Genomic DNA, 57671 nt, shown 5'->3' on the forward strand with positions numbered 1-57671 from the left:
CGGAACAATATAATGCGTATATCGGTGAGACGGTCAAGATTCGCACCCGTACACCGGTAGAAAGCCGCCGCAACTTTCGCGGCACACTAGAAAGTGTAAGCGACACCCATGTAACCATCAGTGTCGACAATGAACAGTTTGAAATACCATTTGACGTTGTAGACCGGGCCCGCCTGGTAATGGCATAACAAATCAATAAAATGCCCGCCGTATTTTTAAGGAAGGACTCATGAGCAAAGAAATACTATATGTTGTTGACGCTGTCTCGAACGAGAAAAATGTTGACCCTGACATTATTTTCGATGCGGTAGAAACTGCGCTAGCAACAGCCACGCGTAAGCGTTTTGGCATGGGAATGGACGTGCGTGTCAGTATCAACCGGATTACCGGTGACTACGACACCTTCCGACGCTGGCAGGTGGTTGACGATGAAGATCCTGAATTTGAATCTCCAGAAAGCCAAATTCTTCTAAGCTATGCAAAAGACAAAGGTCTTGATGCTGAAATCGGCGACTACATAGAAGAGCAGATTGATTCTGTTGAGTTTGGACGCATTGCAGCACAAACCGCTAAGCAAGTGATTGTACAGCGCGTTCGTCAGGCAGAGCGTGAGCGCATCGTTGAAGCATTCCTTGATCGTGTAGGCCAATTAGTACTCGGTACTGTGAAGCGTACCGATCGTCGCGGCATTGTTCTGGATATGGGCGATAACGCTGAAGCAATTATTCCTCGTGAAGAAATGATTCCACGCGAGAATGCTCGTGTTGGTGACCGTATGCGTGGTCTATTGAAAGAGATTCGCGAAGATGTCCGCGGCCCTCAGATGATTGTTAGCCGTACTGACAACAATTTCCTGATTGAGCTATTGAAGCTTGAAGTTCCGGAAATTGGTCAGGAGCTGATTGATATTATGGGCGCTGCCCGCGATCCTGGTTCACGCGCTAAAATTGCCGTTCGCGCCAATGTGCCGAACCTAGACCCTATCGGTGCGTGTGTTGGTATGCGTGGTTCACGTATCCAGACAGTCACCAATGAATTAAGTAATGAGCGCGTTGATATTATCCCTTGGGATGATGACGTTGCTCGCTTCACTATTAATGCCATGCAACCTGCTACCGTCACCTCAATTGTCGTTGATGAAGATGCTCGCAGCATGGATATTGGTGTTGAGCCTGACAAACTATCGCAAGCCATTGGTAAAGGTGGACAGAATGTTCGCTTAGCTAGCGAGCTGACAGGTTGGACACTCAATGTAATGAGTGAAGATGACGCAGAGAAAAAAGTCCAGCAGGAAACGATTGCAATTATCGAAATGTTTGCTGAGCAATTGGATGTCGATGAGGAAGTTGCTACCATTCTTCACGAAGAAGGGTTCACCACTCTAGACGAAGTTGCTTACGTACCGAAAGAAGAAATGATTGAAATTGCTGAGTTCGACGAAGAAATTGTCGAAGAGCTAAGGTCTCGTGCACGTAATGCATTATTGGCACTGGCAATTTCTGGTGGTAATGGCAAACCTGCAAAAGACCTGCTTGAAATGGATGGCATGAATGATGAAATGGCTCATAAACTGGCTAAAGCCGGAATATGCACCATGGAAGATCTTGCCGAGCAATCTATCGATGAACTCACTGTCATTGATGGCATTGATGAGACATTGGCAGGTGAATTAATTATGACAGCACGCGCACCGTGGTTCGCCGATGAGACCCCCTCGGACGATAACGCGATAACAGAAGACACAGCCGCCAAGACTGAGTCCAATGTTTAAGGCGACAGGAGAAATACATTATGTCAGAAATATCAGTACAAAAATTAGCCGAAACAATCGGTGCTCCGGTCGAGACCTTGTTGCGGCAGATGAAAGAAGCAGGGATAAACGTCAAGGGTGCTGATGACAGCATCACTGATCGTCAAAAACTTGATTTGCTTGAGCACATTCGCCAAGCAACAGGTTCATCCTCTGATGGCAAGATCACTTTAAAGAAGCGCTCAAACAATGAGCTAAAGCTTGGTGGCTCTGCCGGTAAAAGCGGTCGCACTGTGAATGTGGAAGTGCGTCGTAAGAAGACTATTGTCCGCAATGATCTGAATAAGCCAGCACCTGCTCCGGAAGCTCCGACTCCAGAAGTAGTAGAAGCAGCACCTGTTGCACCAACACCTCCTCCAGTAGCGCCGACTCCTCCGGTAGCTGAAGCCCCTTCAGGCTCTAGCCGTACAGAAGAGCTAGGCAAGCAACTGGAAGCGGAGCGTCAGGCTCGTGAAAGCGCGATTCTTGAGCAACGCCGCCAGCAAGCAGACAAGCAAGCTAGAAAAGTACAGAAAGCCGCTGATGCAGCCGAAGCCAAAGCAGCCCCAGCGGTTGAAGCTCCAGCTACCCCTGCACCAGTAGAGCAAAGCGCTCCGGCAGCTAAGGCGCCAGAGGCTCCTAAACAAGCACCTGCAGCTAAGCCAGCAGAAGCCACAGCACCAAAAGCGCCAGCTCAGGAAGCTAAAAAGCCTGAACCGGTAGCGACTAAGCCTGCTGAACCAGCACAGAAAGAAGAAAAGAAATCAGAAGAGGCACCAAAACCAACATTGATGGTTAATAAGACAAAACCAGAAGACAAAGTAGACGCAGCCGGTTTACCGATTGAGCCAAAAGCTCGTCGTGCAGCCGTTGCGGCAAAAGCCCGAGCAGAAGCGGCAGCAATCTTTAAGAAGCGCCCTTCCCGCGCTAAAGTTGTTCCACCTCCAGCCCCGGCAGCACCTGCGAAGGCGGCAGAGCCAGCGGCTAAAGCAGCTCCGGCAGCAAAGCCAGCTGAAGCAGCAAAGGCAGCTCCAGCAGCAGACAAGGGCAAGAAAAAGCCATTCCAGGGACGCGGTGGACCATCGACTCCTTTGCATATCAAAAACAATGGCGGCCAGAACAACGGACGTCGTGGTGATGATCGTCGTAAAGGTGGCAAAGGTAAGCGAGGCAATCAGCGTCGCACTGCAACCGTTGACCAGTCGAATGAGCATGGTTTTGAAATGCCAACTGCACCCGTTGTGCGCGAAGTAGAAATTCCAGAGACTATTATCGTTTCTGAATTAGCGCAGAAAATGGCTGTAAAAGGCGGCGACATTATTCGTACCATGATGGGCATGGGCGTAATGGCTACCATCAATCAGGCACTGGATCAGGACACAGCGATTCTTATCGTTGAGGAAATGGGCCATAAAGGTGTTCCTGGTAAGGCTGTCGATGAGGAAAGCCAAGTTGCTGACCTGATTGAGAATATTGGTGACTATGAGCTTCACTCACGTCCACCAGTCGTTACCATCATGGGTCACGTTGACCACGGTAAAACATCGTTGCTGGATTACATTCGTACAACTCGCGTTGCCTCTGGCGAAGCGGGTGGTATTACGCAGCACATTGGTGCATATCACGTTGAGACGCCTAACGGTATCGTGTCGTTCCTGGATACACCAGGCCACGCCGCCTTTACCTCAATGCGTGCACGTGGTGCCAAAGCAACTGACGTTGTTATCCTAGTTGTTGCAGCTGATGATGGTGTAATGCCTCAGACTCGTGAAGCCATTGAGCACACTCGTTCAGCGGGTGTTCCAATGATCGTTGCGATCAACAAAATTGATAAGCCAGACGCTGATGCTGAGCGCGTTAAAACAGAACTCTCCAACTTTGGCGTTATCGCTGAAGAGTGGGGCGGCGAAGATATCTTCGTGAGTGTTTCTGCCAAAACTGGTCAAGGTATCACCGAGCTTTTAGACTCCATTCTACTGGTTTCTGAAGTACTTGAGCTTAAGGCTCGTACTGAAGGCCCTGCACAAGGTTTGGTTATTGAGTCACGCCTTGAGAAAGGTCGTGGTGCAGTATCAACGGTTCTTGTTCAGCAAGGTACTTTGAAGCGCGGCGACATTGTGCTGGCAGGTTCTGAGTACGGTCGTATCCGTGCAATGCTGGATGAAGACGGAAAGAGCATCAACGAAGCGGGTCCATCGATCCCAGTTGAGATTCTTGGTTTGTCTGGTACCGCATCTTCCGGTGAGCCAGTAATGGTGATGGAAAATGAGCGCAAGGCGAAAGAGATTTCTACCATGCGTCATAACAAAGAACGTGAAACCCGTTTTGCTGCTCAACAAGCTGCGAAATTGGATGAGATGTTCTCTAAGATGCGCGATGGTGAGAAATCCACTCTGAATGTACTGTTGAAAGCAGACGTTCACGGAAGTCTGGAAGCGATTAAGCAGTCTCTGGCGGGCATTTCAACTGATGAAGTTGCTGTGAAAATGATCGGCTCTGGCGTTGGTGGTATCAGTGAAACGGATGTTGCACTGGCTCAAGCCTCTGAAGCGATTATGATCGGCTTTAACGTTCGTGCTGATGCAAGTGCGCGTCGTTTAGCGTCTGAAGCAGGTATTGAGATTCGCTACTACAGCATCATCTATGAGCTAATCGATGACGTTCGTGATGCGCTGAGTGGCTTGTTGAAACCTGAGCTACGCGAAGAGATGACCGGCCTTGCTGAAGTACGTGGCGTATTTAAAGGCTCTGGCTTTGGTAATATCGCTGGTTGCTTGGTTACAGAAGGTGTTGTTAAGCGCGGCAATCCGATTCGTGTACTCCGTGATAACGTCGTTATTTATGAGGGTGAGCTGGAATCTCTACGCCGCCATCAGGATGACGTATCTGAAGTACGTATGGGTACTGAGTGTGGTATCGGTGTGAAGAACTACGATGATGTTCGCGCTGGCGACCAGATCGAAATCTACACACGTACCGTTATTCAACGTACTCTGGACAAGTAAATGCCACACGATTATTCACGTACTGACCGGATTGCCGAGCAGATTAAGCGCGAATTAGCACAGTTGATTCGCACTCATGTCAAAGACCCTCGGGTTGGCATGGTTGCGATCCTTGATGTAAAGGTCACTAAAGACCTTTCTCAAGCAAAAGTGTTCTTCGATATGCTGGATGCCGATTCTCACAGTGATTGTGAGAAAGGCCTAAATAATGCGGCAGGTTTTTTACGCCGTGAGTTAGGTCGCACCATACAGCTACGCGCTACCCCTGCTCTGAAATTCATTTATGATGATACCGAGCTTAAGGCAAACCAGTTATCACACCTTATCGATCAGGCTGTTGCCTCCGATCGTAAAGAAGATGGCGACCAAGACTAAATTGCTGAATGCCTAGACCAAAAAAAGGAAACCCGCTTGATGGGATACTGCTGTTAGACAAGCCATTAGGCATGAGCTCTAACGCAGCCCTACAGCGGGCTAAAGGCCTGTATAAGGCCCGTAAAGCCGGACATACCGGAAGCTTGGACCCCCTCGCTTCTGGTGTACTTCCGATCTGCTTTGGCGAGGCCACTAAAGTCTCCGCCTTTCTACTAAGTTCCGATAAGCGCTACCGCACTGTTGCTCAGCTGGGTCAAATCAGCAGCACCGGTGATATGGAAGGCGAAATCCTCGAAACCAACCCCGTTCCGGCACTGGATAGTGCTGCGATTGAAGCGGTATTGGCGCAATTTCGCGGACCCATCGAACAAATTCCTCCAATGCACTCTGCACTCAAACATGAGGGCACGCCTTTATATAAGCTAGCCCGTCAGGGTATTAGCATTGAGCGCAAAGTACGTCATGTCACTATCTACGAACTCACCGTTATTGAGTCTAGTGATACGACACTGACATTAGATGTACTGTGCAGCAAAGGGACTTATATTCGTACCTTAGTTGAAGATATCGGTAATGCACTCGGTTGTGGCGCGTTTGTCGCTGAACTTCGTCGTACTGAAGTCTCTCCTTTTGGAGAATATCCAATCTACACCTTAGAACAGCTAACGGCTTTAGCTGAAACGGGTGGTTTGATGGATATTCTACTGCCGGTTGATACCGCTATTGCGCACTGGCCAAGCCTAAATCTAAATGCCGAAGAAACCCAACGCCTATGCAATGGCTTACGGGTTGAGCGCGATGATGTACCAGAAGCAGAAGGGATTCGTTTGTATGATCCTGAGAACCGCTTTATTGGTACCGGACAACGCCACGAAAGCGGCATGCTAGCGGCAAAACGGCTACTCAGAACCGATTAAAAACGCGCGTCATGTATTTAATCATGCTCACAAAGCATGGTATGATGCGCCGCTGACCCCGCTGCTTGGTATTAATTCTAGTCAATTACCTCTAGGCTTCGGGATTTTAAAACCGATTCACTGATTGGTGAATCATATGTATGGAATAAAAGACTATGTCTTTAAGTGCAGAAATTAAAGCAGCAATCGTTGCTGAATACGCGGTAAAAGAAGGTGATACTGGTTCTTGTGAAGTACAGGTTGCATTGCTAACCGCTAACATCAAGCACCTGACTGAACACTTCAAAGAGCACAAGCATGACCACCACTCACGTCGTGGTTTGCTGAGAATGGTTAACCAGCGTCGTAAGCTGCTGGACTACCTGAACGGTAAAGACTCTGGCCGTTACCAAGAACTGATCAAGCGTCTAGGTCTGCGTCGCTAAGTCAAGTCTGAAAAACACCGCTCTCAGGCGGTGTTTTTCATTGCACCACCGTTTTATATAAGTCGTCACGCAGGAAGGTTGTTCAAAAGTACTTGCGAATACTATCCACGAGTGTTTTTGAACAGCCTGCCGGTGACTCAAAATGATAAAGGAAAAAATATGTTTTCTGTTGTAACGACAACATTCCAGTATGGTGAGCATACTGTTGAGTTAGAAATGGGCGAGATCGCTCGTCAGGCAAGTGCTGCAGTTAAAGTTGATATGGGCGGCACCGTTGCTCTGGTTAGCGTTGTAGGAAAAAAGAACGCTGACTCTGGTCGTGACTTCTTCCCTCTGACGGTTAACTATCAGGAAAAAGTATACGCCGCTGGTAAGATCCCTGGTGGATTCTTCAAGCGCGAAGGTCGTCCAAGCGAAGCAGAGACTCTGACTGCACGTTTGATTGACCGCCCTATTCGTCCGTTATTCCCTGCTGGCTTCATGAATGAAGTTCAGGTAATCGTGACAATCGTTTCGATCAACCCTGAAGTTGATCCTGCTATCGCCGCAATGCTGGGTACTTCAGCAGCACTTGCCGCGTCTGGTATTCCGTTTGCTGGCCCAATTGGTGCGGCTCAAATCGGTTTCATCGATGGCGCATACGTATTAAACCCTAGCAAAACTCAACTGACAGAATCTTCATTGGATTTGATGGTAGCTGGTACTGCTGGTGCGGTTCTGATGGTTGAGTCAGAAGCAAAAGAATTGTCTGAAGAAGTTATGCTTGGCGCAGTGGTATTTGGTCATGACCAAATGCAAAGCGCGATTGCTGCAATCAAAGAATTCGCTTCAGAAGTTGGCACCCCAGCTTGGGATTGGACAGCACCTGAAAAAGATACTGCACTTGAAGCTAAAGTTGCTGAAATCGGTGAAGCTGATTTATTAGCCGCTTTCCAAACTGCTGACAAGATGGAGCGTCAGAACTTAGTTTCTGCTGCTCTGGACAAAATTATTGCTCAACTGATTCCTGAAAATGCGGGCGAAGATGCACCCTCTTTAGATGCAATCAAAGGTGCTTTCAAAGGTCTTGAGAAGAAAGTTGTTCGTGGCCGCGTAATCGCAGGCGAGCCTCGTATTGATGGTCGTGACACAACAACTGTTCGTGATATCGACGTTCGCGTTGGTGTACTGCCAAGGACTCATGGTTCTGCACTGTTCACCCGTGGAGAGACTCAGGCGCTAGTGGTAACGACTCTGGGTACTGCACGTGACGCTCAGATCATTGATGCACTGAGCGGCGAGTACAAAGATCACTTCTTGTTCCACTACAACTTTCCTCCGTACTGCGTCGGTGAAACTGGTTTTGTTGGCTCTCCAAAGCGTCGCGAAATCGGCCACGGTCGCTTGGCGAAGCGCGGTGTGTTAGCGGTTATGCCAGATCAGGAAGAATTCCCATACACGATTCGTGTTGTATCTGAGATCACAGAATCTAATGGTTCAAGCTCAATGGCTTCTGTTTGTGGTTCTTCTCTGGCACTGATGGACGCTGGTGTTCCAATCAAGTCACCGGTTGCTGGTATCGCAATGGGCTTGGTTAAAGAAGGCGACGACTACGCAGTTCTGACTGATATCTTAGGTGATGAAGATCACTTGGGCGACATGGACTTTAAAGTGGCTGGTACTCGTTCTGGTATCAACGCACTACAGATGGATATCAAGATTGACGGTATCACTCGTGAAATCATGCAGAAGGCATTGGATCAAGCGCACGGTGCACGTCTGCACATTCTGGATGAGATGGAGAAAGCAATCTCCAGACCTCGCGAAGAGTTGTCTGAATACGCACCACGTTATGTCACGATGAAAATCAACTCTGACAAAATCCGTGAAGTTATCGGTAAAGGCGGCGAGACTATTCGCAGCATTACTGAGCAGACTGGCACTCAGATTGATATCTCTGACGACGGCACCATCAAGATTGCAGCAGTAGATGGCGTTGCAGCTAACAAAGCGAAGGCGATGATCGAAGCGATCACTGCTGAAGCAGAAGTTGGCAAGATTTACGAAGGTACGGTTGCTAAGATCATGGACTTCGGTGCATTCGTAACAATTCTGCCGGGCAAAGATGGCTTGGTTCACATCTCACAGATCAGCGATGAGCGTGTTGAAGATGTAAACGCACACCTGAAGGAAGGTCAAAAAGTACGTGTTAAGCTGCTAGAGATCGATCGTCAAGGTCGTATGCGCTTGAGCATGAAAGAAGCAAAAGATGCTGATGCAGCGCCAGCTGAGACCGCTGCTGAGTAAGTTTTCACTACTTAGCACCTGTTCTCACTGAGCATCAGGAAAGAAGGTCTCTTTAATCGGAGGCCTTTTTTTTTGCATCCATAACGGATTAAACTACGTTAATACTAATAGATAGAACGTTCAGCGAAGGATTGGTTAATAATAGTAACCTCTCTGAAACTGATTAACCATGGACCTTCTGATGGAAGATAACTTTGCGGCATTACTAAGCCAATGTGCACGACAAGACCAAGCTGCTTTTAAAAAGCTGTATCAAGAAGCATCGCCTAAGCTTTATAGCCTAGCTCTACGCTTGATGCAGAAGCCTGAACTAGCAGAAGACGTGCTACAGGAAGCCTTTATAAAGATCTGGCAAAAAGCCGATAGTTATAATGCCCAAAAAGGTTTGGCCCTAACATGGATGGCAACCATTACCCGTAACAAAGCGCTGGATAAAATGCGCAGCCTGAAATTAAAATCGGCTGAAACAGAAATCCAGTACGAAGGCCTCGACTTTGCTTCGGAAGACCTTGAGCCTGAGCATCAGGAAGGCTTAAGCCAAGAGATGCAACGGTTACGGGAATGCCTGAAGCAGTTACAGCCATCGCAACGGGAATGTATTTTGCTGTCTTATTATTATGGCCATACCCATCAGGAGTTATCCGAAAAACTGAATACCCCGCTCGGAACAGTTAAAGCCTGGATTCGAAGAGGGCTGGAGACACTAAAACCATGTCTGAGTTAAACCGTTATCAGAATCCGGATGTATTCGAAAAACTTGCCATGTCCTATGCTGCCGGAACACTGCATGGACGGGCGCGAACACGCTTCGAAGCGTTGATGGAGCAGCATTTTTATTTGCAAGCGACTGTCTCTGCTTACGAAAGCAAATTTGGTAATTTGGTCGAGCTATTACCCAGCGAAAAACCATCTGACCGCGTTTGGAAAGAAATTGAAGCCAGCATTTTAAGCAGCTTACCCGCACAGGAAGCCTCTAAGGCCGAGCGTAGCAGTTGGTTTGGCTGGTTAAAGCAAGGCTATGCCTATGCCGCTTTAGCCGTCGTAGTCGCTATTTTGGTGGTGGTCAACCCACTTTCAACGGGCAGAGACGCGATTGCTTATGCTGCAGTTTTGGAAAGTGCTGATAACACGCCAATGGCGATTACCCGTATCACACAGGACGACTTGACGTTATCAGTTGATCTGATGAAGGATATCCCGTTAGAAGACGGCGATGTACTGAAGCTGTGGTGCCGCTCTAAAACAGGTGGCAAACCGGTATTTATGGGTGAGCTATCAAAAGGCTCTCGCACCTTGATTAAGATGGATAAAGCAGAGTTTGATCACCTGAAAATGGTTGGCTCGCTGGAAATCACATCTGAGTCTACCGTAAAAGCCAATGGCCCGCACACTGCGATCCTCAAAGGCAGCCTAACCACTGTCACGGAAAATAAATAACAGATTCCTTTTTATGAGTCATTACTTTTTAACATGCCTGAGACCTGTGCGCTCAGGCATGATTTTATTTAGCACCCTATTCTTACTGGCTTGCGGCACGGTCGCACACTCCACCTCCTATCGTGTTTCGATGGAGCCGGATGACCTGAAAAGCTCGCAGTATATGCAACTGAAGCTGGAAGGCAGCTTAGGTATTAGTGGCGCTAAGGTAAATGATTTAGACGTGACTGAGTTATCCGACTTAGCTTGGGATGCCGATGAGAAGCTCCTATACGCAATTTCAGACCGTGGATACCTGTACACCATACGCTTGAGCATCAACAATAACAAACTGACTAAAGCCGATATCATTTCTGCGACGACGCTTAAGGGTAAGAACAAGCAACCCGTTCGGGGACGTGATCAAGACTCCGAAGGCATGACCATCAAAAATGCCAATAACGGACGTGCTGGCGATGCCGAGTTAATTATTTCGTTTGAAGGTAATAGCCGCTTAGTTCGCTACAACACCCGTGGTGATTACTTAGGCGAACTCCCCTTACCCAAAAAACTCAGCAATCACCGTAACTTCCGCCACGGCAATAAAATGCTGGAGAGCCTGACAACGCATCCCAAATATGGCCTGGTTACCGCAGCTGAGTTACCGCTCAAAGCAAACCCAGAAAACCAACAAACACTGTATTCGCAACGTGGGCAAGAGTGGCACTTCCCTCGCCATAAGGCTGCAGAGAGCTCAGTGACTGCACTGGAAGTATTACCCAATGGTGACATATTAGTATTGGAGCGCGCCTTCTCCGGCATCTTTAGCCCGCTGGTGGTTAGCCTGCGGCAGGTGATGCTAAACCAATGCGATAAGTTCTCCCACTGCAAAACGCGCGACTTAGCGGTGTTTAATAGTGGTGAAGGTTGGAATATTGATAACTTTGAAGGCCTAACTCATTTAGGCGGCAATCGCTATTTGATGGTGTCGGATGACAACAAAAATCCATTACAGCAAACCTTGCTAGTGATGTTCGAAATCACGCCTTAAATCGCGCTTACTCCTGAGGTGTAGCGCGAGCAATAGCCCAAACGCTCACTCGTGTAACGCCCGCAGCTTTTAATATTCGCGCCAGCTCATTCGTGGTTGCGGCCGTAGTAACCACATCATCCAGAATTGCGATGTGCGCCGGTAGCGAAGCTCCCTCCTTAACGGCAAACACATCCCGAATATTTTCTATACGCCGCTCAGCACTCAGCAAGCTTTGCGCTTGCGTACTTCGTGCACGTGTCACGGCTTTGACTAATGGAATATCCAGAGAACGTCGAAGCTCACGATAAATCTCAAGTGTTTGATTAAAGCCACGCTCACGCAACCGCGCATTATGCAAAGGCACGGGTAAGATGGCATCGGGTAGTGGAACGTTAGATTGTTTTAATTGTTGAGCCAGTAGGTAACCCAACACTTTGGCATAGCTAAGCTGATGCCCGAATTTCATGCGCTTGATTAGAAAATCAACCGGTGTGGCATAGTGTAAAACGCATGTCACCGAATCACTGATTGGTGGGCCTCGCTGACATTTGGAGCAAACCGCTAACGCGGTATTATCCAAGGGTAAGCTGCAACGCTGACACGCGTGCAGCAACCATGGTAAATCTTGCTGGCAAGCAGTGCATAAAGAAACAGCCGCATCACTTACCGCATCGCACAGTACACAAGAGGGAGCAAACCAATGGGAAAGTCCCCGAATTAGCGCCCCCTGCTTCATAGTGCTACCTTATAAATGAACAAACTAAAATTAGAAGCTCAGATTATAGATCATCATATGCACCGCAATACTGGCAACATAGCCAAGAGCAATGGCCCAAGCCCATTTTAGGTGAGACACAAAAGTATAAATACCACGCGCCTGCCCCATCAAAGCCACACCTGCAGCAGATCCAACTGATAATAAGGAACCACCAACACCCGCCGTTAGCGTGACCAGCAACCACTGCCCCGTGCTCAGGTCAGGGTTCATACTCAGTACCGCAAACATCACCGGGATATTATCGACCACGGCAGACATTACGCCCACCAGAATATTAGCCGTTGTAGCACCTAAAACACCGTATAGCAGGCCAGATACCTGTGCCAGATAGCCAAGCGCACCCAGACCACCAACACACAAAATAACGCCATAGAAGAACATTAATGTGTCCCACTCCGAGCGCTGCAGTTGGTTGTAAATATCGAAGCGACCAATGCGGTTATCTTCAACGGTAGATTTGTGCGTATTCTTCAAGTGATGTCCATACAGTTGTAGCAGACCCAGACCCGTCATCATGCCCAGCATTGGCGGCAAGTGGAATGTGTTGTGGAAAGTAACGGCAAGGAAGATAGTGAATACAAACAAGCCAAGGACCACAAACGCACCATACTTCAAACGAGTCGGCGTATCTTTAGGCGCTGGCTGAGCATTCGGCAGGAAGAACGACATAATCACTGCCGGAATCAACCAGTTCACTAATGCAGAAGGTAACAAGCCAAGGAATCCACCGAAGCTCACTTTACCTGCCTGCCAAACCATCAATGTGGTGATATCACCAAACGGGCTAAATGCACCACCGGCATTGGCTGCCACCACAATATTGATACAAGCTAATACCACAAATTGTTTCACTTGAGGGTCTTCGTGAATTACAGCACGTCCGCCAGCGACCGAAATGACCACCGCCGCCATCAACAACGCCGTTGTTAGGTTATCCGCTAATGGCGAAATCAGGAATGACATCAAACCCGTCACCCAGAAAATCATTTTCAGTGAATAGCCTTTAGCAACCAACCAGCCGCGCAATGCGTCAAAAATACCACGCTCTTCCATGGTGTTAATGTAGGTCATTGCCACCAGCAGGAATAACAACAAGTAGGCGTATTCCAGCATATTGTGAGCGAGGAACCCTTCAACATCCGCTGTGTGTCCGACATTGGCATAAGAGATCGACACGATCACCCAGATGATACCAGCCGCCACGATAACCGGTTTCGATTTTTTCAGGTGAATAACATCTTCCAGTATCACGAAAATATAGGCAATCACAAATATTGCAACAGCGAGCCAGCCAAGTGTCGTAGCGGTCAGGTCTTGTGGCTGAACAGTCACTACGCTAGAGGCATAAGCTGGCGAAAAAACTGCCAGCATAATCGCTAGGAGTATCGGGATTTTTGGAAGACTAAACACGATAATATTCTCTGTTTGGGTTATGCTTAACCATATGATTAAACGCAAAAGACGCGGATTGTAGCACGCACCCACACTGTTTGAGACTTTTTCAATATGGATAAACTAAGCCACTTTAATACTCAGGGCGAAGCCCACATGGTCGACGTCGGCGCAAAGTCAGTGACGCACCGCACTGCCGTGAGTATCGGGCGCATAGAAATGCTGGATAGCACACTGGAGCACATTCGCTCTGGCAATAATAAAAAAGGTGATGTGTTAGGCGTGGCGCGTATCGCTGGCATTATGGGCGCCAAGCGCACTGCTGACTTAGTCCCTTTATGCCACCCACTCGCCTTAACTAAAGTTGAGATTGATTTGGTGACGCAGGATGAACCACCCGCCGTCATTTGCACCGCAACGGTTGAAACTCGCGGCCAGACTGGCGTGGAAATGGAAGCATTAAACGCAGTACAGATTACACTGTTAACGATTTACGATATGTGTAAAGCCGTGGACAAAGGAATGCGAATAGAAGGTGTGCAGCTATTGGAAAAGCGCGGTGGAAAATCCGGCACATGGCGTGCCGGATAAATAGAATCTTATTGCTTAACATCCGGTAGGGTGATGTTTAATTCCAATACATCGAAATCATCACCCTGTTCTACCTGGAAATTAACGTCCCGATCACTGACCGACACATATTTACGAATGACCTCAATAATCTCTTCGCGTAATTTAGGCAGATAATCCGGCCCCTTATGATTGCCCGCACCTTGTGCATGCTCGTGTGCAATCAGAATTTGCAGACGCTCTTTAGCCTGCTTCGCCGTATTTTTCTTGCGATCCTGACGAAATAAATCAAATAAACCCATGCGACCCTCCTTAGCCGAACAGTTTCTTAAAGAAACCTTTCTTCTTAATATCCATGAATCGGTGCGGAACATCCGCTCCTAAGAAGCGTTCGATCGCATCAGAGTACGCCATACCAGCCGTACTAGCTTGATCCAGAATAACCGGTGAGCCGCTATTTGAAGCCTGCAGCACGCTGCCAGACTCTGGAATAACGCCCAATAACGGGATCGATAAAATCTCAACAATATCGTCTACGCTCAACATATCGCCGCCTTCCACACGCTCCGGTGAATAGCGGGTGACCAGTAGATGTTCTTTAACTGTCTCACCTTGCTCTGCTTTACGCGAACGGCTTTGTAAAATACCTAAGATACGATCAGAGTCACGCACTGAAGAGACTTCAGGGTTTGTCACAACAATCGCTTCATCAGCAAAATACAGCGCCATAAATGCGCCTTTCTCGATACCAGCCGGTGAATCACATACGATGTACTCGAAGCCATCAGCTTTCAACTCTTCGATGACGGTCTCAACGCCTTCCTGACTCAGCGCATCTTTATCGCGTGTTTGAGAAGCAGGCAAGATATACAGATTCTCAACCCGCTTATCTCTGATCATCGCCTGCTTAAGGGTCGCTTCACCATTGATCACATTGACAAAGTCGTAAACAACGCGGCGCTCAACACCCATGATCAGGTCAAGATTACGCAAGCCTACGTCAAAGTCGATAACCGCTGTTTTATGCCCTTTGGCGGCCAAGCCCGTTGCGATCGCTGCGCTGCTAGTTGTTTTTCCTACACCCCCTTTACCGGAAGTGACAACAATTACCTTGCTCAATATGCTCTCCTAATTATTTTGTAGCGCTGCGCATTTCTATCGCGCAAACACTCTTATTGCCAAAATATAATAACAAATAACGATTTTCGATTTAGCACTATTCCAGTGCTTCAATTATTAACTTTTCTCCATCTAGGCGGATCATTGCCGGTTTTCCACGGAGATCTGTATCTCCCTCATCCAACAATTGATAGCGCCCTGCGATGGCGATTAGCTCAGCATCCAGCGAGCGGCAGAAGATACGTGCGGTGACATCACCGTGCACACCCGCCAATACCCGACCACGCAATGCGCCATACACGTGGATTGAGCCACTGGCCATGACTTCAGACCCGGCACTGGTATGTGTCAGCAAAATAGCATCGCCATTTTCAGCAAATACCTGCTGCCCCGAACGCACCGGCTTTTCAATGATCTGACTAATGCGAGGCTCTTCGATCGCCTTTTCTTTAGCAGCCGCTTTTGCTGCAGTCGCCTCAGCGTCTTCAGTTGGTTCAACCGCTGGCGCTTTTTTAACGCCAGTACGCATGACCGACCATCCGGCTTTGGTCACTTGCGCCTGCTGCTCTTCATCCATGCCACGAATACCCACTGGCACAAATGACAAGTCGCTAAGAAGTTTTTTTAACGCTTTCAGATCCAACTTATCCAGATCTTCTGCGATATCGGCACAATCCACGACAACCGGGCTGTTCATGAAAAACGCGGGTACTTCGTCGCGTTTTTTCTCAACTTGTTTACCGATTTCAGCCAAATCTGTACTGTGTAGATGCAATACGTTAAGCATTGACATCTCACCTTTTAATTCCATCACTGCATCGCTCACACTGCGGTCCCTGTGCTCAGTTTCTTGATCCGCCATAATAGCGCATTTAGCGTCGCAACTGACACTAAATCCGAGTACAATCCTCACTTTTCAGTCCCTGCTATGTCGATTACGCAACTCAATCCGGTATACCCTTCAAAGTCCGCCAACAGCCTCCAATGGGGCCAGCTGCACGGTTCTGCTCAGGAATTACTGATCGCCAATGCGAGTCGTGAATTTCAGGGATTAATCGTACTGGTTACGCCAGATACGCACAGCGCTTATCTCGCTCAGGCGCACATCCGTTTTTTCTCCGGCATTAAAGACATTCAGATATTTCCGGACTGGGAAACGCTACCTTACGATGTGTTTTCGCCGCATGAAGACCTTATTTCACAGCGCCTGAAAACCCTGCATCAATTACCCCGTACCGAACGCGGCGTGCTGATTGTTCCGATTTCAACGCTGATGCAACGCCTGGCTCCGGTTGATTACGTCAATCAGCAATCCCTGATTCTAAAAACCGGCGATACGCTCAATATCGATAGCTTCCGTAAACAATTAGAATCGTCAGGTTATCGGCATGTGACGCAAGTCTATGAGCATGGTGAATACAGCAGCCGTGGCTCACTGATTGACCTCTACCCAATGGGTAGCGAAAAACCGATTCGAATTGATTTGCTCGATGATGAAATTGATACGCTGCGAACCTTCAATACCGAAGACCAGCGCACCATCGACCATCTAACCTCGGTTGAGCTGCTGCCGGCACACGAATTTCCACTCAATGCCGAGGGTATTCGTACCTTCCGCACTAACTACAGCGAGCAGCTGGGTGGCAATCTTGCCCGCAGCCTGATCTACGACAATGTGACGCAGGGCAATCCACCGGCAGGTATTGAGTATTACCTCCCACTATTTTTCGATCACACCGCTACGCTGTTTGATTATCTGCCGCAAAAAACACTGATGATACTCAGTGAAGAAGTCAAAGCCGCCGCCGAGCAAATCGAAAAAGTGATTGCCGAGCGCTACGAACAGCGCCGCCATGATATTGAACGCCCTATTCTACCGCCAGAGCGACTGTTTTTAAGTGCAGCTACCGTCTTTGACCAGTTGGAAAATCTACGCTGCATTGAAACCTCACGCATTGAATTGCCAGCACCGGCTCATAACTACCCGATCCGCACCCTGCCTTCATTAATGATTCAGGGGCGCAGTGAAACACCGCTGATATTGCTGCATCAATTTCTGAAAACGCATACCGGCCGCATTCTGTTTACTGCTGAATCCGCTGGTCGCCGTGAGAATCTGATTAGCCTGCTGCGTGAAAACCATTTCACGCCAGTCACTAGCAGCAGCTGGCAAGATTTTATTGATAGCGATGCGCCACTGGCTGTTACTACTGCCCCATTAGAAGAAGGCTTGTGGATTCGCGATGATAAGAATCCGGCACTTTCTCTGGCGGTGATTCCAGAGTCCATGCTATTTGGGCAACAGGTTCAGCAAAAACGCCGTCGCCGCAAACCAACCCGCGATGCAGATGCCATTGTCCGCAACCTGACTGACCTCACCGAAGGCTCACCCGTGGTTCATGAAGAGCACGGTGTCGGCCGCTATGTGGGGATGCAAACGCTGGATGCCGGCGGCATTGTTCAAGAATTTATTACACTGGAGTATGCCGACAAGGCCAAACTCTATGTGCCGGTTGCCTCGCTGCATTTAATCAGCCGCTATACCGGTACCTCCGCCGATAAAGCGCCGTTGCACAAATTAGGCAATGATCTATGGGATAAGGCGCGTAAAAAAGCGGCCCAGAAAGCTCATGATATTGCAGCTGAATTATTAGAAATCCATGCCCATCGTGCTGCCCAAAAAGGCCATGCTTACACGCTCAATGAAATGGATTATCGCGCGTTCTCCGAAGCCTTTGGCTTTGAGGAAACACCCGACCAAGCCACGACCATTGAAGCGGTCATTGCTGATCTTTGCGCGCCACGACCAATGGATCGCGTAGTGTGTGGTGATGTTGGCTTTGGTAAAACCGAAGTTGCTATGCGTGCCGCTTTTGTTGCAGCCAATGCCGGCAAACAGGTCGCGATGATTGCACCGACTACCCTGCTAGTTCAGCAACACACCCGTAACTTCCAGGATCGCTTTGCAGATTGGCCATTTGAGATTGCCTCATTGTCACGCTTTGGCACCACCAAAAGCACTCAGCAAACGCTGGAAGGCATTAGCAATGGCAAGATCGATATCATTATCGGCACCCATAAGCTTATCCAAGGCACAGTTGATTTTAAAAACCTCGGTTTGGTGATTGTCGATGAAGAGCATCGCTTCGGGGTGCGCCATAAAGAACAGCTGAAGAAAATGCGCGCCAATGTCGATATGCTGACTATGACGGCCACGCCAATTCCACGTACCTTGAATATGTCGCTATCCGGCCTGCGCGATCTGTCAATTATTGCCACGCCACCAGCAGCCCGTCATGCCATTAAGACCTTTATTAATGAGTGGGATAAAAACACCATCCAGGAAGCTTGTGCCCGTGAGTTATCGCGTGGTGGACAGGTGTACTTCCTGCACAATGAAGTCAAAAGTATCGGCAAAATTACTGATGATCTAAAAGCCATTCTGCCAGATGCTGATATTCGTTTCGCTCACGGACAAATGCCGGAACGCGAACTCGAAGACATCATGAAAGACTTCTACCACCAGCGATTCCAGATTCTGGTGGCAACCACGATTATCGAAAGTGGTATCGACGTACCCACGGCGAATACCATTCTGATTAATCGGGCAGATAAGTTAGGACTGGCGCAGCTGCATCAGTTACGTGGCCGTGTGGGTCGTTCGCACCATAAAGCCTATGCTTACCTGATTGTGCCGAACCGCAAAAACTTGACGACGGACGCTAAAAAGCGCCTTGAAGCGTTGGAGTCTCTGGAAGACTTGGGCGTTGGTTTCACATTGGCCTCGCACGATTTAGAGATTCGTGGTGCGGGAGAATTACTGGGTGATGATCAAAGTGGTCAAATTCAGGAAATCGGCTTTACTATGTATAACGATTTGCTGGAGCGTGCAGTCAAAGCACTGAAAGCCGGTCGCTTGCCAGAACTTGAGTTTAATAACAGCACACGCACCACGGTTGACCTTGGCGTGCCGGCTCTGATTCCAGCGGACTACTTGCCCGATGTGCATAATCGCCTGATTCTATATAAACGCATTGCCAGCGCAGATGATGCGGAAGCCTTGCGTGAACTGCGCGTAGAAATGATCGACCGCTTTGGCTTACTACCAGAAGCCTGTAATAACTTATTTGAAAATACGCGCCTAAAACAAATCGCGCAGGAAATGGGTATTCGCAAGCTGGAGCTGGCTGCTGAAGGTGGCCGCATCGTGTTTAATGAAACACCCAATATCGACCCAATGAAACTGATTCAACTGGTTCAGAAACGCCCTTGGGAGTTTAAACTCAACGGTCAGGATAAGATTAATTTCGAATATCCGGAGTCTAATGTTGAGCAGCGGATACAGTGGATTAAGCGCTTCTTTAATGACATCCGACCCGATGCCAGCGCCTGAACCAGTCGTGGCATTTAAAATTAATCGAAAATAATTAAATCCGGCAAACGCTCCAGCTGCGTAGACCTCAGTGTAAGAGAAATACTGAAGTTACTTAACGTTAGGAGCATTTCCATGATTAAGATGATCACATCAATTAGTTTAGCCGCTACTTTATTCACATCAGCTGCGTTCGCTGGAAGCCATGCGATGGCACCAATGGCTGTTATGGGGCAAGATCAGGATGTCTCCGCAGGAACCGTCACTGCCACTAAAATCATGGCTGAGAAAAATGGCTGGATGGTCGTGCACCGTACGGATGACACCATGAAGCCAGGTCCGGTAGTCGGTTACGCACCATTGAAGATGGGTGAGAACCAAGACGTGACCGCGATTTTGACACAGCCAATCCCTAAAGGTGAAAAGCTGATGTTGATGCTGCATGGCGAAGCCGGTGGCATGAAGACTGGCGTCTTTGAATACACACTCGGCGCTAAAGAAGATGGCCCGGTGAAGGTTGATGGCCAACTGGTCATGATCGTAGTCAACACGCTATAAATTAATGGGCACGCAGAGCATCAGGCTTTGCGTGCCTTTTTAATCCCCGCTCCACTCCCATTGTCACAGCCTCCCCGCTTATCCTCATACCTTCCTCGTTAGTCTCCATAGCTAAGCCCAACACATAATTGCAAACAGGAATGACTTGCATTCACATTTTTGATTCATTATCATCTTGCGAATGAGAACACTTCCTATTAACAACCTTTGCACGACATAACAATGACTGAATCTACCTTGCGCAGTGTCGACCTGGCCGAAATTATGGCCGATAGCAAAAAGATCATCCTGAAACACGGGGAGAAGCCTTATTTGCTAAGCATTACCCGTCGCGGCAAGCTCATTCTCACTGCAGCAGAGACAAACGATGAGAATGAAAACGCCAAAACCGACGCCCAATAATCACTAACTCCCCCGGTCAGCTTTAGCCAGCTTGTATTTTCTAATCCAGCCAGCCCAAGCACCTGTTGCCCTCCTCTGAAAATGGACTGAAATATACCTATGAAACTGACCCGAACGCTACTGACCCAACTCACACTTTCAAGCGCCCTGATTTTTGGCGCAGGCAATGTCATGGCAGAAACGGCTACCCCGAAAGCAGCCATGAATACTTATGTCGAGATCGCTTATGCGGCTTACTCCGACTCACTAAGCACGGCAAAAGCGCTGCAAACTGCGGTTAATGAATTTCTAAAAGTGCCATCTGAAGCAACACATAAAGCCGCAAAGCAAGCATGGCTGGCCGCTCGTGTTCCTTATGGACAAACTGAAGCATTCCGCTTTGCAAATCCAAATGTGGATGATTGGGAAGGCAAGGTTAACGCATGGCCATTGGATGAAGGACTGATTGATTACGTCGGCACCACTTACGAACATGAAGACGGCAATACCTTTGGTGAAGCCAATATCATTGCAGGTGATCAGGAAATAACGACTGAATTGCTGGAGTCATTCCACGAAAAAGGTGGCTCTGAAGCCAATGTTGCAACAGGCTATCACGCCATTGAATTTTTATTGTGGGGTCAGGATTTAAATGCCAAGCCCGATGATGCAGGTACTCGCCCTTACACGGATTATGTCACCGGCAAAGATTGCACCAACGGTAACTGCGAGCGCCGCGGCCAATACCTGAAAGTTGCTACTGACTTATTGGTTAGCGATTTAGAAACCATGGTTGCTGATTGGAAACCAGGAAGCGATAACTACCGTAAAAGCTTTTTGGCACTGGAAGAAAATGAAGCCTTACGCCGCATGCTATTTGCATTGGGTAGCTTGAGCTTGGGTGAATTAGCGGGTGAACGCATCAATGTTGCACTACTAGCACACTCTCAAGAAGATGAGCACTCTTGCTTTAGTGATAACACGCACACCGATATCGCTGAAAATGCACGTGGTATTCAGAACATCTTTACCGGCACCTACATTCGCAGCAATGGCGATAAAGTGACTGGCGTGAGCTTGGCCGATCTGGTTGCCGAAAAAGATATCGATCTAAGCAACTCTTTGACAACTAAGCTAGCGAACTCTCAAAGCAAAGCAGAAGCGGTTGTTAAGGCTGCCGAAGCGGGTGAGCATTTTGACCAGCAAATCACACCGGATAATGAAGCTGGTAATACACGCGTTAAAGCAATCATCGATGCGCTACGCCTGCAAACAGGTGATATCGAAGCGTCTGCTAAGGCTTTGGGCATCGACAGCCTTAACCCTGAAACCAGTGATTCCTTCGGCGAATAACGCATGAAATATACACTTCTAGCCACGACGCTGGGCGCATTATTGCTCCCGGCACTAGCCAACAGTGAAACAGCCGTCAAGTCAGGCGGCGACACCACCGTTTTTGATAAAAGCCGCAATGCTTTTTCACTACCTGCTCGTAATCTAAGCATTTTACGACGTGATAATTTCTTTATCGGCAATGCCTTCTTTAAGCAGCCCTGGGTTGCTGCGCCGGCATCGACCAAGGCGCGGGATGGGCTGGGCCCATTATTTAATACCAATACCTGCCAAAGTTGCCATGTTAAAGATGGCCGAGGTCGCCCTCCATTAAATGACGCTGAAGACTTTTTATCGGCTCTGGTGCGATTAAGTATTCCAGCAACGACGGATGCTCATCAAGCGCAGCTTATTCAAAGTGGCGTAATTCCTGAGCCCACTTATGGTGATCAGTTACAACCTAGCGCCATTCCCGGCATTAAAGGTGAAGGTCGCCCTGCGATCAGCTATGAGGAAATTACGGGTGAATTTACCGATGGCAGTCCTTACTCGCTGATCAAACCAACCCCTCGTATTGATGATCTGAATTATGGCGAGCTACACCCTGACACGCTAATGTCAGTCCGTGTCGCGCCACCAATGATTGGTCTTGGCTTGCTTGATGCCATCTCCGAAGCCGATATTCTGGCAAATGCTGATCCGGAAGATGCGGATAAAGACGGCATTTCTGGTCGCCCAAATCGGGTGTGGGATGTGCAGCTTAAACAAACGGTGCTAGGTCGCTTTGGTTGGAAAGCTAATCAACCCAATGTTGCCCAACAAAGTGCGGGGGCTTTTCATGGCGATTTAGGGGTTAACTCTGAACTACACCCCGGACAAAACTGCACTGCCGCGCAAGTGGATTGCCATAAAGCCATTGATGGCGGCACGCCGGAAATACCCGCTGAGATTCTGGATAAAGTTGTGTTTTACTCATCCACCCTAGCCGTACCCGCAAGACGCGGCACGAAAAATCCAGAAGTCACTCATGGGGAAGCACTATTTGCGCAAGCCAATTGCTCATCCTGCCATCAGCCTGAGTTTAAAACTGGAACGCACTCCAGCATTGCTGAATTATCCAATCAAACCATTACCCCTTACAGCGATTTACTGCTGCACGATATGGGTGAAGGCTTAGCGGATAATCGTCCGGACTTTCTGGCGAGCAGTCAAGAGTGGCGTACTCCTCCACTTTGGGGTATTGGTTTGACTAAAACTGTGAATGCACATACCCGTTTTTTACATGATGGGCGCGCTCGCAATTTAAGTGAAGCAATTCTCTGGCACGGTGGCGAAGCAGAAGCATCCAAGCAGCAATACCTTGAGATGCCTAAAGCTGACCGCGATGCACTGATTGCCTTTTTGAATTCTTTATAGCGGCCTTATGGTCGCTTTTTTCCTTCTGATTGAATCCAATCCATTTAATCCAATTTAGCTTGCGGATAACTCATGACACTTTTTTCGACGATGAACCGTGGTTTGCTACTGAGTGCATTACTGGTATCAGCCACGTATGCCAATACCGAATCAGCCACTAAGACTGATCCAGCGGCACAAGCAAACGCCACATTAACTGAAGCTGCTGTAACACAGGCAGCTACACCTAGTGCGACTGAAGCTCAACCAGCCAGCCTTTCCAAAGCACAAATACAGCAATTACTTGCACAGTTGACTCAGCGAGTGATCTTGCCACTGTATGAGCAGGCCGACACTCAAGCGTTGGTAATGCAAAAACAACTAGAGGCTTTTTGCACTACGCCAAATACCGACACATTAAAAGCTGCCCGTAATAGCTGGATTGCCGCACTCGATGCTTGGCAACAAGTTGAGGTTGTTATGTTTGGCCCGGCGCTGGAAAAGCAGCGTGATTTACATATCTATTTTCGTCCGGTTAAGAAGCGTGTGATCAAGCTCCTGCTAAATCAGGAAACACCAATCACATTAGAAAACCTGGAGTTTGCAGGCGTTGGCGCACAGGGCTTTGCCACACTGGAGTACTTATTATTTGATCGTGATGTTAACGAAGCAGAGCTATTAAAACGCTTTACAGATGACACTCGTTATTGCGAACACCTTAAAGGCACGACCAGCCTGTTAGTCCGAGATATTCAGGCAATTAACCAAGATTGGAAACAAGGCTACGCTGACTCAATGATTAAAGCCGGTAGTGCTGACGATGCTGTTTTTCCGAATGCCATGCAGCCACTTGAAACGGTACTGGGCAAGCTGGACCAAATTGCAGAAACGGTTCCGAACAAACTGAGCAATGCACTGGCTTCTGGCAATTACCTTGCAGGCAAAGATCCAAAACGTGAAAAAGTGAATGCTCATAAACTGGAAGCATGGCGCAGTGGCCATACCCTGAACAACCTACAAGACAATATCACCGGCATCAAAACCTTATTGGATGATGGTGGCTTTTTGGCGGCGCTTGAGTCTCAAGGACAAAAGCCCTTAGCCTCTCAAATCCGTAGTCAAATTGAGCTGGTGCAAGCCATTGAGTTTGCGAGTGATGACTTATTTCAGCAGCTGCAAGATAAGCAAACTCAAGCAGCTGATACGTTTTATGCTGAAAGCCTGAAGTTATCCCAGCTGATCAAACAGCTATCCAGCGCACTGGGCATTCAGCTCGGCTTTAATGATAGCGACGGTGATTAATATGAAGCGGCGTGATTTTTTACAAGCAGGCTTGGCCACTTCGGTCAGCCTGCTTAGCGCTAAACTTTGGGCGGCATCGGAGTCTGCTCAGCAGCAAAACACTGCGCTCCACAAAGTGCTCTACTCTGCCAGCACCAATAAGCAAGGTATTAACCAATTAAGCCAATGGTCACTGGATAGCAAACAAGCGCAACACTTTGCTATTCCTTTCCGCGCGCATGATGTGCTGCCAATGCCAGATCATCAGCATGTGATTGCCTTTGGGCGCCGACCAGAAATGCAGTGCGTGGTTGTGGATATTCAAAGCCAACAAAACACTCCAATACTCGCTATTGAAGGCCGTCATTTTTACGGCCATGGCTGTTTATCGGCAGATAATAGCACCCTGTTTACCACCGAAAATGAGTACGACGAAGCCCGTGGCGTCATTGGTATTCGCGACGCTAAAACACTGCAAATGATTGGTGAATATGACACTTATGGCGTGGGCCCGCATGATATCCACCTGATGCCAGATGGCAAAACCTTAGTGGTTGCCAATGGCGGTATTGAAACCCATCCGGACTATGGTCGACGCAAACTCAATATTGATACCATGCAGCCTTCACTGGTTTATATCGATATTGAAAGCGGCCAGAAACTTGCAGAATACCGCTTGGATGATCACCAACTGAGTATTCGTCATTTGAGCGTGTCAGACAATGGTGATGTGGGTGTAGCGACACAGTTTCAGGGAGACCTGTACCGCAGGCGACCCACTGTGTTAGCGGCATGGCAGCCCTATGGTGGCGAACTTGAAGCACTACCCATTCCAGAGCAAACCACCAAGGCAATTCGCGGCTATATGGCGGATTTAGCCTTTGACCCGAAGCAGAACCTGCTGGCAGTGACTGCACCACAAGGCAATCAACTGACGCTATGGGACCTTAAAAGCAAACAACTGCTCAATACTTTAGCTATTCCAGAACCTAGCGGCATTAGCTATCTCGCTGAATCGGAGTGTTTTTTAGTGTCTAGCGCTAAGGGTGGGGTGTATGAAGTGCGTGCAAATCGGCAAAAGAATGAGATTAGCCAACACCTGATGCTTAGCGGTATTGCTTGGGATAACCACCTGCTAGTGGTCTGATCACACATTTACCTGCTTTATACGTAAAGGCTCCGAACAGGAAATTACCCAGTCGGAGCCTTCAAAACTGATCATACAGAACAGCGAATTACGCAGGCATAACGATCTGCGCACCGCCAGGTGTTCCTAAAATCAATACATCAGCCGAACGCGCCGCAAACAAACCAACTGTTACCACACCAACGATTTGGTTAATCTGTCTTTCCAGCTCTACCGGATCGACAATCGACAAACCGCTAACATCCAAAATAAAATTGCCATTATCGGTGGTGTAGCCTTGGCGTAAGCTTGGGTTTCCGCCCAACTTAACCATTTCACGCGCCACATAGCTTTGCGCCATTGGGATCACTTCAACTGGCAATGGGAATTCACCCAATACATCCACCAACTTGCTTTCATCAGCAATGCAAACAAACTTATCGCTAGCCGCCGCAACGATTTTCTCGCGGGTTAATGCCCCGCCGCCGCCTTTAATCAAGTTCAAACGTGGGTCAGACTCATCCGCGCCATCGACATATAAAGACAAAGGCCCCGTCTGATTCAGCTCCATTACCTTAAACCCGTGACCTTTCAAACGCTCAGCTGTAGCAATGGAACTAGCCACCGTACCTGCCAGTGGAATTCTGCTTTCAGCCAGTAAATCGATAAAGTGATTGGCCGTTGAACCGGTTCCTACGCCGATTACTGTATTGTCTTCAACATATTTCAGTGCAGCAGCTGCGGCAGCGCGCTTCATTTCGTCTTGTGTCATGGCAATTAGCTTCTCAAATTCAAATATCAACATCATACCGAATGATGCTACTCTATGGCACTCTTTACACACCAAAACAGAGCATCCAGCAGCCTTCCGCATGAAAAACCAACTCATCGAAAAAATTCTCAAAGCGCGCGTCTATGATGTCGCCATCGAGAGCCCACTTGATCCAGCCCGCTCACTCTCTGCCCGTTTTGATAATACGATTTATCTGAAACGTGAAGACCTGCAGCCGGTTTTCTCTTTTAAGCTGCGTGGCGGCTTTAACTGCATGCAAAAATTATCGCCGGAAGCCAAAGCGCGTGGCGTGATTGCAGCCTCTGCAGGTAACCATGCACAGGGCGTGGCATATGCCGGTCGACACTTAGGTATTCCGACGACGATTGTAATGCCAGTCATTACACCGGATATTAAAGTGAATGCGGTTCGCTCATTTGGTGGTAATGCAGTTCTGCACGGCAACAATTTCGATGAAGCCTTTCAACACGCCATGAAACTGCGTGAAGAGCAAGGCCTGACCTTTGTCCACCCCTTTGATGATATGGAAGTGATTGCCGGACAAGGCACCATTGGTATGGAAATTTCCCGCCAACACCCTGAACACCTCGATGCGATCTTTATTTGCGTCGGTGGCGGTGGCTTGCTCGCCGGTATTGGTTCCTGGATAAAATTCCTTAGCCCTGAAACACTGATCATCGGCGTAGAGCACGAAGAAGCACCCAGCATGACGACCGCCTTAGAGCGTAATGAGCGGGTTATGCTAGGACAAATCGGTACTTTCGCCGATGGTGCAGCGGTTAGACAAGCCGGTGAAAATACCTTTGCCATTGCCAAAGAAGTGGTCGATGAAATGATCACCGTCAGCACTGATGAAACCTGTGCGGCCATTAAAGATGTGTTTGAAGACACGCGTACCTTATTAGAACCCGCTGGCGCCTTAGGTGTAGCAGGTATGAAAAAGTACATGAAGCGCACCGGCTGCAAAGGTAAGAAATTTGTCGCCATTTGCAGTGGGGCGAATATTAACTTTGATCGTCTACGCCATGTTGCCGAGCGCGCGGAGCTTGGTGAGCGCCGAGAAGCCCTATTCTCAGTGACCGTTCCTGAAGAACCCGGCAGCTTCCGCAGCTTCTGCAATGTCATTGGCAACCGAGCGATTACCGAATTCAATTACCGGTATGCGGATAGTGAACAAGCAGAAGTCTTTGTTGGCGCAAAAATAGCTAACGATGCTGAAAAAGACCAGTTGCTAAAGGCGTTACAAGGGTTAAACTACCCGGTATTGGATCTGACCGACAACGAGCTGGCGAAAGTGCATTTGCGCTTTATGGTTGGCGGTCATGCGCCAGACATTCATGATGAGCTGGTGTTCCGCTTCAATTTTCCGGAACGTCCAGGTGCCCTGCTACACTTTTTAAATAGTATGGGTCACTGGAACATTAGCTTGTTCCACTACCGCAACCACGGCTCTGATTTTGGTCGGGTATTGGTGGGAATGCAGGTGCCGGATGCCGAGCGCGAAGAGTTCAACCAATTTTTGGATAAGCTGGGTTATGAATACTGTGAAGAAACTCAGAATCCTGTGTACCAGCACTTCCTAAGATAACACGAGATAAGCTTAAAATATGCTTGCTGTCTAGGCCCTGATTGGCTATGATAGCCGGCTTTTCGATGGTCTGAAATTCTTTGGAATTCGGGGCATCAGTACTATAAGATTTCCTGATTCGGAGAATAGTCATGGCTAAAGTATGCCAGGTAACAGGTAAGCGCCCAGCTGTGGGTAACAACGTATCACACGCGAAGAACACAACACGTCGTCGTTTTCTTCCTAATTTGCATAGCCACCGTTTTTGGGTTGAATCTGAAAACCGTTGGGTTAGACTGCGCCTTACCGCTAGCGGTATTCGTCTGATCGACAAGTTGGGTATTGATGCTGTACTAGCTGACATGCGCAAGCGTGGCGAAAAAGTTTAAACGGCACAGCCGAAGGAATTACTCATGCGCGATAAAATCAAATTAGTTTCAAGTGCTGGTACCGGTTTTTACTACACCACTACTAAGAACAAACGTACAATGACTGAAAAATTGGAAATGAAGAAATTCGATCCAGTTGTTCGCAAACACGTTATGTTTAAAGAAGCGAAGATTAAGTAAGTTTTACTCTTTTTGAGTAAACTTCGAAAGACCCGGCCATTGTGTCGGGTTTTTTTATGTCTGAAATTCGCTTACACTGACCATAATTTTTAAACCGTACAAAACTTCCACACACGGGCTTAGCAAATAACTCAAACAATAAAGGGAACGGCGCATGCAAACCGCTACGTCACTCATCAATGCCACCGGCTTAAAACGCTATTACGGAAAACAAGCTGCTGTTAGTAGCGTCGATATCCAACTGCAACGCGGCGAGATATTAGGACTGCTTGGCCCCAATGGCGCAGGCAAGTCGACGATTTTGCAAATGCTGACGGGTACGCTGGCGACTCACGCTGGCGATATTCAAATTAATGGCATTGATCTAAAAGAGCAGCCACTGCAGGCCCGCAAGCAAATCGGCTACTTACCTGAGAACCCTCCACTGTATCGGGATATGACGATTCAGGAGTACTTGAAGTACTGTGCGAAGTTGCATGGCTTAAGTGGCACGGAACTCAAAACTGCCGTGGACTGGGCGATTGAGCACTGCGATCTGGAAACCATGAAACGCCGTCTGATCTCCAACTTATCAAAAGGCTACCAGCAGCGTGTTGGAATTGCCCAAGCCATTTTGCATAAACCGCCGCTCATTATTTTAGATGAACCTACGGTTGGATTGGACCCTGTACAGCTGGCACAAATTCGCCAATTGATTCGAGAGCTTGGCGAGCAGCATGGCATTATCCTATCCACCCATATTTTGCAGGAAGTGGATGCAGTGTGTGATCGCGCTCAGATTATTAATCATGGCCAAACCGTGCTGGATGAAACACTGGCCTCGCTGAAGTCACGTGATCAATCATTAGAGCAGTTCTTTAATCACCAACTGACCGGAGCCATCGATGCAAGTCATGTTTAATATCGGACTGAGCGAGTTTCAGCGCTTATTCCGCACGCCACTGGCTTGGGTGTTACTGGCAGTACTGCAATTGATATTGGGCTACTTGTTTTTAGTGCAGGTTGAGAATTACCTTAGCGTTATTCAACCCAAGATCATTGCTAGCCAAGCGCCTTATGGCGTTACGGATTTAGTGCTTAATCAGCTATTTACCTATGCTGGTATTCTGATGTTGGTGATTATGCCGCTGCTGACAATGCGCAGTTTTGCAGAAGAGCGCCAAAACAATACGCTGACCTTGTTACGCGCCGCCCCGATTTCATCCACCCAAATAGTAATGGGTAAGTTTCTAGCACTGGAATTACTGATTCTGTGCCTGATTGGCATGATTAGTTTAATGCCATTGTCATTATTACTGGGGACTGCACTGGATATTGGGCAACTCTCAAGTGCAATCCTCGGGCTATTTTTACTACTGAGCTCGTTTGCGGCTGCGGGGATCTTTTTATCGTCATTGACCAAGCATCCGATGTTAGCTGCCCTACTCGGCTTTGCATTATTGCTAATTCTCGCATTGCTCTATCTGGCGGGTACCCGCACCGGACAAAGCAGCGCGCTATTGGTCTACCTGTCTCACTTTGGGCATTACCTAAATTTTTTAAATGGCGTAATTGATAGCCGCGATGTGCTGTATTACGTGCTGTTTATTGCCGGATTTCTTGCACTAACCATCCGCAAGCTAGATAACGAGAGGTTGGGCTAAGCGATGACTACCAAACAAACCGCCGCCAGACATCTCAGTCAACTGGTCTTTTACATACTGCTGATTTGCGTGATTGGTTTAGCTGCATGGCTAAGCACCCGTTACTCACAAACTATTGATTTGTCATTCGGGCAACGCAATACGCTGACCGAGCCAACGCAGCAACTCCTTAAGTCACTGGATGAGCCAGTTAATTTCATCGCTTATTTGTCCGATGATAAAACTGAGCTACAGGCAGGAATGCGCAAGCTGGTTGCTAAATATCAGCAGTTTAAACCTGATACCACGCTGGAAATTATTGACCCTAACCTAAACCCTGTCAGAGCTAAGGCAGATAATGTGTTATCCGAAGGTCGCGTACTGATACAGCTAGGCGACCGCAGTGAGAAGCTAAGTTCGGTCGATGAAAGCACGGTCGCCAATACATTACAGCGCTTACTCAGAAATGTAGTGCCTCGCATTATCGTGCTGGAAGGCCACCAAGAACGCTCTCCTTTTGATGACACCAGTAGCGGCTTGAGCAAACTACGTGAGCGCTTAGCGGATCGCGGCTTTCGCTTACAGCCACATGCCATCTTAAAAACGCAATCCATTCCGGATGACAGTAGTTTTGTATTGATTGCATCGCCACGAACACCCTACCTGCCAACAGAAGCAGAAGTGATTAAGCAGTATCTGAAAGATGGTGGCAATCTATTATGGCTTACCGAACCAGATACGCTAGCGGGTTTAGAACCTGTTTTAGAGCAGCTGGGCTTGAGAACACTTAAAGGTACGCTATTGGATGGCAACCAAGCTCTGCAGGATATGCTGGGCATTAAGCACCCTGCGGTAATTCCGGTGATTCAATATGAACATCCCTTACTTAAGGATATGCAATCCCCAACCCTATTCCCATTTACCGGGGTGATAGAGGTAAACCCTGAGACAATCACCAACTGGCAATATAGCCCGATGCTAATAACGGGTGAATCCAGCTGGTTGGAAAGTGGCGAGCTTACCGGAGAAGTCACCCCAGACTATGCCGCTGGTGATAAACCTGGGCCATTGAGTATTGGTATGAGCTTGAGCCGCGAGGCTAATGATAAGCAACAGCGCGTGATTGTGCTGGGCGACAGCGACTTTATGCTGAATCAGTTTATTGGCGCAGGCAATGGCGGCAACCTTGAACTCAGTAATAAGCTGTTTGACTGGCTAAGCCAAAGTGATGATTTACTTAAAATTAAAACAGCTCGCGCTCCTGATACCGAGCTGAAGATGCCGGGTAACAGCCTGAATATTCTAGCAATAGTGTTTTTATTCGGACTGCCATTATTGCTAGTGATTATTGGCACAATTCGTTGGTGGATTCGCCGCAGACGCTAGACAACTCTGATTTACTCCCACAAAAAAGCCAGCTAATGATGCTGGCTTTTTTGTGTCGTTTATATCGATAGGTTGTAATGAGTCAGCGCCCGATTAAGCAGTGCTAACCCCATGCTTGATACCAATTAACGTGTCACTAATACCGTTTTAGCGGCTGCCACCTGAAGTAACACCTGCTCTGGCGCGGTGCCACCGACATGATTACGCGCGGCAACGGAGCCTTCCAGCGTTAGCACATCAAACACGTCATCGGTAATCGCACCAGAGAACTGCTGCAACTCTTCCAGCGCCATTTCACTAAGGTCTTTACCAGTTTGCACGCCATGCGCCACAGCTTTACCAACCACCTCATGCGCATCACGGAACGGCATACCTTTACAGACTAAGTAGTCTGCCAGATCCGTTGCCGTTGCGAAGCCTTGCATGGCTGCACGACGCATACTCTCAGGCTTAGTCTCTACATGCGGCATCATATCCCCATAGGCACGCAGACAGCCTAACAGCGTATCAACTGTATCAAACAGCGGCTCTTTATCTTCTTGATTATCTTTATTGTAAGCCAATGGTTGGCTCTTCATCAAAGTCATCAAACTAAACAAGTGGCCATAGACGCGACCTGACTTTCCTCGAACCAGCTCTGGCACATCCGGGTTTTTCTTTTGCGGCATAATGGAAGAGCCCGTGCAAAAACGATCCGGAAGGTTGATAAAATCAAACTGCGCAGAGGTCCAAAGTACGAGCTCTTCAGAGAAACGAGACAAGTGCATCATGATCAAACTGGCGGCTGAGGTAAACTCAATCGCAAAATCACGATCACTTACACCATCTAGCGAGTTGCGTGATGGGCGATCAAAATGTAATAACTCGGCTGTAAAATCACGATCTATCGGATAACTGGTACCTGCCAGTGCCGCTGATCCAAGCGGCATAATGTTGATCCGTTTACGGCAATCCAACAGGCGCTCATAGTCGCGCTCCAGCATCTCATACCACGCCATCATGTGGTGGCCGAAAGTAATTGGCTGCGCCACTTGCAAATGTGTAAAACCAGGTAAAATTGTGTGCGCTTCCCGCTCAGCTAATTCCACCAATCCTTGCTGTAAACGAGTAATCTCTGAAACAATCAAATCAACCTGCTCGCGCAACCATAATCGAATGTCGGTTGCGATCTGATCATTTCTTGAGCGACCAGTGTGAAGCTTCTTACCGGCAATGCCTATGCGGTCGGTGAGGCGTGCTTCGATGTTCATGTGCACATCTTCCAGTGCTACAGACCACTCTAATTCACCGGCAGCTGCTTGTACTTTAATCGCCGCCAAACCCTCTTGGATATCCGCTAATTCCTGATCATTCAGGATACCTACTTTATGCAACATTCGGGCATGTGCAACTGACCCTTCGATGTCTTGATCAGCCAACCGTTGGTCGAATAATATTGAGGCAGTAAAGGCTTCAACAAAGGCATCTGTATCCTCTGCGAAACGACCGCCCCACAGTTTGTTTTCGGATGCTTTAGTGCTTGTTTCTAGGGTAGTTTTCGCCATGGGTGTTAAGGTTCCAGCAAGTAAAATGTAATTGCCCAGTTTAACATATTGTGGAACAATAGATAAGCGTTGAGTAAACAGCGACAGACGATCTAAAAATAACGATAAAACTATAGAGCGACTGACCAACGCAACAAATTAGGCGACGACCTAACAACCGTTTTAGTACGGTTTTAGTAAAATAAAAATAATAGACCACTGAGGAAGTTTTCTAGACTCTGGCCCTCCCAGATATCACTTGTAATAACAAGCGATACTGCAAGTTGCCTGATAAAGAAACAATAACATTAATGTCAGCGACTGAAACCGACAACAAACAAAAAGGCTTTTTACCAAGCCTCTGCTCTGTGCGAGCGATCCTGCGCGTTGCCATAACGGCACAGGTGTTGGCAATGGTATTGGCGTTGGCCTCTGCTGCCGACACTTATCAAGCCTCGCTCGTAAAAATGGCGCTTACCTCTGTATTTGTACAATGGGTTGCCATCAGCTCTGCGCTAACACTCTGCCTGTTACGTCGTTTTATACAGACCGCAGATGTGATCAAATCCAGTATTATCGCAACGGGTGTTGTGGTGTTTTTTACCATCTCAGCCTCAGTACTGACCATCATGGCGGACAGCTATGACAAGGTTGGCGCGGTATTTTTCTGGGATACGCCATTCATCTTCCGCAATGTATTTATCAGCGCCGTCGTGACTACCCTGGCCCTACGTTACTTGTACGTACAGAACGAGCGTGACGCGCACTTACTGGCCGACACTGGCGCTAAATATGACGCGCTGCAATCCAGAATGCGCCCGCACTTCTTATTCAATAGCTTAAACAGTATCGCGATGCTAGTGCATCAGGATGTGAATCAAGCCGAAGAGGCTATTCTAGATCTGGCCGATATTTTCCGTACGACATTGGATAAGCGTAACCGCATCCCATTGCGTGAAGAACTGGATGTGACCTTGCGCTACCTGCGTATGGAAGGTTTACGTTTAGGCAAGCGTCGTTTGAATATCGTGTGGGACATGGATCGAAACACATTACCCTTTGATATGGAAATCCCACCGCTACTACTGCAACCCTTAGCCGAAAACGCCATTTACCATGGCATTCAACCCCGGGAAGAAGGCGGCACCTTAGGCATTAGTTTGTATGATGCAGGTGACAAATTAGATGTTGTGATTACCAACCCAGTTCCACCGGAAGGCAATGAAACGCATCAAACGGGCAACAGTATCGCCCAAGACAATCTCAAAAACCGCTTAAAGCTCGCTTATGGTGCTCGTGCAAACTTACAAATAAAAAAATCACGTCATCAATACCGCGTCTCATTCTCGATCCCGAAGGAGTAATAATAATGACAATGAATATACTCGTCGTTGATGACGAAGAACTTGCTCGTAAAAGAATACAAAGTCTGCTTGCTGAAAAATCAGACTATAACATCTGTGCTGAAGCCGAAAACGGGGCTGAAGCATTAATGATGGTGGAAAGGCATCAGCCGGACTTGATCCTGCTGGACATTACAATGCCCGTTATGGATGGCTTAGAAGTTGCTAAGCACCTTGCCGGAATGCCCAACCCACCAGCCGTCATATTCACCACAGCGTATGGAGAATATGCTTTAGAAGCCTTTTCAACCAAAGCCACAGGGTATCTCATGAAACCAATAAGACAAGAACAATTATTAAAAAGTCTGGAACAAGCCCGTTCATTAAACCGTGCACAACGCTCGGAAATGCTAGATAAGAATGATGAAAATACTGCGAACCGTAAGCACATTTGTGCACGTCGTCGCGGCAACCTGGAACTGATCCCCATCGAAGATGTGTATTACTTCCAAGCCGATCAAAAATACGTGACGGTTCGCCACAAAGAAGGTGAAGTCATTATTGAAGAGTCACTGAAGTCATTAGAGAATGATTTATCAGAGCGCTTTATTCGTATTCACCGCAATGCGCTAGTCGCTAAGAGCCGCATCAGCGGTCTATCGAAGACATCAATTGGCCGCATTAAAGTCACTATCGATAAAATTGAAGATGAGCTGGAAGTCAGCCGTCGTCATGTTGCTGAGATTCGACGCTTTGTTCGTGAGCGTTAATCCGTAACACCCCATTTGTTTAAATGGAACAACGGCCGCTGCGTGATATCCATACTTTCTATGGTATTCATCCAGCGGCCGTATTAGTATTCAGGCACATTGCAGGACACCCTGTAACCTTGCACATGCGTTAAAACAACAAGCACTGGCAGGCATGAGTACTCAAAAAATATTAGTTAAAGAAGAGCAATTACGACACTACCTGAAGCTTCATGGCAGTAGCTGTATGAGCTATTCGACATTGCAACCGGAGCTCCGACATTTTGTGCTTGATGGCATTGGCTACATTGCCTACCTCCCCTTCAAGCATCTATTCTGGAGCCCCAGAGGGCATCGCATAGTCATTGGCAACCCAGTGTGTGCTCCTGAACATTACAAAACAATCCTTGAGGCCTTCTTCAAAGAAAAAAACAAAGCCATTTTTGTACACATTTCCGAATCATTGGGTGAAGTTTTAACAAATATCGGTTATCAGGTGAACGGATTTGGGATTGAAACCGACCTACTGTGCAATAATTTTGAGCTAGGCGGTAAAGCCCGCGCTAAACTCAGGCAATGGCGTAACAAATGTGAACGCGAAGGCGTTACAGTAGTCGAAAAACCAATAGATTCATTTGAGGATCAGGCAGTAGTCCGAGCGATAAGCCAAGCATGGCTTGATGATAAAGGCACTCGGGAATACGGCATTTTATCACGCCCATTTTCATACGAAGCAGAAGAAGATGTTCGAAACTTCTGGGCGTATCAAGATGGCAAACTGATTGCTATGGCAGTCTTCGACCCTATTTATAAGAGCGGCAAGGTAATTGGCTATTACCACAATGTCGACAGAATATTACCCAGCGCTCCAAATGGCTGCGGAGCATTTATGATTTTAGAAGCAATGAAAGTATTTCAGCAGGAAGACAAAGAGCTTATCTCACTGGGTATGTCTCCGCTGTTTATGATTCAATCCAGCCCGAAGCACAACAAAAACCAGAAAACCCAACGAATTCTTAAATACACCTATTCAAACCTGAATTACATTTATCCTTTTCAAGGTAATGCCAGTCATAAGCAAAAATTCGCGGGCCGTCAAAAGCAGGTTTATATTTCATCGACCGAAGGCAATAATCTCTGGGAAGTCCTGGTTTTACTAAAATCACTGGGCGCGCTAGAAATTAATCTCGATACCCTGAAAATATTTGGTCACATCATTCGTAGAAGTATGACATTGGTAAAAAAATAATAATGCCTCATTTCATTCCGCCCTATCCTGAGCGCCATACCACTAAGCCTTCCGCCATTAAGGCGATCTTACAGGCCCGCAATGACTTACTCTCAATCTGGACTGAAGACTCCTTCCGATTCGAATTTATGTCTCAGCAGATATTGAAGCAGAAGATCTTTATTGCAAATGACCCTCGGTTAGTCAAAGACGTTTTCGTGACTAAGCACCACATTTACGAAAAGAAAAGCCCGCAGATGAAACGCGCACTGGAGCCGTTACTTGGCGATGGGCTCTTTATTAGCGACGGTGACACCTGGGCATCTCATAGACAGATACAAGTACCATTGTTTCATACTGGCTTTGTGCAGAATTACAGTAAAATAATGGTCTCGACCATTACTGAAGTTGCGGATGAGTGGGCCCAACAAGGCAATGGTAGCACCATTGATGTATTGCCAGAAATGGGACGTTTAACAGCGGAGATTATCTCCAGAACTTTATTCGGCGAAAATCTTGGCAAGGAAAAAGCGGCGACTGTGGTTAAAGCCTTTGCACAATACCAATCAGTCATCAAACAAACCCCTCTGAGCAGCTTCACCAATATCCCAAGCTGGATGGATAAGCTGAGCATTAAAAGTCATATTGCTTTACGTGCGGCAAAACGCATTCATGCGGTAGTTGATGAAATCATTGATAAGGCAGAAGAAAAAGAAAACCAGAACACACTGGTTGCCCATTTACTAGCAGCCAACAAAGATCGTGATCAAAAGAACGCATTAAGCCGTGAGCAGATTCGCAATGAAATCATTGTATTGTTTATGGCGGGTCATGAAACAACGGCAAACTCTTTAGCTTGGTGCTGGTATTTACTGTCACAAGCGCCGGATGTTGAAGCAAAACTGCATGCGGAATTGGATGCAGTACTGGGTGATCGCATGCCTAGCTTTGCTGATGTCGCTAACTTACCTTATACCCGCGCCATTTTTGATGAAACTGTCAGGCTCTATCCTCCGGTTCCAGTACTCTCAAGACAAGCTTCTGAAGATGATACGATTCGCAAAAAGCATATCCCAAAAGGCTCTTTAATGCTGGTTGTGCCGTGGCTATTACATCGCCATAAAAACCTATGGGATGAGCCTGATGCCTTTATTCCTGAGCGCTTTCTCGCCGATGCACTCAGAAAAATCAACAAGTTCGCCTACCTGCCATTTAGTGCCGGGCCGCGCGTTTGCCCTGGTAAAAACTTTGGTTTAGTGGAATCAGTGCTATCTATAGCCATTCTGGCACAGCGCTTCCGCCTCAAATTACCCAAAGGCACTAAAGTCACCCATGAGTGCCGACTGACCCTGCGTCCTAAAGGCAACTTGCCTATGCAAATGGAATTCCGCAAGTAAATAGCCGCTAAGTGACACTAAACTCAGCTTATGTTAGCCTGATCTTTTGATTAATTCGGCACAAAAGCATGGCCAAACGTGTAAAAATTTGCGGCATTACCTCCACCACTGATGCACTCAATGCAGCCAACGCGGGTGCAGATGCATTGGGTTTTGTTTTCTATGCCAAAAGCCCCCGCTACGTAACTCCTGAAAAGGCGGCTGAAATCTGTCAAGCACTTCCTCCGTTCGTTACCAGTGTTGGCTTATTTATGAATGCCGATGCCGAGCAAGTCCGCGCCACTCTGGATGCGGTAAGCCTCGACTTATTGCAGTTCCATGGTAGCGAGACGCCGGAATTCTGCCGCAGCTTCGGCCGCCCCTATATCAAAGCACTCGGCATTCAAGGCTTGGTTGATTTTGCGGAACAAGCCGATCAATATCCGGATGCATTGGGGATTCTGGTTGATAGCCATGCCTTAGGTAAAGCCGGCGGCACAGGGCAGACATTTGACTGGAAATTATTACCAAAAAACTATTCAAAACCGATTATACTGGCGGGCGGATTAAATCCTGAGAACATTGCTGAAGCCGTCCGCGAGACCTCGGTCTACGCAGTTGACCTGAGTAGCGGTGTGGAATCTTCACCCGGCATCAAAAGCAAAGCTAAAATCGACGCATTAATGCGAGAGGTAAAACATGTTGAATCCTGAAATAGATCTGAGTAACGTCGACTGGAATGCCATGCCTGATCAGGCGGGCCATTTTGGTATTTACGGCGGCCGCTTTGCTGCAGAAACCCTGATGGAAGCCATCGAAGAATTAAGTGATGCTTATGCAAAACTTAAAGATGATCCTGTTCTGTTAGCAACCATTGACCGCGATCTGGCTTTTTATGTCGGACGCCCTAGCCCGCTGTATCATGCAGAGCGATGGTCAAAGGAATTAGGTGGCGCACAGATCTATTTGAAACGTGAAGACCTGAACCACACGGGTGCGCACAAGATCAACAACACCATCGGACAAGTTCTGCTGGCTAAGCACATGGGTAAAACTCGCATTATTGCTGAGACCGGTGCTGGCCAACACGGTGTTGCAACTGCCACTATTTGTGCGCGCTTAGGTCTGGAATGTGTCGTGTATATGGGTGCGGTTGATATCGTTCGCCAAGCGCCAAACGTATTCCGCATGAAATTACTGGGTGCTGAAGTGCGCGCTGTTGAGTCTGGCTCTAAGACATTGAAAGATGCTTTGAACGAGGCCATGCGTGACTGGGTAACCAATGTTGACAACACCTTTTATTGTATCGGTACCGTTGCTGGCCCTGACCCTTACCCTAAAATGGTTCGTGACTTCCAAGCCGTAATCGGCCGTGAAGCCAAAAAGCAATGTATTGAACAAACTGGCCGCTTACCCGATGCGCTAGTCGCCTGCGTCGGCGGTGGCTCAAATGCCATCGGACTATTCCATGATTTCCTCGGTGATACCGACGTTGAAATCTACGGGGTAGAAGCAGCCGGTCGTGGTTTGAATACCCTTGAACACGCAGCACCATTATGCAAAGGAAAGCCTGGCGTGCTGCATGGCAACCGCATGTATCTAATGGCGGACGAGGATGGTCAAATCGTTGAAACACATTCTATTTCAGCAGGCTTGGATTACCCTGGCGTTGGACCAGAGCATTGCTGGTTAAAAGACATTGGTCGTGCTAACTATGTTGGTGTAACAGATGATGAAGCGATGGCAGGCTTCCATGCACTAACTCGCATTGAAGGTATTATTCCAGCTCTGGAATCTAGCCATGCACTGGCTTATGCTATGAAACTAGCGCCGACCATGAGCCCAGATCAAACCATCGTTGTCTCTCTCTCAGGACGTGGAGACAAAGACATTAATACCGTTGCTGCTTTAGAAGGATTAACATTATGAGCCGTATCAGTTCCACTATGGATGCATTGAAAGCCACCGGCAAAACGGCTCTGGTTCCGTACATTACCGCTGGCGACTCGCACCCCGGACTCACTGTGCCACTGATGCACGCCATGGTAAAATCGGGTGCCGATTTAATTGAGCTGGGTATTCCGTTTTCCGATCCGATGGCTGATGGCCCAACCATTCAGCTGGCTTGCGAGCGTGCGTTGAAGCATCACGTTGGCCTGCATGACGTGTTAGATATGGTTCGTGAGTTCCGTCAGCAAGATGACTCAACCCCAGTTATTCTGATGGGTTACCTGAATCCATTGGAAGCCATGGGCTATGAAACCTTCGCAGAGTCAGCTAAGAGCGCTGGCGTTGATGGCATGCTGACGGTTGACCTGCCACCAGAAGAAGCACATGACTTATTAGTCTGCTTGAAAAAAGCCGAAATGGACGCCATATTCCTGCTTTCGCCCACTACGCGTAAGCACCGAATTCAACGAATAGTCGAAGCAGGCAGCGGATATCTGTATTATGTATCGCTAAAGGGGGTTACCGGTTCCAATGCGCTGGATGTGAATGATGTTGATAAACACGTCCGGAATATTAAGGAATACTCGGATCTCCCCGTCGGCGTAGGCTTTGGAATTAAGGATGCGGCAACTGCTGCTGCAGTGTCCAAGGTCTCCGATGCAGTAATTGTCGGCAGTGTGTTGGTGAAAATGATCGAACAAAATCCTGATGATGATGCCTTAATCATCGCCAACACTAGCCAGATGCTGGCAGATATGCGACATGCTATGGACAACACACTATGAGCTGGTTTGAAAAACTGCTGCCTTCACGAATTCGTACCGAAGGCTCAACCACCAAGAAAAAATCAATTCCGGAAGGACTGTGGCACCAATGCCCGTCTTGCAGCACCGTTCTGTATCGTCAGGATTTGGAGCGCAATAATGATGTCTGCCCGAAATGTAATCATCATGTGCGTATCAATGCACGTCGCCGCCTAGATACCTTTTTAGATCCGGAAGGTCGCGAAGAAATCGCTGAAAATGTCGGCCCGATTGACATCCTGAAATTCAAAGACACCAAACGCTACAAAGACCGCCTTGCGGATGCTCAAAAGCAAACCGGCGAGAAAGACGCGCTGATTGTAATGAAGGGTAAAGTCTTTGGTGTTCCCGTGGTGGTTGCTGCCTTTGATTTTGAATTCATGGGCGGATCCATGGGTTCAGTGGTTGGCGAGCGCTTTGTACAGGGTGTTAATGTCAGTTTGCGTGAGCGCATTCCATTTTTGGTATTTACTGCCAGTGGTGGTGCCCGCATGCAGGAAGCCTTGTTCTCCCTAATGCAAATGGCTAAAACCAGTGCGGCACTGACTCGCTTAGCCGCTCAGGAAATTCCTTATATTTCCGTACTGACCGACCCGACCATGGGTGGTGTATCCGCTAGTTTTGCAATGCTTGGTGACGTTCAGATTGCTGAACCTAAAGCATTAATTGGTTTTGCTGGCCCGCGTGTTATCGAGCAGACTGTTCGCGAAACCTTACCAGAAGGCTTCCAGCGCAGTGAGTTCCTGTTGGAAAAAGGTGCCATCGACCGCATTATTCATCGTAATCACCTGCGTCGTGAAATTGCTGATTTGCTGTGCATCTTGCAACACCGAGCCCGCCCAACTGAAATCGACCAAGATACGCCAGAGGAACCTATTCCACTGAAAGTACCTGCTGAAGGCGAAGTGCGACCTGAAATGATTGAGAAGTTGCCACCAGAAAGTGCTGATATTCTTGAGTCAGAGGTGCTTCCTGACTCTGTCGAAAAAGCGGCAAAACCGATCGACTAAACACTGTCGTTACAGGCAAAACTGATGAAGCGAACCCTCGCAGAATGGCTTGAGTGGCAGGAGCAATTGCACCTGTCGAGTATTGATCTGGGTCTTGACCGCGTCGGCGAAGTCGCCAATCGACTGCAACTGACGTCATTGAGCATGCCGGTTATTACCGTAGCCGGCACCAATGGAAAAGGCTCTTGTGTAGCGATGCTGGACAGCATTTACCGCACAGCCAGCTACCAAACCGGTTGTTACACCTCCCCTCACCTGATTCACTATAACGAACGTATTTGTATTGGCGGCAAACCCGCTAGTGATGCGGATATTTGTGAAGCTTTCGTTGCAATTGATAAGGCACGTGACAGCATCAGCCTGACTTATTTTGAATTTGGCACCTTAGCCGCCGCTTACTTATTCCGAAAATATGCTGTGGATGTGGCTATTTTTGAAGTGGGCTTAGGTGGACGTTTGGATGCGGTCAATCTCTGGGATGCGGCTATTGCCTTGATCAGCAATATTGATATCGATCATATTGACTGGCTGGGCGATGACCGTGAGCAAATTGGCATCGAGAAAGCCGGCATTATGCGCAATGGACACCCGGTCATTTGCGGTGACCCAACACCAACTAATAGCATCAAACAAGAAGCTGATCGCATCGGTGCGAAACTACTCCAGTTAGGCAAGGATTTCTCATGGCAATCCAGCGATACCGCAGACAACCTGCCTGCACAATGGCTTTACCAGTTAAACGATGCTGATCCAATGGCTTTGCCACTCCCTGCACTACGCGGTCGATTTCAATTAAATAATGCCTCTGCCGTTGTTAGCTTAGTGCAAGCTTTCCAAAACACCTTAGCCGTTAGTGATGACGAAATTGCTCGTGGCCTACAATCGGCAAGTGTCATTGGTCGCTTGCAAAAGCTTGGCGAGTCCCCGGAAATTTTAGCTGACGTAGCTCACAATCCACAGTCTGCTGCGGCACTGGCTGACTTTCTGACTGAGACACCGGCTCAAGGCAAAACCATTGCGCTGTTTTCAGCACTGGCTGATAAAGATTTGGCAGGCATCGTTGGACCATTGGCGGACAAGTTTGATAGTTGGCACTTGATTCCACTGGAAGGCCCCAGAGCTCGTACGCCACAACAACTCTCACAAAATCTTCGTGATTTAGGTATCACCGCCCCTATTGAGATTCATAGCGATATAAATAGTACGTTAATTACGTTACAAAATATGCTGAATTATAAAGATAGGGTAGTCGCCTTTGGCTCTTTTCTGGTAGTATCCGGCGTTATGCACAGCTTACGTGAAGCGGAATAATCTGACCTGAATGCACTTTTATTCAAGGGATTAGAGGATACTTCTGACTTTCTACTAACGGTTGCACTCGGGTATAAACTAACAATTACAGGACACATGAAAGCCAATGCACAGTTTGCATTTATATAGGGCTTTTCATGATATACAGCTCAAAAAGGAAGCTTAGGTATGAATAGGACGACAGTTAAACGCGGTATTGGCGCAGTAATTCTTGCATTGATCGCTGCTGCGTTGCTTGGGTATCTGCTAAAGGATAAAGCAGCACAACGTAAAGACGTTGTTGAAATCGCCTTCCCTGGCGCTAGTGACGGTGAACAAACTGCCGGCAATAGTGATCGCCTTCCTGAGCTGACAACGGACAATAGTAGCGGCAACGTGGTTGCAACTGCTGGTGCGGATGCTAAAGCCGCTATCGAAAATACTAGCCAGTCAGTGGTTGACGGCGCTAGCGATGCAGCCGATAAAGTTGTAGCGTCTGCTGCGGCAACCGGTGCAGCGGTAGCAACAACCGCGACTGCAGCAACCGATGCGGCTAAAAGCGCAATCGACTTCAGCGTTCGCCCACCGGCAAAAGATACCGAATATCTCGAGCTAGACTTAGTCAACAATGGCAACACTCAAACAGCACCGGCTTCTACTTCAGCAGCGACAAGCTCTGCAGCAGCTAGCAGTACAGAAGTTACCGTAGTTGAGCCAGCAGCACCAGCTCAGGGCAAAATTATTGCCAGCACTAAAGCCGCTGCCCCGGCACCTCAAGCACGCCTGATTGAAGAAAAAGCAGCGCCTAAAATCAGCTCTTCTTCAACCGCTCGAGTAATTACTAAGAGTCGTCCGGTTAGCACGCCAGCACCTACATCAACCGTTGTAGCCTCTGCTGAAGCAGAAGTGAAAGCACCTGTAGAAGCTGCTCCTGCGGCGGCACCAGCACCTGCCGTTACCAGAGAAGCAGCTAATGGCTATGCGATTCAGTTATTAGCAACATCGAGCCAAACACGTGCCAACGATCTGAAAAATGTAATGACTGGTGAAGGTTATCCAACTTATGTAACCAAAACCACACAGAATGGTAAGCAGTTATTCAGAGTTAGAATTGGCCAATACAAAACACGCGCAGCTGCTGCAGCTATGCAGAATTCACTGAAGCGTCGTTACAAGAAAAACAGAAGCGTTACTAACAGCGCGATTGTTGCTCGCTAATTTCACCAATCACACTTGGCCGCAAAAGGACTTGCGGCCAGTCACTCACGACAAGATAAGCGCAGGTATTTACAAATGGAATTAAACTTCATCGATATCGGTATCGTCATTTTTATCGTCATCACTGCGTTGGTTGGACTAGGCCGCGGTTTCATCTGGATGGCAATGTTTCTGGCCACTTGGGTTGGCGCCACCGTTCTGGCATTCCTCTATCATGATGAACTCATGACTGCACTCCCCTTTAAACTCTCTAGTGACGTGTTCCAAATGATCGTCGCTGGGTTGATTATTTTTCTGGGTGTGCTCTTCGTTGGAACCATGCTCAACTACCTGCTAAGCAAAGGCTTCCGTGCCATTGGCCTAGGTGGCGTTGACCGTGTACTTGGTGTCGCACTAGGCCTTGCATTGAGTGGTCTGATTGTTTCGATCGCAGTTATGTTTGTCAGCCTAACCAAGTTTACTGAAGACCCAATGTGGCAGAGCTCAATGCTCGCACCTAAATTCATTAAAGCAGCCGAATGGATTCAAACTAATGCACCACCACAAATGACTGCATTACTTGAGCAAGCCGGCATCAGCACTGATGAGCCAGATGAAAGTGAAGCGGCGATCAGCGCAACACCGAACTAATTGTTTATTAAAACCTAGGTAAGCCCTAAATGTGTGGAATAATCGGCATCGTTAGCCACGATGCGGTCAATCAGGAGTTGTATGACGGTTTGACCGTTTTACAACATCGTGGACAAGACGCCGCCGGCATCGTAACTAGTGACGGAAGGCACTTGTTCCTTCGCCGTAAAAATGGACTGGTTAAAGATGCTTTTCGCACCAGTGCCCATATGCGCAAACTTAAAGGCAAAATGGGAATCGGCCACGTCCGTTACCCAACTGCCGGAAGCTCTTCTCAGTCAGAAGCTCAGCCCTTTTATGTCAACTCGCCCTACGGCATTTCATTGGCGCATAACGGCAACCTGACCAACAGCGACACACTCAAACGTGAACTGTTTGAGCAAGACCGTCGCCAGATCAATACCGAATCTGACTCTGAAGTACTTCTCAATATCTTCGCACAAGAGCTACACCGCCAGAACTCCTACCGTGTTTGCCCTGAAGATATCTTTCAAGCTGTCGCCGGTGTTCACGATCGTTGTCGTGGCGCTTATGCGGTTGTTGCCATGGTGACACGCGATGGCGTGGTTGGTTTCCGCGACCCTCACGGCATTCGTCCGCTGACTTACGGAAGCCGCAAGACTAGCAAAGGCATCGACTACATGATCGCCTCTGAAAGTACTGCACTGGTGACCCAAGGTTATAAGATTGAGCGCGATATTGAGCCAGGCGAAGCCATTTACATCACGCATGATGGCAAAGTTCACACTAAGCAATGCGCGGCTAACCCGACTTACAACACCTGCTTATTTGAATACGTTTATTTCTCACGTCCTGACTCTGTGATCGACAATGTATTCGTTCACAAAGCTCGTATGCGTATGGGTTATAAACTGGCTGAAAAAATTCAGAATGAATGGAAAGATCACGATATCGATGTGATTATTCCTATTCCGGACACAAGCCGTACGTCAGCGCTGGAAATGGCGATGACTTTAGGCGTTAGCTTCCGCGAAGGCTTTATCAAGAACCGCTATATCGGTCGTACCTTTATTATGCCGGGCCAAAAGCAGCGTAAAAAATCTGTACGCCAAAAACTCAATCCGATCGATTTAGAGTTTAAAGGCAAGAACGTGATGCTGGTGGATGACTCGATTGTTCGCGGTACCACTTCTAAAGAAATCGTGCAGATGGTTCGTGACTCTGGTGCCAAGAAAGTTTACTTCGCTTCAGCTTCGCCACCAGTACGTTTCCCGAATATCTACGGCATCGATATGCCTGCCGCTGATGAGCTAATTGCCCATAATCGCACCGAAGAAGAGATCGGTGAGTACATTGGAGTTGATCGGGTAATCTACCAAGAGCTACAAGATCTGAAAGACTCAGTAACCGAAGGTAACCCTAAACTGGTTAATTTCGACTGCTCTGTTTTTAATGGTGAATACATCACTGGCGAAACTTCGGAGTACTTCGCAGCACTTCAAACCCGACGCGCTGACTCTTCTAAGAAGAAGAACAAGAAGCGCTCTGCCGTTGATATGAGCAACAGCCAGTAATCATTTAGTATCATGCCAATGCAGCCTGTTTTTTCCAAGCAACACAGCAATCGGGAATTAATTAACAGGCTGCAGACGGCTTACCCCTCCTTCTGCAACACTCTGCTTTTGATTAATATTCAACAGCAACACCTCTACTACCTTAAAGACTTTCAGCTAATTTCCGAACATACCATCTCCAGTGCCAGCCTTGGCATCGGTCAGCAATCGGGAAGTAATCAGACACCGCTCGGTGCTCATCTTATTCTTGAAAAATTTGGGGATAATGCACCATTAGGTGCTATTTTTAGAGGTCGTCAAAATACAGGCGAAGTGGCCACCATCCTTACTGATAAAGATGCGCATAGTAACCAGGACAACATTACATCTCGCATCTTAAGGCTTGGCGGCTTAGAGGCAGGGATTAATCAGGGAGGAAATGTGGACAGCTATCAGCGTTATATCTATCTGCACGGAACAGATGAGGAAGGACTACTGGGTACACCCGCATCACACGGCTGTATCAGGCTAGCGAATCAGGACATTATCGACCTGTATCCGCAACTACCTATTAATACGCTGGTTTATATTTACAAAAATTAAAGCGATACCAGCCCCTCAAATCAAGGGCTGGTATTTCTCACTCAGTTACAGCAATACTTTCTCAATACCACCGTTAACCGCTTTCTTAACGAAGGTATCTGACCACTTATCACCCAGCATATTGTTGCACATCTCTACCACAATATAGTCGGTATCCATGCCGGTTGAGTCTGCGTAGCGAGATAGACCTTGCTGACAAGCCGGACAGTTAGTCAGGATCTTCACATTGCCATTTTCAGCTTCATCTTTACCCGTAAACTTCTGAATGCCCTGCTTCAGGCTTTCTTCTTTACGGAAACGCAACTGACTAGCGATATCCGGACGGCTTACCGCAAAAGTACCTGCTTCACCACAACAACGATCGGTTAGCTCAACCTGCTGACCAACCAAAGTAGACGTCACCTGCACTGGGTTGTAGTGCTTAATCGGCGTATGACATGGGTCGTGATACAAATATTTCACACCCTTCACGCCTTCCATCTTCATGCCTTTTTCCATTAGATATTCGTGAATATCCAATAAGCGACAACCGGGGAATATCTTCTCAAATTGGTACTTAAGCAGCTGATCCATACAGGTACCACAAGACACAATCACCGTCTTGATGTCCAGATAACTCAAAGCCTGCGCCACACGATGGAACAACACTCGGTTCTCTGTCGAGATTTCGGTACCCTTCTTAACATCACCACCAGAGGTTTGTGGATAACCACAACATAGGTAACCAGGCGGCAATACCGTCGTGGCTCCCACCTCATACAGCATCGTCAATGTCGCCATACCAATCTGCGAGAACAAACGCTCAGAACCGCAACCTGGGAAATAGAACACCGCATCACCCTTTGGTTTCGCTGGGTCGCGAATAATTGGCACCGTATTGCTATCTTCCAACCCTAAGGTTGCACGCGTAGTGCGCATTGGCACACCCGCAGGCAATGGTCGCTTCACAAACTGAACCACTTGCTCACGAATTACCGGCTTGCCGGTAGTCGCTGCAGGGATTTTATCTTCACCCAACAGTCCCATCCGCTTAAATAGCTTATGCCCAAAGCGCTGAGCTTTAAAGCCCGCCTGAATCATTCCGCCACGCATCAGCTTGATGGTGGTTGGGTCTTTAATATTCAGGAATGCCATTGAGGCCATGGTCGTGATATTGGTACGCTTTTGCTTACGTTCACGCAAAATACTGCGCATCCGAACGGTAACATCACCAAAATCGATATTTACCGGGCAAGGCGTTAAGCACTTGTGGCAAACCGTACAATGATCAGCAACATCATTCATCTCTTCCCAATGTCGCATCGAAATGCCACGGCGCGTTTGCTCTTCATACAGGAAGGCTTCAATCATCAAACCAGTTCCAAGAATCTTATTTCTAGGCGAGTACAAGAGATTCGCGCGTGGCACATGCGTGGTACATACCGGCTTACACTTACCGCAACGTAAGCAGTCCTTGATGTCATCGTTCAATGCACCAAGCTCATTGTGCTCAAGCAGCAACGCCTCACGACCAACCAAGCGTAGAGAAGGTGTATAGGCATTCTCAAGGCCAGAACCTGGCATCAATTTGCCACGATTGAAGTGACCATTAGGATCAATACGGCCCTTATAATCTGCAAACGCAGTACTGATCGACTCATCCAGATACTGCATTTTGGTTAAGCCGATACCATGCTCACCGGAGATTACACCATCCAAAGACAGCGCCAACTCCATGACTTCATCAACAATCTTCTCCGCTTCCTGCATCATCTCATAATCGTTCGAGTTGACCGGAATATTGGTGTGCACGTTGCCATCACCCGCATGCATATGCAGAGCAATAAACAAACGGCTAGAGAGGATCTTTTTGTGAATTTTCAGGAGTGTGTCGCGTAATGGGCTTAACTCGTTACCGGCAAAGATTTCCTGAATCGGCAACTTCACTTCACGCTTGTAAGACACCACCAAATCACGACGCAGCAACAAATCAACAACGCGGTCATTAGGTCGCATCGCCGTTTTAGTCGCATCATCGTAATGCTCAGCAAGACTAGTCGCGGGCTCATACATATTATCCAGCAGCTTCTGCCAGTAGCTACGCTTTACCGCAAGATATTCAGCGGCATGCTTCTTTTTATTGCGTAGGAATTCATTACTTTCATCGCTTGATTCAAACTTAGGCTGGTTCTTAATTTCAGGGCTATCACCCGCCAGATTTTCCAGTACAGAATCAATCAGACGCAACTTGTTCATGATTGACTGCTTGATGTTGATGCACTCAATCCCTTCACTGTAACGCGCCAGATTGTGCAGTGGAATAACAACGTCTTCATTGATTTTAAAGGCATTGGTATGCGCAGCAATGGCTGCAGTACGTGAACGATCTAACCAAAAACGACGACGTGCTTCAGGGCTTACCGCCGTAAAACCTTCCGCATTTCGCGCATTAGCAAGCTTAATCACCATGGACGCGGCTTCTGCAACCGCCTCTTCCTGATCACTAACGATGTCTGCCAGCAAAACCATTTTAGGCAAATTGCCACGCGCAGCTTTAGGCGTGTACTTTACCGCCCGCACATAGCGCTCATCCAAATGCTCAAGACCGGATAACAATACATTCGGATTGCCATCAAGATAGTTTTTTACCTCAACAATCGCCGGTACCGCTTCATGCAAGTCCGTGCCGTAAAACTCCATACATACCGTACGGATATGATCTGGCATGCGATGCAGGACAAATTCTGCAGAAGTAATCAGGCCATCACAACCTTCTTTCTGAATACCCGGCAAACCGCCCAAAAACTTATTGGTAACGTCTTTACCTAAGCCTTCTTTACGGAAGAATTGGCCTTTAAAGCTCAGAATCTCTGGCTCACCTTTCGGTGTTTTACCATCGTGACCATAGCGGGTAACTTGGAACTCTACCGTTTCCTGATCATGAATTTTGCCCATATTGTGGTTCAGGCGGACGACTTCCAACCACTCGGCATCTGGCGTGACCATTTTCCAGGAAACCAGATTATCCAGCGCAGTTCCCCACATCACGGCCTTCTTACCACCGGCATTCATGGCAACGTTACCACCAATGGTAGAAGCATCCTGCGAGGTAGGGTCAACTGCAAACACTAAGCCATGCATTTGTGCAGCATCAGAAACGCGTCGAGTCACAACACCAGCACCAGCACGAATCACCGAAACCGCACCGCCCGTCTCCGATACGCCTTCACGCTGCGTAATCATACTTAAGCTTTCCAGCTTCTCGGTATTGATCACGGCACTCATTGGATCAAGTGGAATCGCACCACCGGTATAACCGGTTCCGCCACCGCGAGGGATAACCGTTAACCCCATCGCAATACAAGCTTCAACCAGTGCGGCAATTTCTTCTTCAGTGTCTGGAGTCAATACCACGAATGGCATCTCAACGCGCCAGTCGGTTGCATCCGTTACATGCGAGACACGCGCCAGACCATCAAACATGATGTTGTCTTTACGCGTCAGGCTCTTAAAGATGGAGCGCGCTTTTTTACGCAAATCATGGTAATTACTAAACCACTCGCGGAAGTTTTCAACCGAGCGACGACCATGGCTAACCAGCTCTTCAGCATCCTCATTACCATGCGCACGTTCTTGAATACTATCCAAGCGCTGAATCATGGTATCGATCAAGGATTTACGGCGATTCTGGTTTTCCAGCAGGTCATCCTGAATATACGGGTTACGAGTCACCACCCACATATCGCCTAGAATCTCTAGCAACATGTGCGAGGAAATCCCGGTATCCCGACGGGCACGAAGCTTTTCGACCAATTCCCAGGCACGCGACCCGAGTAAGCGAATAACTATTTCGCGGTCAGAAAAAGAAGTGTAGTTGTAAGGAATCTCACGATATGGGTTTGCAATGCTCATAGCTCTGTCAAATGATTACAGGGGCGCATATTGTACCCTGATTAGGAACGGCTTAATATATAATAAGCTGATGGATACCTATGCTGTTAATCGCTTGTTATGGTTAAAAAAAATATAGCATAATCCCCACCGCTCGCAGTGTTTTTACCTTATTAACCCATCCTTTTTGATAGGCGGAATCATTCTTGAAACCTCTGATTATTGCGCACCGTGGTAACAATTTCTCATTTCCTGAAAACTCATTAAACGGCTTACGCTCCAGTTTCGAGCTGGGCTGCATGGCTGTTGAATTCGATATTCAGATGATGGCTGATAAAAACTTAGTCATTCTGCATGACCCAAATACCTTGAGAACCTCGGGACAAGATCACTCAATTTTTGAGCTGACTAAAGAGAAACTGAAAGACCTCAGTATTTATGATCCTAAGCGCTTAGGTGATACACACATTGGTACGCCGCTGAGTCTATTATCGGAGTTTTTTCCGATACTGGAAGAGTTCCCACAAGGGCATGCTTATGTCGAAGTGAAGTATGAGAGCTTAAAGCAATGGGGCCGTCAGGAGCTGCTGGACGAACTACTGCCAATGCTGACGCCTTACGCTAAGCAATGTACCGTTATTTCATTTGATATCAAAGTATTAGAAATGATTCGTGAGCAAAGCGGACTGAGTATTGGTTGGGTATTGAACGAACATGACGAGGCGACCAAGCAAACCGCTGAGATGGTAAAACCTGAGTATCTGATCATTGATCAAGCCGAAATGCCGTTGACTGAAGCGCCTTGGGCTGGCTCATGGAAGTGGATGGTTTACGGTGTTAAGTCTGCGGATCTGGCGTTTCAGCATTACGAGAATGGTGTTGAATACGTGGAAACCGACTTTCTACCAAGACTACTGGCTGACCCACGGCTTAAGCCGGAGTAAGCCAAGTCGCTTTACATATCATCGAAACGATTGCTGGTCAGAAATAGCTTTATCATGCACCAATGATAAAGCGGCCAGACAATCAAGCTACCCAGCAATGACAACCAATACAGCCAAGCCGTTGGGCTATTGCCAGTAAAGCCCAGCACCCACAGATTGACCAGCATGTAGCTACCCAATGCCACTAACAATACTGTCAGCTGGTGCGAGAGTGTGTATACATTCACCCGCAAACGAAGCCGTAGCGTAATAAACACCACTAAGCTCAGCCCCAGTGCATGCTGCCCTAAGCTTGAGTTATACAATACATCCAGCAACAAACCTGCAAACCATGCCAATAAGATACTGACCTTGCGTGGCATGATCAGAGCCCAATGCACCAGCGCCAAAGCCGCCCATTCCGGACGCCATTTATGCATGACATCAGACAGCGGTAGTAATGTCAACGCAAAGGCTAACAAAAAAGAGAGTAAGACTGCGCCGCGAAACCGTAGGATATAACTTTCCATTTAAGGCTTCTCCGCCGTAACCGTTGCTTCGCCAGAGGCTTCTGCGGCTCTTAATACTTTTAAGTGGTTAGAACGCCAGATTAGAATGACCTCACGGGTTTTACTAAAGTCGACCATGGTGCGTGCATTGACCCGCATAAAGGAATCACCGGGGTTATAAGCAACGGATTCCACCATTGCCACCGGAAAGTCTGCCGGAAATAGCTGCCCCAAACCTGAGCTGAAAAACACATCGCCCGATTTAATATCAACATTGGCTTCGATATTCTTTAATTCTAACTGATTGGTATTTCCAGAACCCACCGCAATGGCCCACAAGCCAGTTCGGCTGTTGCGTACCGGAATGGCGTGACGACTATCGGTCAACTGCAAAATCACAGCTGAGCTGGGTGCCACGTGAAACACTTGGCCGTAAATGCTGTTACCCGCTAATACGACCTGCCCACGATAAACGCCATCTTCTGCGCCTTTATCAATAGTGACTGTCTCGCGATGCGCATCACCAGAGACCGATAAAATCTCAGCCAGCATAAAGCGTTCCTGAACAGCAGGCGTCGCATTGAGCTGTTGGCGAAAGCGGATATTTTCCTGAGCAATCGAGTGATATTTTTGATTTCTGGCGGCATAAATTCCCACCAGTGTATTGAGCTTACGATTCTCTTCTAACATCTGATGATGGTCTTTAAAGAAGTCCACCACATAAGCGCCCGTGCGATAGGGTACGTCGACCACTACCTGCACAGGATGCAATACCATACTCAGTGCGGTGCGAATCGGCGACAAGCGCGAGTCGCGATAATCCAGTACAATCATGGCAATAGAAAGCATCACCGCCAGCATAAATTTAACTAGCAGTGAGCTTTCTAATCGATTTTCATATAAGTCGTCGATGTCAGAAATCTCCGGTATACCTAAAAAGCGTGATATCAGTGATACCGGTAAACATTAACCGTATTGAGAGGAGTAATCAGAAGTCCAGAAGTCAAATCCGTCGTCGTCCATACGCTCAAGAATGCGTCCACCACCGCGGGCTACGCAGGTCAACGGATCATCAGCAACCAGTACCGGAATACCCGTTTCTTCCATCAGCAAGCGATCAAGGTCACGCAATAGCGCACCACCACCAGTGAGTACGATTCCGCGATCGGCAACGTCAGCTCCTAGTTCAGGTGGCGTTTGCTCCAGTGCCGTTTTAACCGCACTAACGATTCCGAATAATGGCTCTTGCAGCGCTTCCAGAATTTCATTACTGGTTAGCGTAAAGCTACGAGGTACACCCTCTGACAGGTTGCGGCCTTTAACCGTAATTTCCATCAGCTCCTTACCAGGGTAAGCCGAACCGATTTCGCATTTGATCTGCTCAGCTGTCGCCTCACCGATCAGCATGCCGTAGTTACGACGTACATAACTGATGATCGCATCATCTAAGCGGTCACCACCGATGCGCACCGAAGCAGAGTAAACGATTCCGCGCAGTGACATGATGGCTACTTCAGACGTACCACCACCGATGTCCAGTACCATCGAACCAACTGCTTCATCAATCGGCACACCCGCACCAATTGCAGCTGCCATCGGCTCTTCAACTAAGAATACTTTACGAGCACCTGCGCCCATTGCAGAATCTTTAATCGCACGGCGTTCCACCTGAGTCGCACCACAAGGTACACAAATGACAACACGAGGACGGGGACGTAAAATCCGGCCGCTATCCACTTTACGAATAAAGTGCTGCAGCATTTTTTCGGTATAGGTGAAGTCGGCGATCACGCCATCTTTCATTGGGCGAATGGCGGTAATGTTTGAGGGCGTTCGACCCAACATTTTTTTGGCTTCGATACCAACCGCTTCGATTTTTTTAGGACCACCCGGGCCGCGATCCTGACGGATTGCAACTACAGAGGGCTCATCGAGAACGATCCCCTTTCCGCGCATGTAAATCAGTGTATTGGCTGTTCCCAAATCGATTGAAATATCATTTGAGAATAAACCGGAGAAAAATTTAAACATATAGAAGCCAAATCCATTTTTATTTGTCGTGGCAAAAAACAGCCTTGTTTGAGCAGCATGCAAATGATCAGGTTAAACCGCCAATGCCAGCACATTGGGCAACCGCTTGATCTTATTGTCAGTGTATCACCGAATTATAACTGGATATTTCTTTATCGTTAATGAATAGTTCGTGCTAAATTCACACATATTAATAAATTCCTTTGATTTCCGTCCGGCAAAGCCCAAAAACGTTATGAATCCACTGCTTAACTACAAGACTTTCGGTGACCCCGAAAACAAATCCGCCATTATTTTGCTGCACGGCTTGTTAGGCTCAATGGAAAACTGGCGAAGTCAGGCACAGAAACTCTCCGATCATTATTTCGTCATAACGCCCGATTTACGCAATCACGGTCAATCCCCTCACCTATCCGGTATGCGCTACAAAGATATGGCTGGTGATATTTTGGCATTGGCTGAGCACTTAGGGCTGGAACAGTTTGATCTACTTGGGCATTCCATGGGCGGCAAAGTGGCCATGTATCTGGCCTTACACCACCCTGAAACCATAAATCGACTAATCATTGTTGATATTGCACCCAAGTCCTATCCACTTTGGCACCTGACCGTATTTCGTGCACTGCTCGGTTTGCCGATTGATGAAATCACCTCTCGCAAGCAGGCGAATGATTTACTCGCAGAAGCCATTGAGTCTCCTGCTGAGCGCGCCTTTTTGCTGAAAAACATGCAAACCAGCGATGATGGCGGCTATGAGTGGCGTTGCAATTTGCCCGAAATTACTCGCACTTATTTGAATATCGCTAACTTTAATCCGGCGGCTGATGCAGTTTTTGATAAGCCTTGTATTTTTATTAAAGGCGCACTCTCGCATTACATTGATGCGGACGCGGATTACGACTGCATTCTGCCGCTATTTCCACAAGCCCGGATTCATACACAAGATGGCGCAGGGCATTTGCCACACGTGGAAACACCCGCACCTTTCTTTGCAATGATTAGTGAATTTCTGTCTTTAGCCGCTGAATAAGCGGTTTTAGCAAAACGGCGTTTCGTCTGAAACTACCGTCTATGCCTTGTTAAGCGACCCCACATAGGCATAATTGGGAGCATACCCCAAAATAAAAAAAACAATAAAGAGTGTGCTATGAGATTTCCACGACGATCTAAAATAGTTCTGGTCACTGCTTCGATTCTGATGTTATCAGCCTCTTTGAATGCCAGTGAATTTCCAACGTATCTTGGCGACCCTTATGCGGCGAATGACCGCTATATGCAGTCTAGCTTTGGCCCTGAAGATCAAATGGACTCCTACAGCGCGCCGGAACCAAGCATGCCTTTAGTGCTACGCAGAGGGCTCAGCCAAGCGGCTAGCTATTTGCGCAAGCAGAATCCTAACCTAACCGTTGCTAAGCTTGGCGCCAATATTCCTAATCGAGTGCTCGCTCAAACACTGAACCACCTGCTTAATTGGAACGGCACGATCGAACCGGATTCCCTTCATCAGGAGTTTGACTTAGTCGCCATTTCCAATCATGCCAACACCACCAGCAAATTTACGGGCTATTACACACCGATTATTCAGGCCAGTGCCAAGCCCAGTGCACAGTTTCGCTATCCGATCTATCGCTCACCAATGGCCGGTAGCCTTCGCCTACTCAATCGTGAAGCAATCACTCGGGGCGCACTGAAAAACAAACGACTGGAAATTGCATGGACTAATGATCCGGTCGGTTTGTTTTATATGCAAATCCAAGGCTCTGGCATTTTGCAATATTCTGATGGCCGCCGCACTGCCCTGCACTTTGATGGCTCTAACGAAAAACCTTATCGCAGCATTGCGCGTTATATGCAGCAAAAAGGCTACCTTAAAGGCAATCTCGGGCGTGAGAAAATCCAGCAATGGCTGCACGCCAACCCTAGCCACTTAAAGCAAGTATTGAATTCCAACCCACGCTATGTGTTTTTCCGCCCTGAAGCCAAAGGTGTGCTAACCGCATCTGGCTTGCCTATTATTCCGGGTCATTCGATTGCAGTTGATACTAACTACATTCCCTTTGGTTCAGTTGTATTGGCAGAAGTACCCATTATCAATAGCCGTGGACAACGCCAAGGTGCTGAGTGGAAATTACTTTTGCCTCAAGATCGCGGTGCTGCCATCAAAGGCCCTGGCAGAATGGATATTTATACGGGTAAAGGTGAAGATGCCAGACAGATCGCCAATCAGCTAACTGGCCAAGGCCGAGCTTATATGTTGGTCAAGCGCGGCCAAACTCGATTGAGCCAAGGTCAGGCTCGCTCGCTAAACCTCGCTTCCGCACAATAAATTCATCGTTCAGCGGACCGGTTGAGAATTGAAACCCGACCGCTGAACACCGATGACTTTGCCAAACAATTATCGTACGTTATAAATTCAGCTTGACGGTGTTATACTAATTTCGTTTTAACACCTGTCTCAAACACGGTGCCGTATTGCTGACAATACTTAGAGAGAATTTATAGCGTGAACCTAGTCAAACCATTCTGCCCTGCCCCACGTACGCTGATTAGTAGCGCTGCGTTGATGTTGTCTTGCGGCAGCTTACAGGCTGCAGAGACGGCGGTTTCTCTGAATTCTAATGTGGGTATTGCGGTTGCTGCTATTTCTGGCGCAGCGCTAGTGACGGCTATCTGGGCCATGTTGCTTGGTCGGCAGTCGATGAAAAAAGACCGCGACTTTGTTACCACCCTGAAGAAAAATATTGTGCGTGATCAGCGAAGCATTGATAAAGCCATGCGCATGATTCAGACCAGCGAAGAGCGCGCTGCTAAAGTAGTCGATAAACTGGTCTATCAAAACAATGCACTCACAAGTAAGCAGCATCAAGCATGGATGAGTGCTGAAAAAATTCAGGATTTATCGGAGCATGCTGAAGAAATCGAAGCTGATTTACAGCGTCGTAGTGAAGCCTTAGAGCGACGCATTGAGCAGGCTCAGCATGTGTGGAATGAGCGCCTGAATGAAACGGAAAGTACGGTGCTGAGAGTTGAGCAAGAGTTACGGGATGGTTTAAACCACCTTGAAACCGGCATTAAGCGCGTTCAGCAACAAGATGCACACTCTTATCAACTAGCTCAGCACATTACGGCTCAACATAATCTCCAACTGCAAAATCTGGAAATGAATAATGAGCTTTCAGAACGTGTGCGGAATAATCTGAATACCACCCTGAAAGAATCCACTCACCTGCTCGACCATTTGCGGGAGCATCAAGGCAAAGCTGAAGATGCCTACCAGAAGTACATGGGTAGTATTGAACAGTACGAAGATGACTTGTTTACTGAGTATGACAGCGCTTATCAGAATGCGGATATGGCACGTCAGGAGTTGGATGCCAATATCGATGAAAGCCGCCTGCACTTAGAAACAATACGCCGCTATGAAACACAAAGCCGCCATATTAAAGAACAAACTGAGAATAATCTGAAACAGCTGGATGTTAAAACGATTAACCAGCTTGCAGATACCCTCGATACCACGCAAAAAACATTCCAGTCGCTGAGTAATAAAGTCGCTGAAGCGCATCAGGCATTGAATAAACTCAATCGCATGGACTTGAATCAGACCGGTGAAA

At 47.8% G+C, this 57671-nt stretch carries 51 protein-coding genes and 1 pseudogene (2 of these 52 cut by a window edge); 41 read left to right on the top strand and 11 right to left on the bottom strand.

Annotated features, from left to right (window positions below):
• The 10 genes from rimP to LEUMU_RS0113540 form a co-directional block, all read left to right on the top strand.
• Nucleotides 1-188 carry the 3' end of a ribosome maturation factor RimP gene (rimP, locus tag LEUMU_RS0113495; protein ID WP_022952816.1) on the top strand. The gene continues 256 nt to the left of window position 1, outside the view, so 188 of the gene's 444 nt are visible here — the last part of the coding sequence; its start codon lies off the left edge, out of view; the stop codon is at nt 186-188.
• Between the two features lie 41 nt (nt 189-229).
• Nucleotides 230-1771, top strand: a complete 1542-nt coding sequence (gene nusA / locus LEUMU_RS26065) for a transcription termination factor NusA (protein ID WP_022952817.1) — start codon at nt 230-232, stop codon at nt 1769-1771.
• Between the two features lie 20 nt (nt 1772-1791).
• Nucleotides 1792-4794, top strand: a complete 3003-nt coding sequence (infB, locus tag LEUMU_RS0113505) for a translation initiation factor IF-2 (protein WP_022952818.1) — start codon at nt 1792-1794, stop codon at nt 4792-4794.
• Nucleotides 4795-5169: a 30S ribosome-binding factor RbfA gene (gene rbfA / locus LEUMU_RS0113510; RefSeq protein WP_022952819.1), complete on the top strand. Its 375-nt coding sequence runs from the start codon at nt 4795-4797 to the stop codon at nt 5167-5169.
• A gap of 8 nt (nt 5170-5177) precedes the next feature.
• The gene (gene truB / locus LEUMU_RS0113515) at nt 5178-6086 is read left to right on the top strand and encodes a tRNA pseudouridine(55) synthase TruB (RefSeq protein WP_022952820.1); all 909 of its coding nucleotides are present in this window, start codon (nt 5178-5180) and stop codon (nt 6084-6086) included.
• A 155-nt stretch (nt 6087-6241) separates the two neighbouring features.
• On the top strand, nt 6242-6511 hold the full coding sequence (gene rpsO, locus LEUMU_RS0113520) for a 30S ribosomal protein S15 (protein WP_022952821.1): 270 nt from the start codon (nt 6242-6244) through the stop codon (nt 6509-6511).
• 159 nt (nt 6512-6670) lie between these two features.
• The gene (pnp, locus tag LEUMU_RS0113525) at nt 6671-8797 is read left to right on the top strand and encodes a polyribonucleotide nucleotidyltransferase (RefSeq protein ID WP_022952822.1); all 2127 of its coding nucleotides are present in this window, start codon (nt 6671-6673) and stop codon (nt 8795-8797) included.
• A 181-nt stretch (nt 8798-8978) separates the two neighbouring features.
• The gene (locus tag LEUMU_RS0113530) at nt 8979-9521 is read left to right on the top strand and encodes a sigma-70 family RNA polymerase sigma factor (RefSeq protein WP_022952823.1); all 543 of its coding nucleotides are present in this window, start codon (nt 8979-8981) and stop codon (nt 9519-9521) included.
• Entirely contained in the window at nt 9509-10234 is a 726-nt protein-coding gene (locus LEUMU_RS0113535) for an anti-sigma factor domain-containing protein (protein WP_022952824.1), read from the top strand. The genes LEUMU_RS0113530 and LEUMU_RS0113535 overlap by 13 nt, the downstream gene beginning before the upstream one ends.
• A gap of 58 nt (nt 10235-10292) precedes the next feature.
• Nucleotides 10293-11264 carry an esterase-like activity of phytase family protein gene (locus tag LEUMU_RS0113540; protein ID WP_022952825.1) on the top strand — a complete coding sequence of 324 codons (972 nt, stop codon included), beginning with the start codon at nt 10293-10295 and terminating at the stop codon, nt 11262-11264.
• Nucleotides 11265-11271: 7 nt separating this feature from the next.
• On the opposite strand, the gene LEUMU_RS0113545 is transcribed toward LEUMU_RS0113540, so the two are convergent.
• Nucleotides 11272-11982: a ComF family protein gene (locus LEUMU_RS0113545; protein WP_022952826.1), complete on the bottom strand. Its 711-nt coding sequence runs from the start codon at nt 11980-11982 to the stop codon at nt 11272-11274.
• A gap of 30 nt (nt 11983-12012) precedes the next feature.
• A complete protein-coding gene (gene nhaD, locus LEUMU_RS0113550; RefSeq protein ID WP_022952827.1) occupies nt 12013-13395 on the bottom strand; it encodes a sodium:proton antiporter NhaD in 1383 nt (460 codons plus the stop codon).
• 135 nt (nt 13396-13530) lie between these two features.
• On the opposite strand from nhaD, the gene moaC reads away from it, so the two are divergent.
• Nucleotides 13531-14007 (top strand): cyclic pyranopterin monophosphate synthase MoaC, encoded by a 477-nt coding sequence (gene moaC / locus LEUMU_RS0113555; RefSeq protein ID WP_022952828.1) that lies wholly within the window; start codon nt 13531-13533, stop codon nt 14005-14007.
• Nucleotides 14008-14015: 8 nt separating this feature from the next.
• Here moaC and minE read toward each other — a convergent pair whose 3' ends face one another.
• From minE to minC, 3 genes are all read right to left on the bottom strand, one after another.
• Nucleotides 14016-14288, bottom strand: a complete 273-nt coding sequence (gene minE / locus LEUMU_RS0113560; RefSeq protein ID WP_022952829.1) for a cell division topological specificity factor MinE — start codon at nt 14286-14288, stop codon at nt 14016-14018.
• Between the two features lie 10 nt (nt 14289-14298).
• A complete protein-coding gene (gene minD / locus LEUMU_RS0113565; RefSeq protein ID WP_022952830.1) occupies nt 14299-15105 on the bottom strand; it encodes a septum site-determining protein MinD in 807 nt (268 codons plus the stop codon).
• A 97-nt stretch (nt 15106-15202) separates the two neighbouring features.
• Nucleotides 15203-15967, bottom strand: a complete 765-nt coding sequence (gene minC / locus LEUMU_RS0113570; protein ID WP_022952831.1) for a septum site-determining protein MinC — start codon at nt 15965-15967, stop codon at nt 15203-15205.
• 66 nt (nt 15968-16033) lie between these two features.
• On the opposite strand from minC, the gene mfd reads away from it, so the two are divergent.
• The 7 genes from mfd to LEUMU_RS26075 all read left to right on the top strand — a co-directional run bounded on the left by mfd (nt 16034) and on the right by LEUMU_RS26075 (nt 25571).
• Complete coding sequence (gene mfd, locus LEUMU_RS0113575) at nt 16034-19498, top strand: transcription-repair coupling factor (protein ID WP_022952832.1); 3465 nt, start codon at nt 16034-16036, stop codon at nt 19496-19498.
• Between the two features lie 114 nt (nt 19499-19612).
• A complete protein-coding gene (locus tag LEUMU_RS0113580; protein WP_022952833.1) occupies nt 19613-20035 on the top strand; it encodes a DUF7282 domain-containing protein in 423 nt (140 codons plus the stop codon).
• A 222-nt stretch (nt 20036-20257) separates the two neighbouring features.
• Nucleotides 20258-20437, top strand: coding sequence for a hemin uptake protein HemP (gene hemP / locus LEUMU_RS26070; protein ID WP_022952835.1), 180 nt, complete (start codon nt 20258-20260; stop codon nt 20435-20437).
• A 99-nt stretch (nt 20438-20536) separates the two neighbouring features.
• On the top strand, nt 20537-21769 hold the full coding sequence (locus LEUMU_RS0113595) for an imelysin family protein (RefSeq protein ID WP_022952836.1): 1233 nt from the start codon (nt 20537-20539) through the stop codon (nt 21767-21769).
• Between the two features lie 3 nt (nt 21770-21772).
• Entirely contained in the window at nt 21773-23164 is a 1392-nt protein-coding gene (locus LEUMU_RS0113600) for a di-heme oxidoreductase family protein (RefSeq protein ID WP_022952837.1), read from the top strand.
• A gap of 72 nt (nt 23165-23236) precedes the next feature.
• Complete coding sequence (locus LEUMU_RS0113605) at nt 23237-24445, top strand: imelysin family protein (RefSeq protein ID WP_022952838.1); 1209 nt, start codon at nt 23237-23239, stop codon at nt 24443-24445.
• Between the two features lies 1 nt (nt 24446).
• A complete protein-coding gene (locus LEUMU_RS26075) occupies nt 24447-25571 on the top strand; it encodes a DUF1513 domain-containing protein (RefSeq protein WP_022952839.1) in 1125 nt (374 codons plus the stop codon).
• 88 nt (nt 25572-25659) lie between these two features.
• Here the strand turns inward: LEUMU_RS26075 and rpiA are convergent, their stop codons facing one another.
• Nucleotides 25660-26322 (bottom strand): ribose-5-phosphate isomerase RpiA, encoded by a 663-nt coding sequence (rpiA, locus tag LEUMU_RS0113615; protein WP_026744766.1) that lies wholly within the window; start codon nt 26320-26322, stop codon nt 25660-25662.
• 100 nt (nt 26323-26422) lie between these two features.
• Between rpiA and ilvA the strand changes: the two genes are divergently transcribed.
• The 6 genes from ilvA to LEUMU_RS0113645 all read left to right on the top strand — a co-directional run bounded on the left by ilvA (nt 26423) and on the right by LEUMU_RS0113645 (nt 31487).
• Nucleotides 26423-27931 carry a threonine ammonia-lyase, biosynthetic gene (gene ilvA, locus LEUMU_RS0113620; protein WP_022952841.1) on the top strand — a complete coding sequence of 503 codons (1509 nt, stop codon included), beginning with the start codon at nt 26423-26425 and terminating at the stop codon, nt 27929-27931.
• A 131-nt stretch (nt 27932-28062) separates the two neighbouring features.
• Nucleotides 28063-28299 carry a 50S ribosomal protein L28 gene (gene rpmB, locus LEUMU_RS0113625; RefSeq protein WP_022952842.1) on the top strand — a complete coding sequence of 79 codons (237 nt, stop codon included), beginning with the start codon at nt 28063-28065 and terminating at the stop codon, nt 28297-28299.
• 24 nt (nt 28300-28323) lie between these two features.
• Nucleotides 28324-28479 carry a 50S ribosomal protein L33 gene (gene rpmG, locus LEUMU_RS0113630; RefSeq protein ID WP_022952843.1) on the top strand — a complete coding sequence of 52 codons (156 nt, stop codon included), beginning with the start codon at nt 28324-28326 and terminating at the stop codon, nt 28477-28479.
• Between the two features lie 154 nt (nt 28480-28633).
• Nucleotides 28634-29380 carry an ABC transporter ATP-binding protein gene (locus LEUMU_RS26080; RefSeq protein WP_022952844.1) on the top strand — a complete coding sequence of 249 codons (747 nt, stop codon included), beginning with the start codon at nt 28634-28636 and terminating at the stop codon, nt 29378-29380.
• Nucleotides 29364-30122: an ABC transporter permease gene (locus LEUMU_RS0113640; RefSeq protein WP_022952845.1), complete on the top strand. Its 759-nt coding sequence runs from the start codon at nt 29364-29366 to the stop codon at nt 30120-30122. The genes LEUMU_RS26080 and LEUMU_RS0113640 overlap by 17 nt, the downstream gene beginning before the upstream one ends.
• A 3-nt stretch (nt 30123-30125) precedes the next feature.
• Entirely contained in the window at nt 30126-31487 is a 1362-nt protein-coding gene (locus tag LEUMU_RS0113645) for a GldG family protein (protein ID WP_022952846.1), read from the top strand.
• 125 nt (nt 31488-31612) lie between these two features.
• On the opposite strand, the gene argH is transcribed toward LEUMU_RS0113645, so the two are convergent.
• Nucleotides 31613-33031: an argininosuccinate lyase gene (argH, locus tag LEUMU_RS0113650; protein WP_022952847.1), complete on the bottom strand. Its 1419-nt coding sequence runs from the start codon at nt 33029-33031 to the stop codon at nt 31613-31615.
• Between the two features lie 290 nt (nt 33032-33321).
• On the opposite strand from argH, the gene LEUMU_RS0113655 reads away from it, so the two are divergent.
• From LEUMU_RS0113655 to LEUMU_RS0113715, 13 genes and pseudogenes are all read left to right on the top strand, one after another.
• Nucleotides 33322-34374, top strand: coding sequence for a sensor histidine kinase (locus LEUMU_RS0113655; RefSeq protein WP_022952848.1), 1053 nt, complete (start codon nt 33322-33324; stop codon nt 34372-34374).
• A 5-nt stretch (nt 34375-34379) separates the two neighbouring features.
• Complete coding sequence (locus LEUMU_RS0113660) at nt 34380-35123, top strand: LytR/AlgR family response regulator transcription factor (protein ID WP_022952849.1); 744 nt, start codon at nt 34380-34382, stop codon at nt 35121-35123.
• Between the two features lie 154 nt (nt 35124-35277).
• Nucleotides 35278-36351, top strand: a complete 1074-nt coding sequence (locus tag LEUMU_RS0113665; protein ID WP_022952850.1) for a DUF2156 domain-containing protein — start codon at nt 35278-35280, stop codon at nt 36349-36351.
• Between the two features lie 2 nt (nt 36352-36353).
• Complete coding sequence (locus LEUMU_RS0113670; RefSeq protein WP_022952851.1) at nt 36354-37727, top strand: cytochrome P450; 1374 nt, start codon at nt 36354-36356, stop codon at nt 37725-37727.
• A 68-nt stretch (nt 37728-37795) separates the two neighbouring features.
• Nucleotides 37796-38419, top strand: coding sequence for a phosphoribosylanthranilate isomerase (locus LEUMU_RS0113675; protein ID WP_022952852.1), 624 nt, complete (start codon nt 37796-37798; stop codon nt 38417-38419).
• Nucleotides 38406-39635 (top strand): tryptophan synthase subunit beta, encoded by a 1230-nt coding sequence (trpB, locus tag LEUMU_RS0113680; protein ID WP_022952853.1) that lies wholly within the window; start codon nt 38406-38408, stop codon nt 39633-39635. Before LEUMU_RS0113675 ends, trpB begins: the two co-directional genes overlap by 14 nt.
• A complete protein-coding gene (gene trpA / locus LEUMU_RS0113685) occupies nt 39632-40441 on the top strand; it encodes a tryptophan synthase subunit alpha (protein WP_022952854.1) in 810 nt (269 codons plus the stop codon). The genes trpB and trpA overlap by 4 nt, the downstream gene beginning before the upstream one ends.
• A pseudogene (gene accD, locus LEUMU_RS26085) lies at nt 40438-41295 on the top strand (acetyl-CoA carboxylase, carboxyltransferase subunit beta); the annotation flags it as partial. The gene trpA and the pseudogene accD, both read left to right, overlap by 4 nt.
• A 198-nt stretch (nt 41296-41493) precedes the next feature.
• The gene (gene folC / locus LEUMU_RS0113695; protein ID WP_022952856.1) at nt 41494-42780 is read left to right on the top strand and encodes a bifunctional tetrahydrofolate synthase/dihydrofolate synthase; all 1287 of its coding nucleotides are present in this window, start codon (nt 41494-41496) and stop codon (nt 42778-42780) included.
• 168 nt (nt 42781-42948) lie between these two features.
• Nucleotides 42949-43977 (top strand): SPOR domain-containing protein, encoded by a 1029-nt coding sequence (locus LEUMU_RS0113700; RefSeq protein ID WP_022952857.1) that lies wholly within the window; start codon nt 42949-42951, stop codon nt 43975-43977.
• A 75-nt stretch (nt 43978-44052) separates the two neighbouring features.
• Nucleotides 44053-44607 carry a CvpA family protein gene (locus LEUMU_RS26090; protein WP_022952858.1) on the top strand — a complete coding sequence of 185 codons (555 nt, stop codon included), beginning with the start codon at nt 44053-44055 and terminating at the stop codon, nt 44605-44607.
• A gap of 29 nt (nt 44608-44636) precedes the next feature.
• A complete protein-coding gene (purF, locus tag LEUMU_RS0113710) occupies nt 44637-46142 on the top strand; it encodes an amidophosphoribosyltransferase (RefSeq protein ID WP_022952859.1) in 1506 nt (501 codons plus the stop codon).
• A gap of 18 nt (nt 46143-46160) precedes the next feature.
• Nucleotides 46161-46724 carry a L,D-transpeptidase gene (locus tag LEUMU_RS0113715; RefSeq protein ID WP_169446426.1) on the top strand — a complete coding sequence of 188 codons (564 nt, stop codon included), beginning with the start codon at nt 46161-46163 and terminating at the stop codon, nt 46722-46724.
• 45 nt (nt 46725-46769) lie between these two features.
• On the opposite strand, the gene LEUMU_RS0113720 is transcribed toward LEUMU_RS0113715, so the two are convergent.
• Nucleotides 46770-50615, bottom strand: a complete 3846-nt coding sequence (locus LEUMU_RS0113720; protein WP_022952861.1) for a DUF3683 domain-containing protein — start codon at nt 50613-50615, stop codon at nt 46770-46772.
• A 185-nt stretch (nt 50616-50800) separates the two neighbouring features.
• Here LEUMU_RS0113720 and LEUMU_RS0113725 point away from each other — a divergent pair, with 185 nt between their 5' ends.
• A complete protein-coding gene (locus LEUMU_RS0113725) occupies nt 50801-51538 on the top strand; it encodes a glycerophosphodiester phosphodiesterase family protein (protein WP_022952862.1) in 738 nt (245 codons plus the stop codon).
• An 11-nt stretch (nt 51539-51549) separates the two neighbouring features.
• Here the strand turns inward: LEUMU_RS0113725 and mreD are convergent, their stop codons facing one another.
• From mreD to LEUMU_RS0113740, 3 genes are read right to left on the bottom strand one after another with little or no spacing between them, the layout of a single operon-like run.
• The gene (gene mreD / locus LEUMU_RS0113730) at nt 51550-52047 is read right to left on the bottom strand and encodes a rod shape-determining protein MreD (RefSeq protein ID WP_022952863.1); all 498 of its coding nucleotides are present in this window, start codon (nt 52045-52047) and stop codon (nt 51550-51552) included.
• A complete protein-coding gene (gene mreC, locus LEUMU_RS0113735; RefSeq protein ID WP_342664674.1) occupies nt 52048-52977 on the bottom strand; it encodes a rod shape-determining protein MreC in 930 nt (309 codons plus the stop codon).
• 15 nt (nt 52978-52992) lie between these two features.
• Complete coding sequence (locus LEUMU_RS0113740; RefSeq protein ID WP_022952865.1) at nt 52993-54057, bottom strand: rod shape-determining protein; 1065 nt, start codon at nt 54055-54057, stop codon at nt 52993-52995.
• Between the two features lie 235 nt (nt 54058-54292).
• Between LEUMU_RS0113740 and LEUMU_RS0113745 the strand changes: the two genes are divergently transcribed.
• The 3 genes from LEUMU_RS0113745 to LEUMU_RS0113755 all read left to right on the top strand — a co-directional run.
• The gene (locus tag LEUMU_RS0113745; protein ID WP_022952866.1) at nt 54293-55087 is read left to right on the top strand and encodes an alpha/beta fold hydrolase; all 795 of its coding nucleotides are present in this window, start codon (nt 54293-54295) and stop codon (nt 55085-55087) included.
• A 117-nt stretch (nt 55088-55204) separates the two neighbouring features.
• Nucleotides 55205-56383 carry an MltA domain-containing protein gene (locus tag LEUMU_RS28105; RefSeq protein ID WP_022952867.1) on the top strand — a complete coding sequence of 393 codons (1179 nt, stop codon included), beginning with the start codon at nt 55205-55207 and terminating at the stop codon, nt 56381-56383.
• 177 nt (nt 56384-56560) lie between these two features.
• Nucleotides 56561-57671: the 5' portion of a coiled-coil domain-containing protein gene (locus LEUMU_RS0113755; RefSeq protein WP_157474345.1), read on the top strand. It continues 104 nt past the right edge of the window; only the first 1111 of its 1215 coding nucleotides appear in the window; it begins with the start codon at nt 56561-56563; the stop codon falls past the right edge of the window.

The sequence above is a fragment of the Leucothrix mucor DSM 2157 genome (assembly GCF_000419525.1).
In the GTDB taxonomy this organism is placed as follows: Bacteria; Pseudomonadota; Gammaproteobacteria; order Thiotrichales; family Thiotrichaceae; genus Leucothrix; species Leucothrix mucor.

Bases quoted from the DNA above. Each gene is read 5' to 3' on its own strand.
- nusA (WP_022952817.1), top strand. From the start codon at position 230: ATGAGCAAAGAAATACTATATGTTGTTGACGCTGTCTCGAACGAGAAA.
- infB (WP_022952818.1), top strand. From the start codon at position 1,792: ATGTCAGAAATATCAGTACAAAAATTAGCCGAAACAATCGGTGCTCCG.
- rbfA (WP_022952819.1), top strand. From the start codon at position 4,795: ATGCCACACGATTATTCACGTACTGACCGGATTGCCGAGCAGATTAAG.
- truB (WP_022952820.1), top strand. From the start codon at position 5,178: ATGCCTAGACCAAAAAAAGGAAACCCGCTTGATGGGATACTGCTGTTA.
- rpsO (WP_022952821.1), top strand. From the start codon at position 6,242: ATGTCTTTAAGTGCAGAAATTAAAGCAGCAATCGTTGCTGAATACGCG.
- pnp (WP_022952822.1), top strand. From the start codon at position 6,671: ATGTTTTCTGTTGTAACGACAACATTCCAGTATGGTGAGCATACTGTT.
- LEUMU_RS0113530 (WP_022952823.1), top strand. From the start codon at position 8,979: ATGGAAGATAACTTTGCGGCATTACTAAGCCAATGTGCACGACAAGAC.
- LEUMU_RS0113535 (WP_022952824.1), top strand. From the start codon at position 9,509: ATGTCTGAGTTAAACCGTTATCAGAATCCGGATGTATTCGAAAAACTT.
- LEUMU_RS0113540 (WP_022952825.1), top strand. From the start codon at position 10,293: ATGATTTTATTTAGCACCCTATTCTTACTGGCTTGCGGCACGGTCGCA.
- LEUMU_RS0113545 (WP_022952826.1), bottom strand. From the start codon at position 11,982: ATGAAGCAGGGGGCGCTAATTCGGGGACTTTCCCATTGGTTTGCTCCC.
- nhaD (WP_022952827.1), bottom strand. From the start codon at position 13,395: ATGCTGGCAGTTTTTTCGCCAGCTTATGCCTCTAGCGTAGTGACTGTT.
- moaC (WP_022952828.1), top strand. From the start codon at position 13,531: ATGGATAAACTAAGCCACTTTAATACTCAGGGCGAAGCCCACATGGTC.
- minE (WP_022952829.1), bottom strand. From the start codon at position 14,288: ATGGGTTTATTTGATTTATTTCGTCAGGATCGCAAGAAAAATACGGCG.
- minC (WP_022952831.1), bottom strand. From the start codon at position 15,967: ATGGCGGATCAAGAAACTGAGCACAGGGACCGCAGTGTGAGCGATGCA.
- mfd (WP_022952832.1), top strand. From the start codon at position 16,034: ATGTCGATTACGCAACTCAATCCGGTATACCCTTCAAAGTCCGCCAAC.
- LEUMU_RS0113580 (WP_022952833.1), top strand. From the start codon at position 19,613: ATGATTAAGATGATCACATCAATTAGTTTAGCCGCTACTTTATTCACA.
- hemP (WP_022952835.1), top strand. From the start codon at position 20,258: ATGACTGAATCTACCTTGCGCAGTGTCGACCTGGCCGAAATTATGGCC.
- LEUMU_RS0113595 (WP_022952836.1), top strand. From the start codon at position 20,537: ATGAAACTGACCCGAACGCTACTGACCCAACTCACACTTTCAAGCGCC.
- LEUMU_RS0113600 (WP_022952837.1), top strand. From the start codon at position 21,773: ATGAAATATACACTTCTAGCCACGACGCTGGGCGCATTATTGCTCCCG.
- LEUMU_RS0113605 (WP_022952838.1), top strand. From the start codon at position 23,237: ATGACACTTTTTTCGACGATGAACCGTGGTTTGCTACTGAGTGCATTA.
- LEUMU_RS26075 (WP_022952839.1), top strand. From the start codon at position 24,447: ATGAAGCGGCGTGATTTTTTACAAGCAGGCTTGGCCACTTCGGTCAGC.
- rpiA (WP_026744766.1), bottom strand. From the start codon at position 26,322: ATGACACAAGACGAAATGAAGCGCGCTGCCGCAGCTGCTGCACTGAAA.
- ilvA (WP_022952841.1), top strand. From the start codon at position 26,423: ATGAAAAACCAACTCATCGAAAAAATTCTCAAAGCGCGCGTCTATGAT.
- rpmB (WP_022952842.1), top strand. From the start codon at position 28,063: ATGGCTAAAGTATGCCAGGTAACAGGTAAGCGCCCAGCTGTGGGTAAC.
- rpmG (WP_022952843.1), top strand. From the start codon at position 28,324: ATGCGCGATAAAATCAAATTAGTTTCAAGTGCTGGTACCGGTTTTTAC.
- LEUMU_RS26080 (WP_022952844.1), top strand. From the start codon at position 28,634: ATGCAAACCGCTACGTCACTCATCAATGCCACCGGCTTAAAACGCTAT.
- LEUMU_RS0113640 (WP_022952845.1), top strand. From the start codon at position 29,364: ATGCAAGTCATGTTTAATATCGGACTGAGCGAGTTTCAGCGCTTATTC.
- LEUMU_RS0113645 (WP_022952846.1), top strand. From the start codon at position 30,126: ATGACTACCAAACAAACCGCCGCCAGACATCTCAGTCAACTGGTCTTT.
- argH (WP_022952847.1), bottom strand. From the start codon at position 33,031: ATGGCGAAAACTACCCTAGAAACAAGCACTAAAGCATCCGAAAACAAA.
- LEUMU_RS0113655 (WP_022952848.1), top strand. From the start codon at position 33,322: ATGTCAGCGACTGAAACCGACAACAAACAAAAAGGCTTTTTACCAAGC.
- LEUMU_RS0113660 (WP_022952849.1), top strand. From the start codon at position 34,380: ATGACAATGAATATACTCGTCGTTGATGACGAAGAACTTGCTCGTAAA.
- LEUMU_RS0113665 (WP_022952850.1), top strand. From the start codon at position 35,278: ATGAGTACTCAAAAAATATTAGTTAAAGAAGAGCAATTACGACACTAC.
- LEUMU_RS0113670 (WP_022952851.1), top strand. From the start codon at position 36,354: ATGCCTCATTTCATTCCGCCCTATCCTGAGCGCCATACCACTAAGCCT.
- LEUMU_RS0113675 (WP_022952852.1), top strand. From the start codon at position 37,796: ATGGCCAAACGTGTAAAAATTTGCGGCATTACCTCCACCACTGATGCA.
- trpB (WP_022952853.1), top strand. From the start codon at position 38,406: ATGTTGAATCCTGAAATAGATCTGAGTAACGTCGACTGGAATGCCATG.
- trpA (WP_022952854.1), top strand. From the start codon at position 39,632: ATGAGCCGTATCAGTTCCACTATGGATGCATTGAAAGCCACCGGCAAA.
- folC (WP_022952856.1), top strand. From the start codon at position 41,494: ATGAAGCGAACCCTCGCAGAATGGCTTGAGTGGCAGGAGCAATTGCAC.
- LEUMU_RS0113700 (WP_022952857.1), top strand. From the start codon at position 42,949: ATGAATAGGACGACAGTTAAACGCGGTATTGGCGCAGTAATTCTTGCA.
- LEUMU_RS26090 (WP_022952858.1), top strand. From the start codon at position 44,053: ATGGAATTAAACTTCATCGATATCGGTATCGTCATTTTTATCGTCATC.
- purF (WP_022952859.1), top strand. From the start codon at position 44,637: ATGTGTGGAATAATCGGCATCGTTAGCCACGATGCGGTCAATCAGGAG.
- LEUMU_RS0113715 (WP_169446426.1), top strand. From the start codon at position 46,161: ATGCAGCCTGTTTTTTCCAAGCAACACAGCAATCGGGAATTAATTAAC.
- LEUMU_RS0113720 (WP_022952861.1), bottom strand. From the start codon at position 50,615: ATGAGCATTGCAAACCCATATCGTGAGATTCCTTACAACTACACTTCT.
- mreD (WP_022952863.1), bottom strand. From the start codon at position 52,047: ATGGAAAGTTATATCCTACGGTTTCGCGGCGCAGTCTTACTCTCTTTT.
- LEUMU_RS0113740 (WP_022952865.1), bottom strand. From the start codon at position 54,057: ATGTTTAAATTTTTCTCCGGTTTATTCTCAAATGATATTTCAATCGAT.
- LEUMU_RS0113745 (WP_022952866.1), top strand. From the start codon at position 54,293: ATGAATCCACTGCTTAACTACAAGACTTTCGGTGACCCCGAAAACAAA.
- LEUMU_RS28105 (WP_022952867.1), top strand. From the start codon at position 55,205: ATGAGATTTCCACGACGATCTAAAATAGTTCTGGTCACTGCTTCGATT.